The sequence below is a fragment of the Streptococcus massiliensis DSM 18628 genome (assembly GCF_000380065.1).
GTDB classification, from domain to species: Bacteria; Bacillota; Bacilli; order Lactobacillales; family Streptococcaceae; genus Streptococcus; species Streptococcus massiliensis.
Window position 1 is genome coordinate 1 of the sequence record NZ_KB904365.1, and the last position, 57,114, is coordinate 57,114.

Annotated in this window: 57 protein-coding genes and 3 pseudogenes (1 of these 60 only partly in view); 5 read left to right on the forward strand and 55 right to left on the reverse strand. The window is 44.3% G+C overall.

Annotation, left to right across the window (positions count from 1 at the left end):
• Positions 1 to 201: transposase (locus A3I3_RS0100585; RefSeq protein ID WP_018370691.1), on the forward strand; the 201-nt coding region annotated here is incomplete at its 5' end.
• Between the two features lie 75 nt (positions 202 to 276).
• On the opposite strand, the gene A3I3_RS0100590 is transcribed toward A3I3_RS0100585, so the two are convergent.
• The 16 genes from A3I3_RS0100590 to A3I3_RS0100675 form a co-directional block, all read right to left on the reverse strand.
• Positions 277 to 1,626 carry an LCP family protein gene (locus tag A3I3_RS0100590; RefSeq protein ID WP_018370797.1) on the reverse strand — a complete coding sequence of 450 codons (1,350 nt, stop codon included), beginning with the start codon at positions 1,624 to 1,626 and terminating at the stop codon, positions 277 to 279.
• A 19-nt stretch (positions 1,627 to 1,645) separates the two neighbouring features.
• Positions 1,646 to 2,470, reverse strand: coding sequence for a prephenate dehydratase (gene pheA / locus A3I3_RS0100595; RefSeq protein WP_018370798.1), 825 nt, complete (start codon positions 2,468 to 2,470; stop codon positions 1,646 to 1,648).
• Positions 2,461 to 2,946 carry a shikimate kinase gene (locus A3I3_RS0100600; protein WP_018370799.1) on the reverse strand — a complete coding sequence of 162 codons (486 nt, stop codon included), beginning with the start codon at positions 2,944 to 2,946 and terminating at the stop codon, positions 2,461 to 2,463. The genes pheA and A3I3_RS0100600 overlap by 10 nt, the downstream gene beginning before the upstream one ends.
• A complete protein-coding gene (aroA, locus tag A3I3_RS0100605) occupies positions 2,939 to 4,222 on the reverse strand; it encodes a 3-phosphoshikimate 1-carboxyvinyltransferase (RefSeq protein WP_018370800.1) in 1,284 nt (427 codons plus the stop codon). The genes A3I3_RS0100600 and aroA overlap by 8 nt, the downstream gene beginning before the upstream one ends.
• 160 nt (positions 4,223 to 4,382) lie before the next feature.
• Complete coding sequence (locus tag A3I3_RS0100615) at positions 4,383 to 7,292, reverse strand: FAD-dependent oxidoreductase (RefSeq protein WP_018370801.1); 2,910 nt, start codon at positions 7,290 to 7,292, stop codon at positions 4,383 to 4,385.
• 77 nt (positions 7,293 to 7,369) lie between these two features.
• Positions 7,370 to 8,128: a type I 3-dehydroquinate dehydratase gene (aroD, locus tag A3I3_RS0100620; protein WP_018370802.1), complete on the reverse strand. Its 759-nt coding sequence runs from the start codon at positions 8,126 to 8,128 to the stop codon at positions 7,370 to 7,372.
• Between the two features lie 10 nt (positions 8,129 to 8,138).
• Positions 8,139 to 9,341, reverse strand: a complete 1,203-nt coding sequence (locus A3I3_RS0100625) for an MFS transporter (RefSeq protein ID WP_018370803.1) — start codon at positions 9,339 to 9,341, stop codon at positions 8,139 to 8,141.
• A 34-nt stretch (positions 9,342 to 9,375) separates the two neighbouring features.
• A complete protein-coding gene (locus A3I3_RS0100630) occupies positions 9,376 to 10,248 on the reverse strand; it encodes a shikimate dehydrogenase (RefSeq protein WP_018370804.1) in 873 nt (290 codons plus the stop codon).
• Positions 10,249 to 10,281: 33 nt separating this feature from the next.
• The gene (locus A3I3_RS0100635) at positions 10,282 to 11,487 is read right to left on the reverse strand and encodes an MFS transporter (protein WP_018370805.1); all 1,206 of its coding nucleotides are present in this window, start codon (positions 11,485 to 11,487) and stop codon (positions 10,282 to 10,284) included.
• Between the two features lie 388 nt (positions 11,488 to 11,875).
• Positions 11,876 to 12,214, reverse strand: coding sequence for a YlbF/YmcA family competence regulator (locus tag A3I3_RS0100645; RefSeq protein ID WP_018370807.1), 339 nt, complete (start codon positions 12,212 to 12,214; stop codon positions 11,876 to 11,878).
• A gap of 10 nt (positions 12,215 to 12,224) precedes the next feature.
• Positions 12,225 to 13,331, reverse strand: coding sequence for a prephenate dehydrogenase (locus A3I3_RS0100650; RefSeq protein ID WP_018370808.1), 1,107 nt, complete (start codon positions 13,329 to 13,331; stop codon positions 12,225 to 12,227).
• Between the two features lie 25 nt (positions 13,332 to 13,356).
• A complete protein-coding gene (gene aroC, locus A3I3_RS0100655) occupies positions 13,357 to 14,523 on the reverse strand; it encodes a chorismate synthase (protein ID WP_018370809.1) in 1,167 nt (388 codons plus the stop codon).
• Positions 14,520 to 15,593 (reverse strand): 3-dehydroquinate synthase, encoded by a 1,074-nt coding sequence (aroB, locus tag A3I3_RS0100660; RefSeq protein WP_018370810.1) that lies wholly within the window; start codon positions 15,591 to 15,593, stop codon positions 14,520 to 14,522. Before aroB ends, aroC begins: the two co-directional genes overlap by 4 nt.
• Before the next feature lie 19 nt (positions 15,594 to 15,612).
• Entirely contained in the window at positions 15,613 to 16,467 is an 855-nt protein-coding gene (locus A3I3_RS0100665) for a shikimate dehydrogenase (protein WP_018370811.1), read from the reverse strand.
• A complete protein-coding gene (aroD, locus tag A3I3_RS0100670) occupies positions 16,457 to 17,134 on the reverse strand; it encodes a type I 3-dehydroquinate dehydratase (protein ID WP_018370812.1) in 678 nt (225 codons plus the stop codon). The genes A3I3_RS0100665 and aroD (A3I3_RS0100670) overlap by 11 nt, the downstream gene beginning before the upstream one ends.
• The gene (locus A3I3_RS0100675) at positions 17,131 to 18,294 is read right to left on the reverse strand and encodes a class I SAM-dependent rRNA methyltransferase (protein WP_018370813.1); all 1,164 of its coding nucleotides are present in this window, start codon (positions 18,292 to 18,294) and stop codon (positions 17,131 to 17,133) included. Before A3I3_RS0100675 ends, aroD (A3I3_RS0100670) begins: the two co-directional genes overlap by 4 nt.
• A 238-nt stretch (positions 18,295 to 18,532) precedes the next feature.
• Between A3I3_RS0100675 and A3I3_RS0100680 the strand changes: the two genes are divergently transcribed.
• Positions 18,533 to 20,710 (forward strand): LTA synthase family protein, encoded by a 2,178-nt coding sequence (locus A3I3_RS0100680; RefSeq protein WP_018370814.1) that lies wholly within the window; start codon positions 18,533 to 18,535, stop codon positions 20,708 to 20,710.
• Positions 20,711 to 21,050: 340 nt separating this feature from the next.
• Here the strand turns inward: A3I3_RS0100680 and A3I3_RS0100685 are convergent, their stop codons facing one another.
• From A3I3_RS0100685 to A3I3_RS0100760, 17 genes and pseudogenes are all read right to left on the reverse strand, one after another.
• Positions 21,051 to 21,623 carry a TMEM175 family protein gene (locus tag A3I3_RS0100685; protein WP_018370815.1) on the reverse strand — a complete coding sequence of 191 codons (573 nt, stop codon included), beginning with the start codon at positions 21,621 to 21,623 and terminating at the stop codon, positions 21,051 to 21,053.
• A gap of 68 nt (positions 21,624 to 21,691) precedes the next feature.
• Positions 21,692 to 22,096 (reverse strand): PaaI family thioesterase, encoded by a 405-nt coding sequence (locus A3I3_RS0100690; protein WP_018370816.1) that lies wholly within the window; start codon positions 22,094 to 22,096, stop codon positions 21,692 to 21,694.
• Between the two features lie 93 nt (positions 22,097 to 22,189).
• Positions 22,190 to 22,669, reverse strand: coding sequence for a nucleoside 2-deoxyribosyltransferase (locus tag A3I3_RS0100695; RefSeq protein WP_018370817.1), 480 nt, complete (start codon positions 22,667 to 22,669; stop codon positions 22,190 to 22,192).
• 105 nt (positions 22,670 to 22,774) lie between these two features.
• Entirely contained in the window at positions 22,775 to 23,821 is a 1,047-nt protein-coding gene (locus tag A3I3_RS0100700) for a zinc-dependent alcohol dehydrogenase family protein (protein WP_018370818.1), read from the reverse strand.
• A gap of 35 nt (positions 23,822 to 23,856) precedes the next feature.
• Positions 23,857 to 24,177, reverse strand: coding sequence for a carboxymuconolactone decarboxylase family protein (locus A3I3_RS0100705; protein ID WP_018370819.1), 321 nt, complete (start codon positions 24,175 to 24,177; stop codon positions 23,857 to 23,859).
• A 14-nt stretch (positions 24,178 to 24,191) separates the two neighbouring features.
• Positions 24,192 to 24,632 (reverse strand): cupin domain-containing protein, encoded by a 441-nt coding sequence (locus A3I3_RS0100710; protein WP_018370820.1) that lies wholly within the window; start codon positions 24,630 to 24,632, stop codon positions 24,192 to 24,194.
• Positions 24,633 to 24,709: 77 nt separating this feature from the next.
• A complete protein-coding gene (locus A3I3_RS0100715; RefSeq protein WP_240366763.1) occupies positions 24,710 to 24,997 on the reverse strand; it encodes a hypothetical protein in 288 nt (95 codons plus the stop codon).
• A gap of 1 nt (position 24,998) precedes the next feature.
• Positions 24,999 to 25,145, reverse strand: a pseudogene (locus tag A3I3_RS10925) (response regulator); the annotation flags it as partial.
• A gap of 57 nt (positions 25,146 to 25,202) precedes the next feature.
• Positions 25,203 to 25,466, reverse strand: a pseudogene (gene msrB, locus A3I3_RS10370) (peptide-methionine (R)-S-oxide reductase MsrB); the annotation flags it as partial.
• 47 nt (positions 25,467 to 25,513) lie between these two features.
• Positions 25,514 to 26,179, reverse strand: a complete 666-nt coding sequence (locus tag A3I3_RS0100730; protein ID WP_018370824.1) for an ABC transporter ATP-binding protein — start codon at positions 26,177 to 26,179, stop codon at positions 25,514 to 25,516.
• A 1-nt stretch (position 26,180) separates the two neighbouring features.
• On the reverse strand, positions 26,181 to 27,242 hold the full coding sequence (locus tag A3I3_RS0100735) for an ABC transporter permease (protein ID WP_018370825.1): 1,062 nt from the start codon (positions 27,240 to 27,242) through the stop codon (positions 26,181 to 26,183).
• 91 nt (positions 27,243 to 27,333) lie between these two features.
• On the reverse strand, positions 27,334 to 27,618 hold the full coding sequence (locus A3I3_RS11060; RefSeq protein WP_223873775.1) for an alpha/beta fold hydrolase: 285 nt from the start codon (positions 27,616 to 27,618) through the stop codon (positions 27,334 to 27,336).
• Entirely contained in the window at positions 27,615 to 28,145 is a 531-nt protein-coding gene (locus A3I3_RS10045) for an alpha/beta fold hydrolase (RefSeq protein WP_223873776.1), read from the reverse strand. Before A3I3_RS10045 ends, A3I3_RS11060 begins: the two co-directional genes overlap by 4 nt.
• Positions 28,146 to 28,153: 8 nt before the next feature.
• Positions 28,154 to 29,374, reverse strand: coding sequence for an alpha/beta hydrolase family protein (locus A3I3_RS0100745; protein ID WP_018370826.1), 1,221 nt, complete (start codon positions 29,372 to 29,374; stop codon positions 28,154 to 28,156).
• 14 nt (positions 29,375 to 29,388) lie between these two features.
• A complete protein-coding gene (locus A3I3_RS0100750; RefSeq protein ID WP_018370827.1) occupies positions 29,389 to 29,841 on the reverse strand; it encodes a MarR family transcriptional regulator in 453 nt (150 codons plus the stop codon).
• A 123-nt stretch (positions 29,842 to 29,964) separates the two neighbouring features.
• Entirely contained in the window at positions 29,965 to 30,735 is a 771-nt protein-coding gene (locus A3I3_RS0100755; protein ID WP_018370828.1) for an ABC transporter permease, read from the reverse strand.
• Positions 30,728 to 31,651, reverse strand: coding sequence for an ABC transporter ATP-binding protein (locus tag A3I3_RS0100760; protein ID WP_018370829.1), 924 nt, complete (start codon positions 31,649 to 31,651; stop codon positions 30,728 to 30,730). Before A3I3_RS0100760 ends, A3I3_RS0100755 begins: the two co-directional genes overlap by 8 nt.
• A gap of 168 nt (positions 31,652 to 31,819) precedes the next feature.
• On the opposite strand from A3I3_RS0100760, the gene A3I3_RS0100765 reads away from it, so the two are divergent.
• Entirely contained in the window at positions 31,820 to 32,398 is a 579-nt protein-coding gene (locus A3I3_RS0100765; RefSeq protein ID WP_018370830.1) for a sugar O-acetyltransferase, read from the forward strand.
• 15 nt (positions 32,399 to 32,413) lie between these two features.
• Entirely contained in the window at positions 32,414 to 33,232 is an 819-nt protein-coding gene (locus A3I3_RS0100770; RefSeq protein ID WP_018370831.1) for a Cof-type HAD-IIB family hydrolase, read from the forward strand.
• A gap of 27 nt (positions 33,233 to 33,259) precedes the next feature.
• On the opposite strand, the gene A3I3_RS0100775 is transcribed toward A3I3_RS0100770, so the two are convergent.
• The 12 genes and pseudogenes from A3I3_RS0100775 to A3I3_RS0100835 form a co-directional block, all read right to left on the reverse strand.
• Positions 33,260 to 34,585 carry a replication-associated recombination protein A gene (locus A3I3_RS0100775; protein WP_018370832.1) on the reverse strand — a complete coding sequence of 442 codons (1,326 nt, stop codon included), beginning with the start codon at positions 34,583 to 34,585 and terminating at the stop codon, positions 33,260 to 33,262.
• 30 nt (positions 34,586 to 34,615) lie between these two features.
• A pseudogene (locus tag A3I3_RS0100780) lies at positions 34,616 to 35,128 on the reverse strand (DinB family protein).
• 183 nt (positions 35,129 to 35,311) lie between these two features.
• A complete protein-coding gene (locus A3I3_RS0100790) occupies positions 35,312 to 35,623 on the reverse strand; it encodes a nuclear transport factor 2 family protein (protein WP_018370835.1) in 312 nt (103 codons plus the stop codon).
• An 8-nt stretch (positions 35,624 to 35,631) separates the two neighbouring features.
• The gene (locus A3I3_RS0100795) at positions 35,632 to 37,152 is read right to left on the reverse strand and encodes an ABC transporter permease/substrate-binding protein (RefSeq protein WP_018370836.1); all 1,521 of its coding nucleotides are present in this window, start codon (positions 37,150 to 37,152) and stop codon (positions 35,632 to 35,634) included.
• Complete coding sequence (locus A3I3_RS0100800; RefSeq protein ID WP_018370837.1) at positions 37,149 to 37,877, reverse strand: ABC transporter ATP-binding protein; 729 nt, start codon at positions 37,875 to 37,877, stop codon at positions 37,149 to 37,151. The genes A3I3_RS0100795 and A3I3_RS0100800 overlap by 4 nt, the downstream gene beginning before the upstream one ends.
• Positions 37,874 to 38,338: a MarR family winged helix-turn-helix transcriptional regulator gene (locus A3I3_RS0100805; RefSeq protein WP_018370838.1), complete on the reverse strand. Its 465-nt coding sequence runs from the start codon at positions 38,336 to 38,338 to the stop codon at positions 37,874 to 37,876. The genes A3I3_RS0100800 and A3I3_RS0100805 overlap by 4 nt, the downstream gene beginning before the upstream one ends.
• 373 nt (positions 38,339 to 38,711) lie before the next feature.
• Entirely contained in the window at positions 38,712 to 40,091 is a 1,380-nt protein-coding gene (locus A3I3_RS0100810; protein WP_018370839.1) for a HAMP domain-containing sensor histidine kinase, read from the reverse strand.
• The gene (locus tag A3I3_RS0100815; RefSeq protein WP_018370840.1) at positions 40,088 to 40,744 is read right to left on the reverse strand and encodes a response regulator transcription factor; all 657 of its coding nucleotides are present in this window, start codon (positions 40,742 to 40,744) and stop codon (positions 40,088 to 40,090) included. The genes A3I3_RS0100810 and A3I3_RS0100815 overlap by 4 nt, the downstream gene beginning before the upstream one ends.
• A 16-nt stretch (positions 40,745 to 40,760) precedes the next feature.
• Positions 40,761 to 41,978: an ABC transporter permease gene (locus A3I3_RS0100820; RefSeq protein WP_018370841.1), complete on the reverse strand. Its 1,218-nt coding sequence runs from the start codon at positions 41,976 to 41,978 to the stop codon at positions 40,761 to 40,763.
• Positions 41,978 to 42,649, reverse strand: coding sequence for an ABC transporter ATP-binding protein (locus tag A3I3_RS0100825; protein ID WP_018370842.1), 672 nt, complete (start codon positions 42,647 to 42,649; stop codon positions 41,978 to 41,980). Before A3I3_RS0100825 ends, A3I3_RS0100820 begins: the two co-directional genes overlap by 1 nt.
• Positions 42,636 to 43,910, reverse strand: coding sequence for an efflux RND transporter periplasmic adaptor subunit (locus A3I3_RS0100830; protein WP_019231851.1), 1,275 nt, complete (start codon positions 43,908 to 43,910; stop codon positions 42,636 to 42,638). The genes A3I3_RS0100825 and A3I3_RS0100830 overlap by 14 nt, the downstream gene beginning before the upstream one ends.
• Before the next feature lie 24 nt (positions 43,911 to 43,934).
• Positions 43,935 to 44,198 (reverse strand): hypothetical protein, encoded by a 264-nt coding sequence (locus A3I3_RS0100835; RefSeq protein ID WP_018370844.1) that lies wholly within the window; start codon positions 44,196 to 44,198, stop codon positions 43,935 to 43,937.
• A 212-nt stretch (positions 44,199 to 44,410) separates the two neighbouring features.
• Between A3I3_RS0100835 and A3I3_RS0100840 the strand changes: the two genes are divergently transcribed.
• On the forward strand, positions 44,411 to 45,427 hold the full coding sequence (locus A3I3_RS0100840; protein ID WP_018370845.1) for a lactonase family protein: 1,017 nt from the start codon (positions 44,411 to 44,413) through the stop codon (positions 45,425 to 45,427).
• Positions 45,428 to 45,564: 137 nt separating this feature from the next.
• Here the strand turns inward: A3I3_RS0100840 and thiI are convergent, their stop codons facing one another.
• The 10 genes from thiI to pbp2b form a co-directional block, all read right to left on the reverse strand.
• A complete protein-coding gene (thiI, locus tag A3I3_RS0100845) occupies positions 45,565 to 46,779 on the reverse strand; it encodes a tRNA uracil 4-sulfurtransferase ThiI (RefSeq protein WP_018370846.1) in 1,215 nt (404 codons plus the stop codon).
• A gap of 5 nt (positions 46,780 to 46,784) precedes the next feature.
• Entirely contained in the window at positions 46,785 to 47,927 is a 1,143-nt protein-coding gene (locus tag A3I3_RS0100850) for a cysteine desulfurase family protein (RefSeq protein WP_018370847.1), read from the reverse strand.
• 238 nt (positions 47,928 to 48,165) lie between these two features.
• On the reverse strand, positions 48,166 to 49,710 hold the full coding sequence (locus A3I3_RS0100855) for a peptide chain release factor 3 (RefSeq protein WP_019231852.1): 1,545 nt from the start codon (positions 49,708 to 49,710) through the stop codon (positions 48,166 to 48,168).
• Positions 49,711 to 49,846: 136 nt separating this feature from the next.
• The gene (locus A3I3_RS0100860; RefSeq protein WP_018370849.1) at positions 49,847 to 50,545 is read right to left on the reverse strand and encodes a YwaF family protein; all 699 of its coding nucleotides are present in this window, start codon (positions 50,543 to 50,545) and stop codon (positions 49,847 to 49,849) included.
• Between the two features lie 19 nt (positions 50,546 to 50,564).
• Complete coding sequence (locus tag A3I3_RS0100865) at positions 50,565 to 51,257, reverse strand: YwaF family protein (protein ID WP_018370850.1); 693 nt, start codon at positions 51,255 to 51,257, stop codon at positions 50,565 to 50,567.
• Between the two features lie 14 nt (positions 51,258 to 51,271).
• The gene (locus A3I3_RS0100870) at positions 51,272 to 51,805 is read right to left on the reverse strand and encodes a DUF1697 domain-containing protein (protein WP_018370851.1); all 534 of its coding nucleotides are present in this window, start codon (positions 51,803 to 51,805) and stop codon (positions 51,272 to 51,274) included.
• Entirely contained in the window at positions 51,802 to 53,166 is a 1,365-nt protein-coding gene (locus A3I3_RS0100875) for a UDP-N-acetylmuramoyl-tripeptide--D-alanyl-D-alanine ligase (protein WP_018370852.1), read from the reverse strand. Before A3I3_RS0100875 ends, A3I3_RS0100870 begins: the two co-directional genes overlap by 4 nt.
• 218 nt (positions 53,167 to 53,384) lie before the next feature.
• Positions 53,385 to 54,431 carry a D-alanine--D-alanine ligase gene (locus A3I3_RS0100880; RefSeq protein WP_018370853.1) on the reverse strand — a complete coding sequence of 349 codons (1,047 nt, stop codon included), beginning with the start codon at positions 54,429 to 54,431 and terminating at the stop codon, positions 53,385 to 53,387.
• 158 nt (positions 54,432 to 54,589) lie between these two features.
• On the reverse strand, positions 54,590 to 55,189 hold the full coding sequence (gene recR, locus A3I3_RS0100885) for a recombination mediator RecR (protein WP_018370854.1): 600 nt from the start codon (positions 55,187 to 55,189) through the stop codon (positions 54,590 to 54,592).
• Positions 55,190 to 55,232: 43 nt separating this feature from the next.
• Positions 55,233 to 57,114 carry the 3' portion of a penicillin-binding protein PBP2B gene (gene pbp2b, locus A3I3_RS0100890; RefSeq protein ID WP_018370855.1) on the reverse strand. It continues 167 nt past the right edge of the window, so only the last 1,882 of its 2,049 coding nucleotides appear in the window; its start codon lies off the right edge, out of view; its stop codon occupies positions 55,233 to 55,235.

A 57,114-nucleotide genomic window follows, 5' to 3' on the forward strand; every position in this document is an offset into this window, starting at 1 on the left:
CAGGCGCTTTTATCTCCCCAAGGTAGACAGATTTTCGCTCAACGCAAGATTGATGTGGAACCTGTCTTTGGGCAGATAAAGGCTTGTTTGGGTTACAAGAGATGTAATCTGAGAGGGAAGCGTCAAGTGAGAATTGACATGGGATTGGTACTTATGGCCAATAACCTCCTAAAATACAATAAGAGAACGACTCAAAATTAAAAAGCTAGAGTTCCGCAATTGGGAAGCTCTAGCTTTTTTTGTGGCTGAGAATTATTTTGTCCCAGGCTCTAATTATTATCTTAAACCTAGTTGAGCCAATTTAGTCTTATATGCTTCAAAATCAATCAAAAGTCCTTGCCCACCGTACATGTCATAGGCATCTACCCAGTCACCATATTCTGGAATAGTAACACGATCAATTCCTTTTTGACCGCTTGTTGCAACCGACAGGCCGTTGGTCAAGAGAAAACTATAGGGAACATTTGTAGAAGTTAAAGCAAAGATCTTACCCAGAGCTTCTGAACCTGTAAAAAGCTTGGTTGGATCTTTAACTTGCTGGACAATGGCTGTAATGACCTCTTGCTGCCGTCTTGTCCGTCCAAAATCCCCTTCATCATCCTTACGGAAACGTGCATAATTTAGCAAAGTTCGACCATCCATGCGTTGCTCACCTACCTTGATGGTCTGATTAGGAACAACGCCATCTTTCATATTTAGGTCATCAGGAACCTCAACTTCACTCACCTTTTCACCACCGACGGTTGAAAACTGCGCATTCATCTTGACTCCGTTTGGGAACAGTGTATCAATAGCCGTTGCAAAGGTAGAGAAATCGACCATTGCATAGTATTTGATATCAATATCAAAGTTATCTTTCAACATCTGGCGAACTAATTCTGCACCTTGATGGTTATTTTGCTCACCGATACTATAAGCTGCATTGAGTTTTTGGTCATAATTTGAACCGTAACTCACTCCATCGATATTGACTAGAATGTCACGCATAAAACTAACTAGCTTGATCTTGCCATCTTTATTCCCGACATTAAGAACCATAATAGAGTCTGTCCGTGTCTCTTCAGAGCTTTGACCAATTCGTCCATCCGTTCCTAAAATGAGAATATTCGTGCCATCTTTTGTATCCTGACCATTAAAAACTTCAGTCTCCGCTGGTTTGGCATTGGGATTATTATGGGCGGTAAGGAGACCTTTAAAGAACATCAAGACCATCCCTAAAACAAGCAAAATAAGTGCTAAGGCCAGCCATTTCAAAATTCGTTTAATGCGGATTTTCTTGCGTGGAGCCGCTGATTTAGAAATGGTATCATTTTCTAAATTTTGAAGTGAACTAGCTTGTGTTCTCTGTTTTTTTCGCTCACTCCGACTTAAATTTTTGGGATAAACAGGTAGTCCATTTTCTGTCAATTCTTCTTGCCTGTTTGTTTCTTGATAACGAGGCAAGTTATCAACTGACTGATGATGTGATTCTCTGGGATTTTCGGAGAAATTTGCTAGACCAGCACGTTTGCGATTGAGATAATCGTATTCTTCTTGTTCTCTGCTATTAAGATAATGGTAATTTTTATAAAGATAGTCCAGTCGCTTACGCTCATGGTGAGTCAGATTATCTGTCTCTCTTGACATGGGTTCTCCTTTTTACTTTTCAAATAGTGTAGACTCGATAAGAGCCCAGAATTTTATAAGCAATGCCGATAGCCGCCAGCTCCTGCAAAGCGTAGGTCACTAAATCTGGCTGGCTGTGATTGACATCGATGATGAAAAAATATTCGCCTAAAGCGGTTTTGAGCGGGCGACTTTCGATTTTGGTCAGGTCAATTCCCCGCCAAGCAAAGGTCGACAAAGCCTTATAGAGCGCCCCCGGTAGGTTGTTAGGCAGGGTCAAAGCCAGCGTCATTTTTTCTTCCTCTTTTGCCAAATCCAAACTGATTGGCTGGTGCCCCAAAATCCAAAAACGAGTAAAATTCTCTGCCATTTCTTGAATATCTTGGGCAATGACCTCTAAGCCGTATTCTTCGGCTGCCGAATGCGGCGCAATGGCTGCAAAAGGCTGGTCTTTGTGCTCCGCAACAAAACGTGCGGCATAGGCTGTGCTGGCAGTGATTTCTGTCTGCGCTTCAGGATAATGCTCTTGGATGTACTTTTTCCCTTGAGCCAAAGCCTGCGGGTGCGAATAAATGGTGCGGATAGTTTTGTCCTTGCTGGTCGCCAAGAGCTGCTGCTTAATCGGCTGCACGATTTCAGCCACAGACTGGATTTGCGCCTGATGAAAAAGATAGTCCAAGGTCTCATGGACGCTCCCTTCAATCGAATTTTCCACGGGCACAACCGAGTAATCCACTTCGCCTGCCTCGTAAGCCTTAATCACTTCTGTGATATTTTGGTAGGGCAGGAGAGTTTCATGTGGAAAAGCCTTCTGCGCCACGTGGTGCGAAAAAGAGCCCTTGGGACCTAAAAATGCTACAAACATCGAATAATCTCCGCAATTTCTTCGGGTGTCTTGTCCGCCACTTGAATAGTATGGGTCGCAATGCCCTCGTACAAATGCTGGCGCTCGTCAAAAATCTTCTTGAATTGCTCGCGCGTATTGTTGAGGTAGAGTGGACGGTGCATTTCCTTGTCATTTTCGATGCGCTCGTAGAGAGTATCAAAGTCCACTTGCAGGAAAATGTTGTAATCGTTTTGCTCCAAGAGCTCACGGTTGTGCGGATTGACGACAATCCCGCCTCCGGGTGAGATGATAACCGCTCCTTGGTTGAGCAGGCGCTCTAGAGTTGCTGCTTCGATTCGGCGGAATTCGGCTTCGCCTTTCAGTGCAAAAAAATCATTGATTGACATGCCGATTTCTTCGGTGATGATTTCGTCCATATCGTGAAAGCTAGGGTCAAGAATACGCCCAACGGTCGTTTTGCCTGCACCCATGAAACCTAGTAGAATTTTAGCCATTCGTTAATTCCTCCAAATCAGTAAAAAAGCTCGGATAGCTGGTGTTAATCGCTTCTGCTCGCTCGAGCTCGACCTCGCCTTCTGCGACCAAGAGAGCCGCAATCGCTGTCATCATGCCGATACGGTGGTCGCCCAAGGTATTGACCTTAGCAGCATGCAAAGGGGGTCTTCCCTTGATAATCATGCCGTCAGCCGTCGGAGTAATGTCTGCACCCATGCTATTTAAAGCGTCAGCCACAACCTGAATGCGGTCGGTTTCCTTGACCTTGAGCTCCTCGGCGTCAGAGATAACCGTCCTACCCTCTGCTTGCGTGGCTAGAAGCGCGATAATCGGTAGCTCATCAATCAAGCGCGGAATAATCTCGCCCTTGATTTCCGTGCCATGCAGCTCTGAAGTCTCGACCGTAATCGTTGCTGATTTAGCAATCTCATCGACATGAGACAGACTAATCTTGCCACCCATGGCCTTAATCACATCCAAAATCCCTGTTCGCGTTTCATTGATACCGACATTTTCAAGGACAATCTTAGAATGCGGCACAATCAGTCCAGCAACCAGCCAGAAAGCGGCGCTGGAAATATCTCCCGGCACGCGCACTTCCTGCGCGGTGAAGGCTTGTCCGCCTTCTACACGGATTTCCTTGCCCTTGACCGTGAGCTTGCCACCAAACTGGGCAATCATGTCTTCGGTGTGGTTGCGGGTCAATTCTTTCTCGATAATAACCGACTGACCCCGCGCCTGCAAAGCCGCAAAAATAAGAGCGGACTTGACCTGAGCCGATGCGACTGGCAACTGATAATGAATGGGCTTCAAGTCACGGCTGCCCCGCAATTTCAAAGGTGGCAAATCGCGCTCCGTTTGCCCAGCAATCTCTGCGCCCATTTGCCGTAAAGGAATGGTCACGCGATCCATAGGACGCTTGGAGAGACTGTCGTCGCCAAACATCTCTACAGCGAAATCTTGCCCTGCTAGAAGACCTGAAATCAAGCGAATGGAGGTACCCGAATTGCCCATATCCAGCGGTTTCTTAGGTGCTTTGAGCCCGTCAAAACCGACGCCGTGAATGCGCACGATTTGCCCGTCGTCTTCAATCTCAACACCTAAATCGCGAAAAACCTGCATGGTCGAAAGCACATCTTCGCCTCGTAAAATGTCGTAAACTGTGGTGACACCCTTTGCCAAACTCCCAAACATAATAGAGCGGTGGCTAATTGACTTGTCACCGGGCACGCGAATTGCGCCCCTCAAACCCTGACTATTTATCTGTAGTTTCATGGGCAACCTCATACATTCATTTCCTAATATTCTATCATAAAAAAATAGCGAATACAAATTTACTCCGAACAAAAGCTGGAGTTCTTCGCCTGAATGACTGGACTTGGCAAATTTTCTCAAAACCAAGCAAAAAAGAAGCAGGCAAGCCCACTTCTTCTTTTTATTTTTCTTTGATGCTTTCGGCTGCTAATTTACCAGATGTCAGCGCCCAAGCGTTGTTGGCTCCTGACGGCGAGTCCGTTCCCATGACCCCGCCGACCACTTCACCCGCGGCATAGAGCCCTTGGATGACTGCACCCTTGGTATTGACAACTTCCAAGTTGGTATTGACAACCAAACCACCCATTGTCGTTGCAAAACGCGGTTTTTGCTCGATGAGATAGTAAGGCCCTTGCCCGACCGGCTTTTGCAGGAAGCGACTTTCACGGTGGAAATCCTTGTCCTCACCTTCTGCCACAAATTGATTGTAGCGCGCGACAGTATCAGTTAGAGCTTTTCTATCCATACCAGCCAAATCAGCCAGGTCTTCCAAATCATCAGCATGGAAGAAATATGGCGTCACAGAGCCGTTATTTTCCAGCCACTGGTCGATGTCCGCCTTAGAAATCCCGCCTTCGGCCACTTCCTCGCGGAAAATCTCAAAGTGCTCTTGGTCAAGCAGGAGATAGAGGACTTTCGGCTCTTGCTCCATAAGTACATCTAGGATGTCATGGTTGCTTGCCCGCTCATTGACTACACGCTGACCGTTGGTATTGACCAGCAGCCCATTTTCACGCAGAACGGCGATATTACCGCCAATAGTGGACTTGGCAGTCCCTTCTGCCACTTCGACCCCGTTAGGATAGATTTTCCCTTGGTCAAGCAGGACAGTCGCAGCGTCAACACCAGAAGCCTGCGCCATGAGCAGCCCCTCACCCATAGATGAGCGCGTTCCGTAGAACAGCACGTCCTTCAAGCGTTTTGGCAGCAAGTCTTTGTTGTTACCATAGCCACCTGTCGTTAAGACGACTGCTTTGGCAGAGATACGGTGGATTTTCCCATTGTCCTCGATGGCGATGAGACCCGTGACATTACCCTGTCCGTCGGTGAATAATTGCTGCGCCTTGGTTTGAAGCAGGAGCTGAACAGACGAATTGCCCACTTTAGAACGAACGGCAGCGGCAAAGCCGTGCCCACCGTCAGCATAAGCCAACTCGCGATCCTTGCGGTATTCTGCTAGCACATGGAGGCCGCCCGCCATATCATACTCCACGCCGACATAGTCATGCACCCAGTCGGTCGTTTGACCGATATTTTCAGCCAAGAGAGTCAACAACTCGCGGACATTGAGATTGTTTCCGTTTTTGAGGAAATCCTCCACCATGAGCTCAACCGTGTCATCTGTCACGCCCGCTTCTTTCTGCAAGCGCGAGCCCATAACGACTTGATTTCCGCCTGACACGGAAATAGCTCCACCGATAAAGCTCAATTTTTCAAGCAGGATAACAGACAAGCCCAGCTCTTCTGCCCGCAAGGCAGCTGCGATACCAGCCGCACCCGCACCGACAACAACGACATCGACTTCTTCTTCGACCACTTCCTTGGACAGCTCGACCGTCGGTTTTTGCCGCGCTTTGAGAACATCCACCGCGTCTTGATTGCTGGCCAAAAGAACGGCGTCAGCCACCCCGTCAACCACTCCTTGACTGGTTGTTGAAGCACCGGAAACAGCGTCAACATTCAAAGTCTGAAATTCGATGATTTGCTGCGGTAGGCGCTCAAAGACCATGTCTGACAAGCCTTCCGACTCGCCACTGCTATCAATTTCAATACCTGCAATTTTATTTTTGCTGAAGGTAACGACCATAGGTAGGTCACTATTGTGCCCTTTAGCTGAGACGTGGTATTCGCCCTCTTTGAACTCCAAGGCTTTCCCCATAAGCTCAACCAAGCGCTCGGCTTTTTTGATTTCAGCGTCCGTGTCCTTGATGAGCTGGAAACTCTCGTCCATGAATTTCCAGAGCGGAGTCGGGATGACTAGATTTTTACGGTCACGAATATCGGCAAAAGCCTTGACCGTCTTGTCCTCGCGAATCATTTCCACCCAGTGGGGCTCAACCAAGAAGCCCTTGGCAACAGCGACCAAATCGTAACCGATTTCTAGCGCATTATCAGCGTCAGCTTTTTGCAAAATCCCACCGACACCGATGACTGGAATCTTAGCCAGCGTCTCGCTACGCGCCGCCAGATACTTAGAAATCAGCAACTCAGGGTCATCAGCCTGCACAATCGAATTGCGGGTATAAATCCCCATAGAAAAATGGAAATAATCTAAATTTTCCTCTGCCAGAGTATTGAGCAAGTACATGGTATCGTCGAAACGAATGCCCGGCTCCTCCAGCTCTTCTGGTGAAAAACGGTAGCCCAAAATGAAGTTTTCAGCGCCTTCTTCGGCAATGACTTGCTTGGCTGCTTGCACAACTTCCAGTGGAAATTTCGCCCGTTTTTCAATCGTTCCACCCCAAGCATCGCTTCGACGATTGGAATGAGGGGAGAAAAATTGCTGAATTAAATAGGTATTAGCGCCGTGAAGCTCAACACCGTCAAAACCAGCCTTAATCGCCCGACGGACTGCTTGAGCGAAATAGTCAATCATGTCCAAGATTTGGCGGTGGGTCATCTCAGTCGGCACTGGCGCATTGGGACGCAGAGCCGCAACACTGCTGGCAGAAATCGGCTGCTCGCCCTTATTCATATCAGGGAAAGCCATGCGCCCTGCATGATAAATCTGAATAATGGCTTTTGAGCCCTTTTCCTTGATTGCCTCAGCCAGACGCGACAAGCCCTCAATCTTATCGTCGCTGTCAATCCCGATTGCTCCAAAGAAACCGCGTCCCTTGTCCTCGACAAAGGCACTCTCTACGATGACTGTACCAACCTGCCCCGAACGATGAGCATAATAGTCAATCAACTCATCGGTCAAATTCCCGTCATAATAAGCTGACTCGGTCGTCATCGGCGCCATAAGAATTCTGTTTTTGAGGCGGGCACCTGACGCCAAGGTCACTTGATCAAATATATTTTTTGTCATCTATTGTCTTCCTTTTATTTACTTGCTAAGGAAAAAGTCCTAGTTAGATGAAAGATAGCTAGGACTTGATAGCATGCTTAGCCTTTTAATTTCAGGGTTTCAAGCATTTGCCGCAAAACGGCAACAGGTACTTGCCCCGGAGCGGATGCTTTCTTGGCAGCGCCAAAAGTCGCTGATGAGCCGAAAACCTCACCACTAACACGGCTAACCATACCCAAGGCTCCCATAGACATGGTAATCAAGGGTCTACTTGCCTTCGCTTTCATTTCTGCTGTAGCTTGGAGCAGGGTCAGCACATCTTGGTCAGACTGCGGCATAACGGCAATTTTACAGATGTCTGCATTCTTTTCTTCCATGAGGCTGAGGCGGCGGACAATCTCTGCTTGGCTCGGTGTCGCGTCAAAGTCGTGATTGCACATGACAATCTTGACCCCTTTTTCATGTGCCAGCTTAATGGTCGCCTGCACTGGCTCCTCTGGCATGAATAATTCCACATCTAGAAGGTCAGCGCAGCCATTTTCCAAAACTTCCCCGTAAATCGCAAAATAGGCTTGGTCGGAAAGTTCCAGCTCGCCCCCTTCTTTCTTGGTACGGAATGTCACCAGCAGCGGCTTTTGAATGGCCTCCTTAACCTTGTGAGACAGAGCGGCTACTTGGCTGGGTTCCTCTACTTTTTCAAAGAAATCAATGCGCCACTCAATCAAGTCGCAATCCAAATCACGTGCTTGCTGCGCTGCTTCTAGGATTTCACTTTCTGTCCGCCCAACAAGGGGGACGATAATTTTTGGACGTCCCTCACCCAGAGTGACATTTCCAACGGTAACTGTATGTGTCATGAAAATTCTCCTATTTAGAAGTATCGACCGTTTGATGATAACGGATATAAACGATAATGGCAATGACAAAGCCAATAGCAGCAAAGACAGTGTCTAGCAACATGATGTTGCGAACGTTTGAAGCCTCGATAGATGCCGCCCAAATTGGCACGACAAAGGAAGCAATGGAACCAAAGGTATAGAAAATCCCTGTAATCGTTCCTTTTCCGGCTGGGAACATTTCTCCCATAACAGTCAAACCAAGCTGCATAACGCCACCAGCGGCGAAGAAGCCGACAGCTGCTGCCCCGATTTGAATTACCAGCGGGCTAGGGAAGAGCCACATAGATGCAATCGAAACCAGAGACATGAACGTGTAGACCAGCATGAGGTTGACAGAGCGCAATTTGAGCCCGACAATGGCTGTGAAAGCCACACAGAGCAGAGAGCCTGTTGAGTAGCTTGAAAGCAGCAATTTTGAAGCGGCTTCTGACATGCCCGCTACATTTTGCCCGTAGGTTGAGATGAATTGGGAAATCAGGTAGAAGGTTGCTTGCGAAATAAATCCATAGATAACAAAGGCAACTCCTTCCAGCCAGATTTTTGGTTTGGATTTGAAAGTAACGGCTGAAACGTAGGCTTCCTCGGCATCTCCCTTTTCTGCTGCTTCTTTGGCGTCAGCATCTGGGAAAGGCAATTTCCAGACGAGGAAAATATTGAGGAAGAGAACGACGGCTGCAATCCAGAAAGCTAATTGCCAGAAGCCCATAGCTGAAGCCGCAATGATGATGAAAGGCAAGATAAATTGTCCGATTTGCACCGCTGCCTTAATCAAGACATTGGCTGTACCAGCATGTTCTGGGAAAGACTCCATAAGCGCTGGATAAGTCCCTGAGTCAAGGAAAGAATTAGCAATACCAGCTAGGACTGTCAAAATCATGGCAACAAGCGTATTCGGGCTGTAAATCAAGCCCAAGAAGTAAAGAATGTAAGTCGCAGACCCCAGCATAACAAAGGGCTTGCGGCCAAACATGTCGGACAAGCGACCAGACACTAAGATAGCAATCAAGCGACCGATTCCCAGCATGGCAACAACGCTCATAACCTCTTTTACACCAGTGCCCCATTGCAGAGCCAGTTGCTCACGGTGTTGGGAAATAATAATCACCCCAATACCATGAATGACATAGTTCAGATAAAGCGACAGAGCGGTTGGTAAATAACGATTTTTCATATAACAACAATTTCCTTTTTCATTTTAGTTTTGCTTAAAATAAGACTGATTTGACGTAGTCAACTGGCATGTCTTCGCCAGTGATGAGCTTGAAGGCTTCTGCTCCTTGATAGAGCATCATGCCCAAGCCGTTAAAGGCAACTTTTGCCCCGTTTTCACGCGCGAATTTCAAGAGTTTGGTTTCAGCAGGCGCATAAACAACATCCATAATAGCAAGGTCTGGACGAATAACTGCTGGATCTTCAATCAAGGATAGGTCTTCTTGCGGTTTCATACCAACGCTAGTCGCATCAATATAAACAGAAGATTCAGCGATTGATTTTTTGAAGGCCTCTTGGTCTTCTAGCGGTGTAATCGTTGCTTTGCAGTCGGTATTTTCTAAAATCTTGCGCACGGTTTCTTGACCATTAGCGTATAATTCGTCATCGCGGTTGAAAATCCGCAATTCCTTGACACCGTCCAAGGCTGCTTGAATGGCAATGGCGGTTCCTGCACCACCACAGCCCGTAAGGGTCACAATGCGGTCTTTGATGTCAATTCCTTCGCTTTGCAGCGCCCGCATAGCACCTGTACCGTCGGTCACATGACCAACCAGATGTCCGCTTTCGTTTTGGTTGACAACAGTATTGACCGCACCGACCAGCTTAGCCGCTGGTGACAATTCGTCCAGCAAAGGAATAATGGCTTGCTTGTTTGGCATAGAGACGTTAGATCCTTGAATTTTCAGAGCACGGATCCCTTGTACCGCGTCAGCCAAATCTTCATTTCCCACTTCAAAAGCAAGGTAGGCATAGTCCATACCTTTTTTAGCAAAGGATTCATTCCACATGGTTGGAGAAAGACTGTGACGGATAGGGGTAGCAATCAAGCTAACCAGCAAAGTGTGACCATTTAAACGTTCTGACATAATATCATACCTCGTTCTTTTTTGATAAAATAGTTATTTTTCTGGCACAATCTCTTTTTTAAAAAGCTTTTTATAGCGAATTTTGACAATCCATGTTGCCAAAATGCCGACCAAGGCTAAAAAGAAATTGTAGAAAAAAACTTGATAAAGTGACCGCTCAGCCATGAGCCCCGTTAAATAAGGCGTGACCATGACCGACAAGGCAGTCGTGAGCGAATAAAAACTTGTCACCATACCTCGATTATTGGGGAAAAATTCTAGCAAAAGGGCGAGACCCAGCTGCCAAATTCCGCCAGCCGCAAAAATTCCCATAGCTAAACTAGCTAGAATAATGGAAAAAAGCGAAGGCATAGCGAGCATGTAAACTAGAGAAAAAGCAGTAATAGTTAAGCAAATCAAAATGAGATTTACAATATTGACCTTTTTCTTGACAATAAAGGAGGTCAAAAAGACGGAAACAAATGAAGCAACACTATAAATACTCACGAATAATAGGCTGTCTTCATTTTTTATCGCCAAAACCTGCTTGGAAAAATTTGGAATCCAGAGAATAAAAATATTGAATAAAGAGACGGATACGAAGGAAAAAACCATCAAGGCAAGTCCCTCTACTTGTATCTTGGCCTTGGGAATAAAGGACTGAACAACTTCTTTATGACGATCTATCTTGCTTTCAGGATAGGCAAAGCGGGTCAGAAAGAAAAAATTGCACAAAAGCCCCAAGGCGCTGGTTAGAAAAGTCCAAGCAAAATAAAGATGATGCTGGAGCGTCCAGCGCGTTAGCAGAGGAAAAATGAATTGGCCAATGGAAATAAAGGCTTTGTTGAGAACGCTGAGCGCACTATTATCATTTTCTGACGGAAAAGCCTCGACAACGATTGGATAGGTACTGGTATCTAGAAAGGCATTGCCCACACCAGCCAATAAAGCAACAAGCAAGGCTTGAAGATAATTGCTCGTCAGAACAAGACCTGCAAAAAAGAGGACATAAGTTATCACTCCCAGCAGAACCGTCATTTTTCTCCCATAACGGTCGGAAAACCAGCCCGAAAAATTTAAACTAAGGATTCTCCCTAAACCTATGGCACTAACGACCAGGGTGACCTGACTAAGGCTAGCCGACCACTGCTTTTGAAACATGGACAAATTTTGCGAAATAGCGATGGCCGCAATTCCTTGAAATATGTAGTTCATGTACAAACTGCCGATTAATCCTAGGTATTGTTTACGATGTGGCATATTCTCCTTTCTAATCTAACATGTGAATTTTATCACATGATGTAATTGATACGCTTACATTATACCATATTTACAGCATCAAGTCTAATCCTTTATTAAAAATGTAGAAAATTTACGAAAATTACACCGCTCTTTTCAGAATCTTTTTCAACAAAAAAATCCCATAAATCAAGAGAATTTAGGGATTTTACTTTTTATAAAATATGAATACAAATCGAGCTGTCGGACTTGTATTCTTCGACATCGTAGCGATAAGAACGCTTGAGCTCGCCCGTTTCCTCATCTTGCCAAATCTGACCCCACACCGCCAATTTTTGCCACCATGTTTTGGTCTGAAAAATTATTGGTTCTGATTGTTTGATAAGAATAAAGCGTCAGCATATCCCCCTTATTTTAGCAATTCTTGCACAGGGTCAAAGATAATGCGCTCGATGTCTGATAGGTAGATAGAAAGTTGCTGCTGCTTACCAAAGAAGTCCGCCAGCACAGCGTTGGCTTGGATTTTTTCACCGAAAGCCTGCATTTTTTCCTGCAATTCTAGCGTAGGCATTTGCCCTGTCTGTGCCATGACTTGCAATTCCCCTTGAAAAGCAAGGTAGTCGTCCAAGATTTGCTTGGCTTCGCTATCTGCGTCCACTGCTTTTTTGCTCTCAGCGACCGCTTGGTATTCTGGCAAATCGCGCAAACCGCGCGCCAATTCGTTAGCTAAATCATAGATATTTGACATGGTTTCCTCCTCAGTCCAAAAAGACTTGATATTTTGTATTCTCTCTTATTATTTTAGCAGATTTTTCTAAATCTTCACGATTTTTAAAGGTGATTTGGAGAATTCCGTTGATGTCCTCACGATTTTCTTCGTTGATGCGGATATTGACAATGGAGGTCCCCCGCAGCAATTCCAAAATTCCCAGAATGGCATCTTCTTCGTCGGGTACATTGATAAAAATGTCATAAAAGCTATCTACACCCGCACGTTTGTGGATTTCCATGCTCTTTCGCACCTGACGTCCATGGTCGAAAAATTCCCAAATAGCGTCTGACTTTTCTTGCTCGAGCCAGGTTGCGACCTTGTCCAAGCGGTCTTTGAAATCCTCAATCCGCTCCAAAATCGTCTGGCGGTTGGTCAAGAGAATACTGGTCCACATGCCGGGCTCGCTCTCAGCAATCCGCGTCATATCGCGAAAACCACCCGCCGCAAAATGCTGGGTCATAGGGTGCTCGTCCGTGTAGCTCCCCGCCTGCTCCATGAGGCTCGATGCCAAAATGTGCGGAAAATGGCTGACTTGACTAGTCACTCGGTCGTGTTCACTAGCTTCGATTTCCACAAAGCGAGCATGGAGGCCTGACAGGAGGTCTTTCATTTCCTCAATCGTTCCTGACTTGGTCAAGCTAGACGGCGTGAAGATATAATAAGCATTTTCAAAAAGATTGACATCAGCAGCGATAGCCCCCGACTTGTGACTGCCCGCCATTGGGTGCCCACCGACAAAACGCACCGCTTTGTCCGCCAGATACTTGTCAGCTGCCGCCACAATCTCCGCCTTGGTAGAGCCAGCATCAGAGATAATGACATTTTCTTTCAAGTCCAAGCCAGCTAGCTCTTTTAAGAAAGTTAGCGTCTGCTCAATCGGTACTGCCAAAATAATTATGTCAGCTAGAGGCGCAAAGGCTGCAAAATCATCTGTCGCTCGGTCAACCATACCTTTTTCCAGTGCGATATTGCGCGACTGCTCGCCACGATTGTAGCCCAGGATTTCATATTCAGGCTGTCCCCGCTTGATTGCAAGAGCCAAAGAAGCCCCAATCAAGCCTAGCCCTGCAATATACACTACTTTTTTTGCCATGGAACCTCCTCAACTTATAGCTAATCTAAAATCCTTTCACGTAGTCCCTGTGCGCTTGCACCGCTGCTTGCAATTCTTCCAGATTGTCCGATGAGAATTTCTCCAGCACTTCTGTCGCAAGAACGGTCGCTACGACACTTTCCATGACAACAGCCGCTGCTGGAAGAGCTGTCGGGTCGCTTCGCTCCACTGTCGCCTTGTAAGGTTCATGCGTCTCAATATCAACACTCATCAGCGGTTTATAGAGGGTCGGAATTGGCTTCATCACCCCGCGCACAACAATAGGTTCGCCATTGGTCATCCCGCCTTCAAAACCGCCCAGATTATTGGTGCGGCGGGTAAAGCCAGCTTCCTTGCTCCAGATGATTTCGTCCATGACTTGGCTGCCCTTGAGCCGCCCCGCATCAAAACCGACACCAAATTCCACACCCTTGAAGGCATTGATAGAGACAACTCCTTGCGCCAGCTTGGCATCCAGCTTCTTGTCCCATTGGACAAAAGAGCCCAGCCCCACAGGTACTCCACCGACAATGGTTTCGATAATGCCGCCAATGGTGTCGCCGTCTTTCTTGATTTGGTCGATGTAAGCCTTGATTTCATCTTCGCGCTCAGGCGTGACAATGGAAACCTCGGATCGGCTAGCGGCTTCTTTGATTTGAGCGACAGTCAGTCCGTCTGGCACATCAATGTTAATGCCGCCAAAAGTCACGATATGGCTGGCAACTTCCACACCAATTTCTTCCAAGAGGCGCTTCGCAACCGCACCGACTGCTACTCGCATGGTTGTCTCCCGCGCGCTAGAACGCTCCAAAGAATTACGCAGGTCAGAAAAGCGATATTTCATACCGCCGACCAAGTCAGCATGCCCCGGACGAGGCTTGGTGATTTTGCGCAGATTTTTCTTCTTGTCCTCCACATCGGCGACATTCATAATATCCAGCCACTTTTGGTGGTCAAGATTGGTGACATTGAGCGTAATCGGGCCACCCATAGTCAAGCCGTGGCGAACGCCGGAGGTAATTTCTACTTGGTCACTTTCGATTTTCATCCGCGCACCGCGACCGTAGCCGCCCTGCCGGCGTTTAAGCTCGGCATTGATGTAGTCTGCTGTAAGAGGGAGCCCTGCTGGAACTCCCTCAATAATAGCTGTTAAGCGTGGACCGTGCGACTCACCGGCTGTTAAATATCTCATACTTCTTTCTCCAAATATTCTTTCATTTCTTCCAAGTCAACCTGATAAATTCGGGCAGAGGCAAGCTCTGGCACCAGAACAATTTTGATTGTATTGCCACGAGCTTTTTTATCATGGGTCAAAGCCTGATACAGTTTTTCCTTGTCCCAAGGGCTATAAAGAACTGGCAGACCAAATTTCTGACACATGGTCACAATCTGCTCTGTCAAACCCGCTCGAATCAAGCCTTTTTTCTCAGCAATTCTCGAAATCTGCACCATACCAATAGCAACAGCTTCGCCGTGCATGACCTGTCCATAACCCGCCGTTGCTTCGATAGCGTGCCCAATGGTGTGACCGAAGTTCAGATAGAGGCGCACGCCATTGTCCAGCTCGTCCTCAACCACGACCTTACGCTTGACATCGCAAGAATGATAAATGATGCTTTCGGCGTGCTCGATAATCGACTCCGGACGACCGTCCATTTCGGTCAGCTCCTGCCAAAGCTCAAAGTCTGCAATGAGACCGTATTTGACAACCTCGCCCATGCCTTCGATGAGCTCGCGCTTGCCCAGCGTTTTCAGTACTTGGGGGTCAATCAAGACACCGTCTGGCTGGGCAAAAGTCCCGACCATATTTTTAGCGCAGGGTGTATTGACACCGGTCTTGCCGCCGATTGAGGAGTCGACCTGAGCCGTCAGACTGGTCGGAATTTGTACAAAATGAACTCCGCGCATGTAAGTCGAAGCTACAAAGCCTGCCAAATCACCGACAACGCCACCGCCCAACGCCACAATCCCGTCGCTGCGCGTCAAGCCAACCTTGACTAAAAACTCATACACCTTATTGACAACCTTAAGATTTTTGCTGGCTTCGCCCTCTAAAAAATCAAAAACATAGGTCTCAAAACCTGCGTCTTCTAAGCTCAATTTGACCTTTTCGGCATAGAGAGCTGCCACGCGATTATCCGTTACGATAACGACCTTTTGCGGTTGCCACAAGCCTGCCAGCCACTGTCCTGCCTGCGTCAAGCAGCCATTTTCAATGACAATATCATAAGGATGATGCGGTAAGTTTACATTTAGTTTCATCGTGACTTCTCCTCGCTTATTATCGATACTGTTTTTCTAGCTCTTTCCAGATAAGCTCAACAGGCATAGCTTTCCCCGTCCATAGTTCAAAAACTTCTGCAGCCTGATAGACCAGCATGCCTAGACCATTAACAGCTGTCGCGCCTTGTGATTTTGCCAATTTTAAAAAAGGTGTTTCAAAAGGCTGGTAAATAACATCTGCCACTAAAATTTCTTTAGGAAAAACAAAATTACTTGGTACAATGAGGGACGTCCCGTCCATGCCGACACTAGTTGCATTGATAAACAAGGCAGATGATTCAACCATTTTCTGTAAGAGTGCTGAATCTCTCAAAGAACAAATAATAATCGGAACACCTGTCTTTTCTGCAATCTCTTCAAATTTTTCTCGTGTTTGATTGAGTGAGCTAGACCGTCCAAAAACGTAGATACTAGCTGCTCCATCCAAGGCAGCCTGCGCAACAATTGCCGTCGCTGCTCCACCAGAGCCAAGGATGGTCATGCTTTTATTTTTGACGGAAAAATTGGTCAAACTTTTAAAAAAACCTTTTCCATCCATATTATAGCCAATTAAACGACCGTTTTTATAGGCAACTGTACTAACTGCTCCGATCAGCTTTGCTTCTGGACTAAGCTCATCTAAAAATGGAATAACCTTCTGCTTATAGGGCATTGAAAGGTTGATTCCAAACATATTATAGCGACGAATATTTTCAACTGTTTCTTCTAAATCCTTGGACAAAATCTCCCAAGCTACATAAACACCATTGACAGCTGTCAAATCAAATGCAGCATTATGAATAAAAGGTGAAATGCTATGCTTGATCGGATTTGCCACTACCGCTGCCAATCGTGTGTAGCCATTAATCCGCATCGAGAACCTCACAAATTTCTTTCATATCATGAAGGGCAATCTGCCCTGGAGCCGTCCTTTCATCTAAACTTGAGAAAGACCAACTAGACCCCATAATATCACTAGCAAGACGCGTCAATCGTCCTAATTTTCCCATAGACATGGTCACATACTCTTGCTCAGGATTGAGCGTTTTAAAGCCACGAGTATAATTCATAAGATCTAAAACATCTTGTTCACTATGTGGCATTACAGAAATCTTTACAACTTTTGGTGTCAAACTTGTCAGTTCAGACATGATTTCCATAAGATTTTCAGGTGTTTCCTCAAAATTATGATAACTGAGAATCAAGTTTGGAAATTCCAACATTTGTTCAAAAATCTCTTTATGAACAAAGTACTCAAAATCAATATAATCTGGCTGGTAAAGATTGGCCACTTCCTTGATCAGAGCCACATACTCTTCTTCTGTTAGGTCAATATGACCACCTTCTCTGGTTGTCCGCAATGTAAAAATTAATTCTCGACCTGAAAATTTCTCAAAAATAGCTGGTGCTACCGCCAAAATTGTATCACGATCAAGATAATCCGCTCGCCACTCAATAATATCTACTCCTTCATAGTGTTTGACATCAATGTGCTGAGCTTCTTCTAAACTAGTTGGCATGATTGGAACCACAAGTTTCATTTGTCCACCTTAATCGTACATACCTTGAGGTAGTTACTACTTTCATCTTTTTTATTATAGGTAAAATCTGCTGGCAAACCGTACTCCGCTAAATAATGGTGTGGAGTGCCGAGCAAACCTTTTTCAATTTGTTCTTTAAATTTTTTACGGCTGACATTAGCCGCATTGGTGCTGGTAATAAGAATACCGCCAGAATTGAGAATAGCTAAAGATTCAGTTACTAATTTATGATAGTCTTTAGAAACTGAAAATGTTCGCTTTTTATTACGAGCAAAACTAGGCGGATCCAGAATAATTACATCATAGGTCAGGCCATGTCGTTTGGCATATTTGAAATAATCAAATACATCCATAACTACAAAGCGATGATTGTCAAGCGACAAATCATTTGCAAGAAAATGTGCCTCTGACAACTCACGACTCCGCTTAGCCAGATCCACTGAAGTCGTCGCTAAAGCTCCTCCCATACTAGCAGCCACTGAAAAAGCCGCTGTGTAGGAAAACATGTTTAAAACGTTTTTACCAGTAGCTAAACCATCAACTAAGCTAGCGCGCACATTGTGCTGATCTAAGAAAATTCCTGTCATCAAACCATCATTTAGAAAAACCTGATAGCGAACGCCATTTTCTAAAATCGTAAAACTTTCAGCTGCCTCATCTCCAAACAAATGTGCACTTTCATAATCCAATCCTTTAAAACGGATTTTCTCATAAGCACCACTAATCTCTGGGAAAACCTTCCGAAAAGCTGCTACGAAAAGTTCTCGCTGTTCATAAACAAAACTATTGTACCAGGAAAAAACAGCAAAACGATTATAAAAATCAATCGTCAAGCCACCAAAACCATCACCTTCTTGATTAAAAACACGATAAGCTGTCGTTAAATCATCTGCTGCGTAAGAAGTGCGCTTAGCCTTAGCCTTTTCAAAAAGTTCAACTAGAAAAGCTTCATCAAGACTGATAGGAGTATATGCTATTACCCAGCCAACCCCTTTATTTTGCGGAGCTAAATAAGCCGAGGCGAGAAACTTCCCCTCATCTGTCATTAATTCCACTTGTTGAGGAGCTAAATTTAGATTTGGAAAATCATTTTTATCTAAGATAACTTGTCCCTTCCTTATCCTCGTTTCTGTCTGGCGATTGACTTTCATTTTTTTCATAATCCATATTATATCAAAATTTAAGAATTTTCTCAAAAAATTTTACCGCTTTCAAAACGAAGATAAAGCAAATAGAATATAGAATTTTTATCATAAGTAACTTATTGTCTAAGCCATAGGTTATAGAAATTCCCCCTTACTGTTAAATTTGTGATATAATCAAAGTTGAAAATTTGTTAGGAAATAAAATAAGGAAGTATTTTCAGTGAAGAAACGTATCCAACCCATACTAAACTTTATGAGTACGCGTTTGGGACTAGTTCTCACCTTGCTCATTATTTATTGGCTTAAAACAATGTGGGCCTATAGTGTGGACTTCAATCTCAATATTCAAATTGCGACTGGTCAAGGATTTTATCAGCTCCTTCTCGCAATTTTCAATCCGCTCCCGTTAGGTTTGCTCCTTTTGGGTCTAGCCCTCTATGTAAAAAATTCTAAAATATTTTATAGTCTTCTTTGGTTGATCTACGGAGCGCTCTTTGCTTGGCTCGTCTCAAATGCTATTTACTATCGTGAATTTTCTGATTTCATTACAGTCAACACGATGATGGCATCAAGCTCGGTATCAGCTGGTCTTGGTGAGGCAGCAATAAAACTTTTCCGCCCTTGGGATTTGATTTACTTGATTGACTTCCCAGTATTCGCTTGGCTATTTTACAAAAAACTCATCCTAGTTGACAAGCGACCTTTCAATAAGCGAGCTGGGTTTGCGATTACCGCTTTGTCTAGCATGTTCTTTTCAGCAAATTTATTCCTAGCTGAAATCGACCGTCCTCAACTTCTAACGCGTGGTTTTTCTAACTACTATGTTGTGCGTGCTCTAGGTCTACCTGCTTTTCTGGGATATAGTGGAAATCAAACCTATCAAGCCAACCGAGAACGTTCCAAGGCTTCTGAAAAAGATTTAACTCCTGTTACAGAATATATCAACAATCACTACGCTGCACCCAATCCCAACTACTATGGAATTGCTAAGGGACGCAATGTCTTTTATATTCACCTTGAATCTTTCCAACAGTTCCTAATTGATTATAAATTGCAGGTCGATGGTAAGGAATACGAAGTTACACCATTTCTGAACTCTCTTTACCACTCTAACTCAACACTGGCATTTTCTAACATTTTCAATCAGGTTAAAGCCGGAAAAACTTCTGATGCCGAAACGATGATTGAAACAGGACTTTTTGGGCTCAATCAAGGTTCATTTATGGTTAACTATGGCGGTACCAATACTCAACAAGCTGCTCCCTATATTCTTTCAAAAAATGGCTATAATGACTCAGCTGTTTTCCATGGAAATGCAGGTAGTTTCTGGAACCGTAACACGACCTATAAACAATGGGGCTATAATTATTTCTTTGATTCGTCCTATTTCACGAAACAAGACGAAAGCAATTCCTTCCAGTACGGACTGAACGATAAAATCATGATGAAAGATTCTATCAAGTACTTGGAACACTTGCAGCAACCTTTTTATGTTAAATATATCACGGTTTCCAACCATTACCCTTACACAACGAGTTTGATTGGCGATGATCTTGGTTTCCCACTAGCCAAAACCAAAGATGAGACAATCAATGGCTACTTTGCAACTGCTAATTATCTAGACTCAGCTGTAAAGGCTTTCTTTGACTATCTAAAAGCTTCTGGACTTTATGAGAATTCCATTATTGTTCTTTATGGAGATCACTATGGAATTTCTAATTCTCGTAACCCAAGCCTTGCCCCACTCCTCAATAAAAATTCTGAGACTTGGTCTAGTTATGACAATGCCATGATGCAAAGAATTCCTTATATGGTGGTAGTTCCCGGTATGACAACAGGGCATATCAACAATACCTTTGGTGGCGAAATTGATATGCTACCAACATTGGAGCATTTATTAGGAATTGATACCAAGGATAAGCTTCAAGTTGGTCAAGACCTGCTCTCTTCACAGCACCAACAAATCGTCTCTTTGCGTTCAACCAACTATTTCATTACACCAAAATTCACTTCTTATAATGGACGAATTTATTATACAGAAACAGGGGAAGAAATTACCAATCCAACAGCTGAGATGCAGGCTGAATTAGAAAAAGTCCGCAATGCCGCTAATCAGCAAGTGTCTATTTCTGACTTAATCCAAACTGGTGACCTCTTCCGCTTCTACAAAGGAAATGATTTAGGTCATCCCGATGCCAGCAAGTATTCTTATAAAAAATCACTTAAAAAAGAGGAACAAATAGAAAAAGAAAAAGGCGATGAATCAACCAGCCTCTACGATGAGCGAGGCCAACAATCGACAGTCGATCTTTTCAATGCACCGACCTACAAAGCGCTCCATCCAGAGCAATTTAGCTCTTCTACCAGCAGTTCTGGAAGCAGCAGTAATACGACAGATGCAGCCGATACGACTAAGGTAGGAGGAACTTAAAAAACAGAGGCTGGGACAATAGTTCTCAGCCTCTAAAATTAGTTCGAATTATCTGCAAGACGCGGTAGCCTCTTGGCTTCTACGTTCGCCTTTACCGGCTTCGTACAAGCCTAATAGGCATCGCGGGGGTGGGACGACGAACTATTCCTTTACAGGAAGTAGTTCTGTCCCACTCCCTTGTTGCTTATTTCCTTGCAAAATCTCATTAAACAAAAACCACAGAGGCTGAATTGCTTCTGTGGTTTTCGTGTCTTATTTATTGATACTACTAGTATAGTAAAACTCTATTACAAAGACATTGCTACTATTTTTTAAACGATGTCAATAATTTACAAAACTGTCACTTTAATTGATTAGGAATGACCAGACAAGTCAGCGTAATGAGAACCGCCACACTACTTGCTGGCGGAAAAATACTGATACTCAATAGTAAGCCCAATACTTTTAAGCCAATATCATAGCGTGCCCAAGTTTGCCGACGAATATTGTAGCTTTCAAACATTTTAGGATTGATCTCATAGAGTGTTCTGTAATAATATTGCACTGAAAAAGTAATGAGCAAAACTACAATACCATAAAAAGCCTGCATAGTACTATTAGAAAAATCAGCCGCTATTAGCTTGGTTGTATAGGGAAAGAAAGATGAGAGAAAGAGCATGATAATCGTTGCCCAAACAGTCTTCTGACTAATTTTTTCAACTTGATGAAATGAAAAATGAAGATTGACCCACATAGCTCCCAGCCAGAAAAAAGATAAGGCATAGGCGAAAAAGCTGGCGCGAAGCTCCCAAAGTCCTGCTAGTGAATATTCCTGCGGCTTTTCCAATTCCAAAACTAAAATAGTCATGACAATAGCAATGACCGCGTCAATAAAAGCGCCTAGGCGTTCTTTGTCCATTATGGTGTTTTTCATGAAAATCATCTCCCTATTTCAGATATTTTCCTATTTTACAGTAGTTACAGAAATTTGTCGACGTTAGCTTAGATACGCACTTGTGCTCTCTCGTCTCTCCGCCCTGTCACAAACATGGTAAAAGTGGCTTTGCAGATATTGTCGCCCGCTTGATTGCTAATCTCAACATCCACTACCCGAGTTGTCCGCCCCGCATGGACGCAAGTCCCGCAAATGGTCAGGGTATCGCCTAGCTGTCCCGCTTTGAGATAGTTGATAGAGGACTGCAGTGTCACCCCGTCCACTCCCTGTGAAATCACAACCAAGCCGCTAATCTGGTCGCACAGGGTGAAAAGATAGCCGCCGTGGGCATTGCCATAGTAATTGAGCGAGGAATTTACGACCTTTGTCATTACAATGACCTGACCGTCGCTCATTTTTTCAATCTCGTAATTTTCAAAGGCTGAAATGGCATCAAAGTGAAAATCTTTCATAAGAACCGTCCTTTAATTTAAATGTGTACTTGTCTTTTGTTCTCATATTTTCCTCTTTCTAGAACAACTGAGTAGTCACTTGTTTATGATTTATCAAGGGTTTACATATCCTTCTAGCACATCTAGCAACTGCTCAGATGAGTTGACCACCTGTCCGTTTAGCTTCACTAAGCCGACCGTGTATAAATTAACGTAGGAGAATTGTGACTCGGCTACTGTTTTCAGAGCCTCTATTTTCTGGGGATTTTCTGCGCCCAGCTGACGCGAATCAGAATATAGCGCCAGTATAGGAATGCCTGCTTGGTAGGCAACACCGATTTCTGAAGCGACGCCCGGGTCAATGATTTGCCCGTCCAGAATGGCAATCAGCAAATCGCTTTTCAGGACTGCTTCCGTATCCAACTTGGCAATCATTTTAGAGTCTGCATAGGCATTTTTATCATTGATTTCGCCCTGTTCCTGCGGCAGAAAAACTTCTACTTTTGGAAAACGATGCCGAATGTTGTCCACTAATTGGCGATTGAAGGCCAGCTCCATTTCGCTAAACAAGGGACTTGCAAAATAAATGTGCATAGAAACCTCCTCAAAAAAGTAACTGATAGGTCTATTTTATCACGAAAAAGAAATCCTGTCTGGATTTTATCAAAAGAAAAACCAGTAAATTACTGGTTTTCTGCTTTATTCCACCACCAACATTGACTTAATGGTCTTGCGGTCAGCCATATCTTTATAGGCTTGGTCAATATCGTCTAGGCTGTAAGATTGGGTGAAGACCTTGCCAGGATTGATGACGCCGTCAAGGACTGCTTTGAGCAGCACCGCTTTGTCATAAGTCGTCACCGAAGCTGGTCCGCCAGCGAAAACGGTATTTTTCATAAAGTAATCGCCAACATTGATGTCGTCTGTATGCGGCACGCCGACCCGCCCGATTGTAGCGCCCGGACGCGCAATGCTAATCGCTGTTTCTGTTGACAAATGCGTTCCGACGCATTCCAGCGCAGCATCCACTCCTGCTCCACCTGTCAGCTCCAGCACCTTGGCAACTCCTTCTTCACCACGCTCAGCGACAATATCTGTCGCACCAAATTCCAAAGCTAGTTTTTGACGGTCTTCGTGGCGGCTCATGATGATAATGCGCTTGGCACCGCGAAGTTTCGCAGCGATAACAGCGCAAAGTCCAACTGCCCCGTCGCCGACAACGGCTACAGTATCGCCTTCTTTGACATTGGCAACCCGTGCCGCGTGGTAACCCGTCGGCATCACATCAGCTAGAGCAAGGAAAGATTTAATCATGCCCTCGCTGTAATCGCTCGGTTGACCAGGGATTTTCACCAAAGACCAATCCGCGTGGGTATAACGAACGTACTCTGCTTGGTAGCCAAAGCTAAAGTTGGTATCGGCACCGTGAGACTGACAGCCGCCCTCATAGCCTGCACTACAAGCTGCACAGTGTCCGCAGCCGTGTGTGAAAGGCGCGATGACAAAATTCCCTTTTTTGACCGTGTTGACGTCGCTTCCCACTTCTTCAACAATCCCGATAATTTCGTGTCCCGTGTTAGGCGAATGCTCGGCTTTGTTATCATCGCCACGGTAAGACCAGAGGTCTGAACCACAGACACAAGAGCGCACAACGCGAATGACAGCGTCGTCTGCTTCCACGATTGTTGGTTTTTGAATATCTTCAATGGCCATTTGACCAGATTTTACAAATACTGCTGATTTCATTTTGTTTCCTTTTCTATTGTGAAATGATGTGAGAGCTAGTCACCGTAGACTTCTTTTGCTATGGTAAAGGCAGACCAAGCCTTGGGCCAGCCGATGTAAAATGCTAAGTGGGTGATAACTTCTGCTATTTCTTTTTGGGTCAAGCCATTTTCCTTACCTTTTTTCATATGGTAAGGCAGTTGTTCAAAATTCCCACCTGTAATCAAAGCGGTAATGGTAATGAGCGAGCGGTCACGAACTGGCAATTCAGCTTCGCGCGACCAGACTTGTCCAAAGAGGACATCATCATTGAGTTCTGCGAATTTTGGAGCGAATTTTCCTAAATTATCGCGTCCTGCAGTCTGTTTTTCTACCATGAAAACCTCCATTTCTAATCTTCCAGAGCCTGATAGACTGTGTCAGATACTTCTTCCAGCCAGACATTGGCTGTATTTTCGCCGGGCACAGCAAGGGCAATATGGCTGAACCAAGAGTCAGCCTTGGCACCATGCCAATGTTTAACATTAGGAGGAATGATCACAAGACTGCCTTCTTTCAAGCTGACAGCAGGTTTTCCTTCTTCCTGATACCAACCCTCGCCCGCCGTACAGATGAGCACTTGTCCGCCACCTTTATCAGCTGTGTGAATATGCCAGTTATTGCGGCAACCCGGTTCAAAGGTTACATTATGGAAAGTCAAACCGCCATCTGCTGTTGCACCCAGATTGTTCAAATAAGATTGTCCAATAAAATACTGAGCGTAGGTGTCATTTGACTGCCCCAAGCCAAAATGATTGGCTGCTTGGAATTGTTCTTTATCTGTGTATTTCATATCCTACCTCCTTTACTATTACAACTTTAGTATAGTCCTTTTTTTACTAAATAACAAATAGATTATGCGATAGTTTATTACAAATTATGGTTGTCCTTTTCAATATCTAAAAGTTTTCTAACTAAGTTAAAAGTAAGCTGATAAACGCTGTAAAAAGTGTAATTTACCTTTGCTTCCTTCAAGGCAAGACGCTGCTTGACAGTGCCCACCGCGTAGGCATGAAGCCCAAAAAGATAAGGAAAGAAAGAATAGATAAAGTCTGTGCGTTCATTGTCAAGTAATTCTGGAAAGAAAGTCGCTAGGCAATCTTCGACCGCCCGCAAAGTCGCACCATAAGCCCGCTTAAAATCCACAATCAACTCCATGCGGCTGCTCGGCTTGAATGGCTTCCCAAGCCAAAAGACCATTCTCCGCCTGACCTGTCAGTTTCATATCAAATTTTCCAAAATCCACCAAAGAAGAAATACCTTGCCAAACAAGGTATTCATTTTCCACAATAATAATCGAATACACTGTCTCACTCCTGCATTTTCTAGCTATATTATAGCAAAAATCCTGCAAAAATGCTGACTAGACATAATCGAGCAGGTAGCCATAGCCCTGACTTTCCATTTCTGTCTTAGGAATAAAGCGAATGGACAGGCTATTGATACAGTAACGCAGTCCTCCCTTGTCCTTAGGTCCGTCTGTAAAGACATGCCTAAGGTGAGAATTGCCCACGCGGCTTCTAACCTCAGTGCGGGTCATGTTGAAACTCTTGTCTTCCTTCTAGGTCGCGACATCTGAACTAATCGGGCGGCTAAAGCTAGGTCAGCCGCAGCCAGACTCAAACTTAGTTTCCTCAAGCAAAAAAGCACTTCCTAGAGAAATGCCTTTTATTCTTATCGGAGCTGCTGCAAGATACCGTCTTGCATCTGGTAAAGCTCATCCACTTCGTCCAAAAGCCGCGTATCATGGGTAATCATGACGACACTTTTGCCGTATTCCCGCGTCACGCGCTTGAGCAGGTGAACAACACGCTTGGCACGCTCTGTATCGAGACTTGCCGTCGGCTCATCCGCCAGCACAATTTCTGGACTATTGTAGAGGGCTCTGGCAATGGCTGCCCGCTGCCGCTCTCCGCCTGATAATTCCTTGGGATAATTCTGCAAATTCCCCTTCAAATCGAGCAAATCAAGCAAATCCTCCCGGCTGATTTTCTCCTTTTTCGAGCATTTATCAACCAGCTTAAACTGCTCCTCAATGGTTAAAAAAGGGATGAGATTGGACGCTTGTAAAATAAAACCAAACTCATGCAAACGCAAAGCCGTTCGCTCCTTTTCGGTCAACTGCGCCGTATCCTTGCCATGCAAAAATACCTGACCCGTCGTTGGATGTTGCAACTGCCCTAAAATCGTTAGAAAGGTTGTTTTGCCCGAGCCTGACGGCCCAATAATGGCGACAAACCGACCCGCTTCCAAGGAAAAATTGGTCGGCTTCAAGGCTTCAATCAAGGTATGCCCTTGACCATAACTTTTACTGACATTTTTCAATTCTAAAATCGCCATACTAGTCTCCTCCGATTGCTACGATAGGGTCAATCTTGCTGACCTTATGAATGGATAGAAAGCCACCTAAAAGCGACATGAGCAGCATGACCAAGGTCAAGAGGGCATAGGCTTGCCAATCGCTATAAAAGGGCATGCTAGCTGGTAAAAACTGCTGAGTGACGACTAGCATGAGCATAGCCAGCCCCATTCCCAGACTAACTAAGATAAAAATTTGCCAAAAAATAGAAGCAATAATCGTCCGACTGGAAATCCCCTGCGCTCGCATAATGCCATAGAGGTGGATTTTTTGAATGGTGATGATGTAGATAAAAATCCCTAAGACCAAAGCAGTAATCACGACCATTGCGCCAATCATAAAGCTGAAAGTCAACACCTGGGCTTGGTAGCCGGGGATGTTTTTGATGAGAGTGGCTAGCGAAATCTGCTTTAACCCCTGACCGGAAATTTTTTCTTGGTCTTTTACCACCAAAAGGCTACTATTTTTGACTTTGGCAGAGCCATATTTCAGCTCTCGCAAATCATCCAAGCTCATAAAGAGGACTGGCTGGGTGAAAAAGCTATTATTTTGCGTAAAACCTACGATTTTATAGGTTTTCTTGCTACCATTGAGCTGAATCGTGTCTCCTAAAGCCAGACCTTTCTGCTCAATACTCTTATCAGCAACCAGCTCGCCAAACTCTTGCGCCTTGCGTCCAGCCACGATAGGCGGTGCCAGAAAGCTGTCCTCGGTCAAGCCAAACACCTGTGCATTGACCTTTTTCGCTTTCCCCTCTTGACTAGCGACCACCGCCATTTGCCCCAGCTCTGCTATATTTTCTTTGGTAAGATAAGCCTTGTAATCCGTTTCGCTCAAGGTTGAGGCGGTCAGATTGTTGTTGGCATATTCGGACAAAACGACCGACGAAGCCTGCCAATTATCCAGCGCCAAGCGATTGAGCCGAGCCAAGCCGACCGATAAGCTAGATAGAAAGAACACCATATAGGTAATCAGAAAAACCACGGCAACCACTAAACGATAACGCCCTCGATGATAGAAAATCTCTTTAATTGCTAAAAACACCAGCCCGCTCCTTTGAAATCAATTAAGATTATTATAGCAAAAAAGCCAGAATAATCTAGCTTTTTAGTAAATTTCTCAGAAAGCAAGTAAGTTAATCATTCTCAAAAACCCTCTCTAGCCACTCTTCTGCCAGAGTTGCAAACAAATCTTCTTGGTCAATTTGCAAATTGTGCCCCGCGATGTCCAAAACAGCCAAACTCGCTCTCGGATAGTTTCTTAGCAAGGCTGCCAGCTGCTCGAAACCAACGACTTGATCCTGCCGTCCGGCCAAAAAGAGGGACGGTTTATCGTAGCCGATTTCCTTGATTTTTTCATCCACATCAAGAGACAGAGCGTATTGGCTTTGCAGCTTGTCGATAAATTCAGGCTTCATCATTTGCCAGCCACCACCTCTTTTTCAAAACGCTGGTAGGTATGGGCGGTTTGCTTGACTGCGATTTGAAAAAATTCTTCAACCTTATCTTCTTTATCAATTGATAAATCGCCAACAACCAAGCTCTTTTGGGGTAATATTCTGTCTGCGGGATTGAGCTTGATTAACGGACAAATCAGCATGAGGCCCAAAACCTGACTTACTTTTTCCGCCAGAATTCCCCGCGCTAAGTAGCCGCCGTAAGACTCACCGACCAGCAAGAAAGCCTTGCCAGCTAGTTCTGCGTCAATAAAGGACAAGAGAATGTCCAAGATAGCATTCGAGCTAGCCACTTCTAGATTTCCGCTAGAGCCGCCCATGCCCGGCAAATCCACATAAATCCTTTGGTAGCCCGGCTTCCGCTCAAAAATCGGCTCCATGCAGCCAATCATCAAGTCTGAAGAACAAGTCAGCCCATGCAGCAATAAAACGGGCGTCCCCTCGCCTATCACCTGATAATGCAAATCGTTTCCTTGAACCTTATAAAACATAGCAAACCTCACTTTCTTTCCTCATGATTTTGTTTGAAAATCTTATCCAGCCAATCAAGAACTGTATTGTGCAGCAGGCGCAGATTATTAACCTGACAATGGGCATCCGCAGCGCTTGCCAGATCAAATTCTTGAACGGTAACCGAAATCTGGGCTTCTTGCAAATTTTGTTCTATTTCTCTTGCCTGCCGCGAGAGCTCAGAACTTTCACCGCTCCCAAGAAGAAAGAGAGACGGAACCTTGATTTGCTCAAGCGCAACCGTCTGAGCCTCCTTCAGCACCTTGTCCACCGCTTGGCTAAAGTCTGTCACCCCGAACTGCCAAGCATATTTTTTGAGGTTAACATCCGCTGCTTCATTAAAATTTGAAATGACCTTGCAACCCAATCGCAGCAAGGGCTTGGGAAGAGTAAGAGCCGCTTTAAAAGACCTTTCAAAGACCGCTTTGATATCATAAATCGGCGTTGAAGCAATCCAAGCCTTGATACGCGAGTCTTTCTCAACTGCCTGCGCTGTAAAATAGCCACCGCCGCTGAAACCCATAATGGCTAGTTGCTCGCTCGGTGCTTGATAGCTGTCCAAGATAGCTGAAATTGCTCGCCCCGCATCAACCGTAAAAGTCAATCCCCTAGCAGGATTGCTTCCTTGACCGGGCAAATCCACCATGAGCACCTGATAACCATTTTCCCAAGCCGCCAAGCCCATAAAATAAAACAAATCCACGCGCCCAGTATCACCGCCGCCAATCACCAAAAGAGTTGGCGCAGCTAGCTCCTTACTTTCTAGCAGATAAGCCGGCAGCTCCTGCCCCTCATAAGGAAAGCTGACCTCACGCAAGGGCAGCGACCTCAATTTTGCCCCCTTGAGAAAATTCGCTTCCATTTCTTGATAATGCTCCATAAAGTCGGGCAAGGTCGGGTCGGAAAATTGCAGAGCAGCTCGCAGAGAGTAACAAGCCGCAAAATATTCCTGAGAAGCAGGGCGCAGAAAACCCTGATTTTCAGCCTGATGAGCCTTGCTTTGACAAACGCTGGCATGCTCTTCAAAAGCCTGACGCCAGTCTCTAGGATTGCCGTCTCGGACAGGCTCAACAACTTGCAAAACCTCAGCCGCACTCATGCCCACAATCTGGCTAATTCCCATGACCCAGTTGAGAATAAAATCCATATCCTTATTCCGAAATTTGATTTTGCTTGCTTGCCGTTTTAAAATCGCTTGATCTTTTTTCATACCAACCTCCTTTTTTAACTGTGCTTTCCTTTAAAAGCCTTCAAAATCTTCATGACCGCTTCGTCCAAATTGTCATAAAGCAGGGCTATATCTTGGAACTCACGACTGTAGTTCTCATCCGCCTGATGATGCTCAGCCATTTTTTCAAACAGCAAACGCATCTCCTGTAAAATCTGCATCCGATAGCTGATATAGTCAACCACCCCGTAAAGATTGACCTGAATAATCCGCTCCCGCCTATTTTCCTGACTTTGATACGCAACTAGCCCTTTCTGGATAAGGGCTTGGAGCGCTGTGCTGGCGCTAGCCTTGGACAAGGTCAGCTCCTGCACAATCCGATTGAAACTCACCGCGCCCTTTTCTTCCATGACCAAAAAAGCCAAAATCCGCGCCTGATTTTTGGCAAAATCCAAACCAATAAAAATTTCAGCAATCTCGTCCAATCTTTGCCGATACTCTTTTTCCATTTTTTTCTCCTGCGTTTTAAGTTCAGTTTTGTATGAACTAAACTAATTATACTCGCTTTCTTCTAAAAAGGCAAGGGAAAATAATAGTCAATAAAAAAACTCCCCAAAAGTTGGGAAATTTAGCTAACTCCTTAGCCCATGTCCTCGCTCAATCAAACGCCAAGCAAAAGCATAAAGAGCGACAACAAAGGCAAATAAAACAGATAAAGATAAAGGAAGCGGAACGTCATTGATTCCTAAAAATCCTGAACGAAATCCTGAAATCATATAGACAATGGGATTGACCTTGGAAATCGCCCGCCAAAAGGGCGGAAGCATAGAGATAGCATAGAAGACGCCGCCTAAATAAGTCAGTGGCTGCAAAACAAAGGTGGGCATGATTGAGACGTCATCATAAGACCGAGCCAGAATCCCATTGATAAGTCCAGCCAGAGAAAAGAGAATCCCTGTCAAGACCAACGTCAGCAAAACGACAGCCCAAGAATGCACATGCAAAGGGACAAAAAAGAGAGAAACAAGGGTGACTAGGCTTCCCACCAATATACTACGTCCCAAACCACCCAGAACAAAGCCCCAGATGATGACATGACTAGGAACTGGCGCGACCAAGATTTCTTCGATATTTCGCTGAAATTTTTGCGAGAAAAAAGAGGAAGAGACATTTGCATAAGAGCTGGTAATAACCGACATCATGATCAAGCCGGGCACAATAAATTCCATATAAGAAAAACCACCCATATCACCGATTCGGCCGCCGATCATCTTCCCAAAGATAATAAAGTAAAGCGAGGTTGTAATCACCGGTGGAACCAAGGTTTGTAGCCAAATCCGCAAATAGCGGTGTGTTTCTTTCGCAGTGAGGCTCTTAAGAGCTGTCCAGTAGAGTTTAAACATGATGACCTCCATTTTTCTCTGTGATTTTGAGAAATAACTCTTCAAGACGATTTGATTTATTACGCATCGAAAGAACCTGACTTCCCTGTTCACTTAGTTGTTGAAAGAGCGAGTTCAACCCTTGACCACGCTCCACCTGCACTTCCAAAGTACCATTTTCAAAAGTCGTTGGATAGCCTATTATCTTTGGCGACAGGCTGTTATTCTCTAAGTCCAAGAGAATGGTCTCCGTCTGCAACTTAGCAAGCAAGTCTTTCATGCTGGTATTTTCGATGACCTGCCCCGACTGGATAATGCCGATATGACGACAAAGCATCTCTGCTTCTTCTAGATAGTGGGTCGTTAGGATAATCGTTGTCCCAGCTTCATTTAGCTGGCGCAGAAAATCCCACATTTCACGGCGCAACTCAATATCCACTCCTGCCGTTGGCTCATCTAAAATGAGTAACTTTGGCTCGTGCATCAAGGCACGCGCAATCATCAAACGACGCTTCATTCCGCCCGACAGCATACGAGCCTTCTCATGTCGCTTGTCCCAAAGATTGGACTGTTTGAGATAAAATTCGCTGCGCTCCAGCGCTACTTGACGCGGAACACCATAGTAACCCGCCTGATTGACTACAATCTGCTGTACGGTTTCAAATTGATTAAAATTAAACTCCTGCGGCACGACACCAATCTGTTGCTTGGCACGAACCAAATCCTTATCGAGGTCATATCCAAAAATCTTGACCTGACCAGACGTTTTATTAATGAGTGAAGTCAAAATCCCAATGGTCGTTGATTTTCCTGCTCCATTTGGCCCGAGAAGGGCATAAAAATCCCCTTCCTCCACCGTCAAATCAATCCCTTTCAGAGCCTCTACGCCTGTGTCATAGGTCTTAACCAGATCTAATATTTCGAGTGCGTATGACATTTTCCACCTCTTTCTCCGTATTTCAAGGATTAATTGTAGCACTTTCACTTGGAAATGAAAAGAAAAATTGCTCAAAATTCTGTTAATTATGGTAAACTAATTTTAACTAGACGTTCTGTATCATTCAACTAGACGAAGCTAAAACGAAAAGTAAATAAGGAGATAAAGATGCCCACTGAACGTGAAAAAATGCTGGCTGGAGACTGGTACGACGCCAACTATGACTCTGAATTAGTCCAGAAAAGGATAGCGGCTCAAGATCTGTGTTTTGAACTCAATCAGCTAAAACCCAGCCAAATCAAAGAGCGTCAAGAAGTCTTACAAAAGCTCCTTGGTCAAGATTACCAAGGCTTGGTACTACTCAGCCCCTTCACCTGCGACTATGGGGAAAATATCAACTTTGGAAAAGACTGCTTTGTTAACATCAACTGCTACTTTATGGACGGTGCACCAATTAGCCTCGACAACAATGTCTTTGTCGGTCCGTCAACTGGATTTTACACAGCTAATCACCCTCTGGATTACAAGCGGCGCAATCAGGGTTTGGAAAAAGCACTACCTATTCGCGTTGGCGATAATGTTTGGTTTGGTGCCAATGTCAATGTCATGCCCGGTGTCACTATTGGCAGCGGCTGCGTGGTTGCGTCAGGCAGTGTCGTCACCAAGGATATGCCTGACAATACGCTTGTCGCTGGCGTACCTGCCCAAGTGGTCAAATACATTGATCAAGAAAAAGAAATCCTCTAAAACAAAGGAGAAACTATGGATATTAAAGTCATTGCTACCGATATGGATGGAACCTTTCTTAATCAAGAAAACGATTATGATAGAGAACGTTTTTCTAAAATTTTCACTAAATTGCAAGAAAGAGACATTAAGTTTGTCCCAATCAGCGGCAACCAGTACTACCAGATAAGATCTTTCTTTCCTCATCTGGAGCAGGAGTTGACTATTGTCAGTGAAAATGGCGCCTATATCGTTGAACAAGGGAAAGTTATCAAGAGCCATCGTTTACCTCTTGACTTGGTGAGGGCTGTTTTGGACTATCTACTTAAGCATAACTTAGAGATGGAATTGAGCCTTTGTGGAGAAAAAGCTACCTACATTCTTGACAAGGTAGAACCAGAGGTCAAGGACTTTTTTGCAATCTATAGCCATCGTTTAGAGATGATTGAGAGCTTCCACCAACTTCCCGATGATCACTTTCTCAAATTTTCCTTTAATACTCCACTAGAGATGACACAAAAAATCATTGACGACTTGCATCAAGTAATGGGCAATCAGATTGAAGCTGTTACTAGCGGTCATGGGAATATTGATATTATCGCCAGAGGAATTAACAAAGGAAGTGCTATGAGCTATCTCCTTAAGCACTGGGGCTACAGCCCTGAGCAACTCTTAGCTTTTGGCGATGGGAATAATGACCTACAAATGCTAGAGTTAGCAAAATATGGTTATGCAATGGCAAACGGTAGCAAGGAAATCAAAGAGATTACCAATTTTCGCGCTCCAGATAATAACAAGAGCGGAGTGCTGCAAGTCATTGAGGAATATCTGGAAAAGATAGAAAAGGACAACTAGTTTCGGCTGGTCGTCCTTTTTATTGACTTAAGTGCTATGATTTTCTTTCCACTCTTTGATATAGTCTAATCGCTGCTGAATTTTACGCTCATTCCCTTCTTGTGTCGGCTGATAATATTCATGTGTCGCAATGCTTTCTGGGCGTGTTGACATGGTAGTTAATTTATCCTCAAACGAATGCGCTAATTGATAACCCTTGCCATAGCCAACCTCTTTCATCAGTTTGGTTGCCGCATTGCGCAAATGAAGAGGCACTGGCTCATCAATGGTTGCTTTAATATCTTTTTGGACAGCCAGTCTTGCCTTGTAGGTCGCATTCGACTTGGGTGCAAGCGAAAGATAAATGACTGCTTGAGTCAAATGCACATCGCATTCCGGCAACCCGATATAGCGACATGCTTGAAAGACATTGACCGCAAGGTTAAGAGCACTATTATCTGCCAGCCCAATATCCTCGCTGGCAAAGCGAATCAAGCGCCGCGCAATATAAATCGGATCTTCCCCACCCTCTAGCATTCGTCCCAACCAATAGATAGCCGAGTCAACATCACTATTACGCATAGACTTATGGAGAGCAGAGATAATATTGTAATGCTCTTCCCCGTCTTTATCGTAATAAGCTGTCTTCTTGCCCAGCACATCTACTAACAGCTCCTCTTTAACCTCAACCTTTTTGTCTTTGATGTCACTGTTGATAACCAGCATTTCCAAAGCATTGAGCGCAGAGCGAGCATCACCATTAGAATAAATAGCCATCTGTTCTAAAATATCTTGGCTAATGGAGATTTTCAAATCTGGAAAGGCTAAAGGAGAAGCTAATACCCTCTCCAGCAGGACTATAATATCTTCTTTGTTTAGTTGTTTGAGAATGAACACTCGCGTCCGAGATAAAAGCGCGGAATTGACTTCAAAAGAAGGATTTTCTGTCGTTGCACCAATCAAGATGATACTACCTTTTTCTACATAGGGCAAAAAAGCATCCTGCTGCGCCTTGTTAAAACGATGAATTTCATCGATAAAAACAATGGTGCGCTCACCTAGATGGCGACTTTTCTCCGCTTCATTCATAATTGCACGAATTTCTTTAATACCGTTCATGACGGCACTAAAAGTGACGAATTTTGATTTCGTTTTCTTGGCAATGATTTCTGCCAAAGTTGTCTTACCCACTCCCGGCGGACCCCAGAAAATCATGGAAGAAACTTGGTCTTTCTCAATCATTTCCCGCAAAAACTTTCCCTGTCCTACTAGGTGCTCTTGCCCGACGAAGTCTTCTAAATTCTGTAGGCGCACTCGACTTGCTAAGGGTGCGGTTTGCAAGAGTTCATCATCGAATAAAGAGGTTTGCGGCATGACTAACTCCTTTCATTAAGAAAACCTTATTTAGCCTTTATATGCTAACAAACGCGCGGTATAAACGGCTTGTCCTGAGTGCATGACCGCGTCATCGACGCTGGAAACCAAGCGCACTCCACGTGTCACGGCTGGTGTCCAAGAACGGTCAACAATGTCTTCCAAACTTTCTGGCGATAGATTGCGCAAATAATCCACCGCAAGAGCGACCGTTGCCCGCAAATAGCTTTGCAAGAGTTCCTTATCTGCCACTACCACTTTAGCCGCTTCTTCGGGCGTATGGCGCCAATCCTCGGTGTCGTCTGGCAAATCAAGGGCAAATTTTTCCTTCCAACCTTGGCTAAACCAAAGTTGGTCTTGCCCCGCCAAAGGAGCCGTCTGATAATCCAGCATGCGCGCGGTGTGTCAGATGAGCCAAGTGACCGACTTAATGGTCGGATAAGGCATGGTGTTGCTTTCTGCCACCGTCAGTTTATCCAAAACATCCATAAAACGCTCCTCTGCTCGGAGTAAGGTATCACTCAATAATTGCAAATCGTTCATTTTTCTAGCTCCTTTTTATTTTTCTGCCTCGTCGCCCTAGGCGACGAAATAAATTCAAGTTCAATCTCGCTGTCGGCCAGGGCGACGAGACTAATTCATGCTCAGCCACGCTATCGGCGCGGGCGACGAAGAAAATCTAAACTCATTCACGCCGTCGACCAGGGCGACGAAGTAAAATCAAGCTCAGGCACGTTGTCGGCGCGGGCGACGAAACAAATCAGATACTTTTAATACATAGTCCGCCCCGACTTGGTGGGTGTGGAGAGCAACCAAATCGCCCTCACTAATGGCGCGGACAAAGTCGATTGACTTATCAGGATAATCGCGCTGCATGCGCTCAAAATAGTCGATAAAACCAGCCTTGCCATCCTCCACGGCTGGATTATGCTGGATATAGTCGTCTCCGACATAGAGCTCCACCGCCTTTTTCGGATTGCCCTCAAAGGCCGTACGGTAAAAATCAATGGCATCTTGCTTGTTTGTTTCTAAAGTCATCTCTCCTCCTATTTTTTCAATAAACCATGCTTAGTCAAATACTCACGCGCGACCTTCTCGGCGGATTTGCCCTTAACCTTGACTTGGTAGTTCATATCGCTCATCTCGCTAGCGGTGATTTTCCCAGCCAGCTTATTGAGAATGTTCTTCAGCTCAGGGTGTTTTTTCAGCGTTTCTTGACGCAAAAGCGGTGCTCCTTGATAAGGCGGAAAGAGCTCTTTATTGTCCTTTAGCACCACCAAATCATACTGGATAAGCTCGCTATCGGTCGAATAAGCGTCGGTAATCTGAATATCGCCCTTTTGAATGGCTTGATACCGCAGGGCTGGTTCCAGAGTCTTAACCTGCAAATTCAGCCCATACTTACTCTTTAAGCCCTTGTTGCCGTCCTCACGGTCGTTAAATTCCAGTGTGAAACCTGCCGTCGCTGTCTTTTCCACCTTCTTCAGGTCAGCTATGGTCTTGAGCTCATTTTTCTCTGCAAAATCACGCTTGACTGCTACTGCGTAAGTATTTTGATAAGCCATAGGTTTGAGCAACGCTAACTTGTCCTGCTGCAAAATCCCCTCACGTGCCGCTTCGTAGACCTGTTCAGGATTGTTGGTTGTCTGTGGCGGGTTTCGGAGTAAACTTGATGTCACCGTCCCAGTGAACTCAGGATAGAGGTCAATATCCCCCTTTTTCAAAGCCTCATAGAGAAAGCTGGTCTTACCGAAGTTAGGCTTGGTCTCCACCGCCAAGTTTGAATTTTTCTCGATAAGGAGTTTGTACATGTTGATGAGGATTTCAGGCTCAGGCCCTAACTTTCCAGCCACCACCACGGTTTCCTTCTGCATTTTTTGGGAAATGGCTGGCGCAAAAGAACCAGCAAGCCCTAGTACCAAGACTAGAAAGGCAACCAAGATCTGCTTAAACCTAGCTTTTTCCAAAAACTTGATACTGTAGTTAAAAAGGAATGCCAAGGCTGCCGATGACAGCGCCCCAATCAAAATCAGGCTGCTGTCATTGCGGTCAATTCCCAAAAGAATAAAAGACCCCAGACCGCCAGCGCCAATCAGAGCCGCTAAGGTCGCCGTCCCGATAATCATAACTGCCGCTGTCCGAACGCCCGACACGATGACTGGCAGCGCCAGAGCCAATTCAAACTTTTTCAAGCGTTCCCAACGAGTCATGCCAAAAGCCGTTGCCGCTTCTATCAAATTTGGGTCAATTTGTGCCAGTCCCGTCACCGTATTTTGCAAAATGGGAAAGAGGGCATAAATGACCAGCGCAGTAATGGCTGGCGCCGCGCCAATTCCCATGAAAGGAATGAGCAAGCCCAAGATAGCCAGCGAAGGAAGAGTCTGAAAAATCCCCGTCAGCTGCAACACTGCTTCTGACAGGCGCTTGGAGCGATGCAGCCAGATACCCAGAGGCAGAGCAATGAGCATGGCGATTAAAAGCGCCGCAAGAGAAAGCTGTAAATGCTGGAGCAGGGCTGCCCACCAGTCACTGGAGCGTTCCTCAAAGGTCATTAGTAAATCTTTCATCGGACTTCCTCCCCTTCAAACAAACTCTGGACAAAAGCATTCTTAGGCGCCGCCTTGATAGCGTCCGGCTTATCGCACTGAATCATTTGCCCTTGCGACAAAATGCAAATGCGGTCTGCCAAAGTCAGGGCTTCTTTCATATCGTGGGTGACAAAGACAATGGTCAAGCCCAAGTCCTCATGGAGCTGCTTGGTCAAATCCTGCAACTGCCGCCGCGAAATCGGATCCAAGGCCGAGAAGGGCTCATCCATCAGCAGCACCTTAGGCTGCGCCACAATCGCCCGCAAAATCCCAATCCGCTGCTGCTCACCGCCAGATAATTCTGCTGGATAGCGCTCCAGATACTTGTCCGCAGAAAGACCGACCTGCTCTAGCAAAGCCCGCGCCGCCTCGCGTCGCTCTTTCTTCGTCCAGCCCTTCATCTCAGGAATGAGCTCGATATTTTCTGCCACCGTCAGATTGGGGAAAAGGGCAATCTGTTGCAAGACATAGCCTGTGTCCAGCCGCAGCTGACGCAAATCCTTATCTCGAATATCTTCTTGATTGAGCAAAATCTTGCCGCTCGTCGGCTCAATCAAACGATTAAGCATTTTTAAAAGCGTCGTTTTTCCGCTACCACTAGGCCCAACCAAGACGAAAAACTCGCCTGCCTCAATGGTCAGAGATAGAGGCGCCAGCACCTGCTCCTCGCCATAGCTTTTACTGACTTCTTCAAATGAAATCATACTTTCTTCCACCTTTCGCTGTCTTCCACTTCCTGCAAATTCTGCAAAATCCTCATCAAATATCCCTCAACTTCTGCTCTTTCTGCTTGTGAAAATCCCTTATAAAAAATAGCATCCAACTGCTGGCTGACTTCTGCACCAACCTCTTCTTGACTGCGCCCCAGCTCAGTTAAATCAAATAATCGCTTGCGCTTGTCCTTAGGGTGGGAGGAGCTTTTTATCAAGCCTTTATCCTCCAAACGCTTAAGCATAGCGGTCAAGGTGTTGTTTGCCAAGCCCGTCTTTAAAGCCAAATCAGTTGCCGTCATCGGCGCCCATTTCCAGAGGCTAGAGAGAATTTTCCCCTGCTCTGCCGAATAGAGAGCCCGCCCGTCTGCCGCTAACAGTCGGTTAAAAAGCCGTCCGTTCAAGAGACGAATTTGCAAAGTTAAATAACCACCATTGTCAAAAGTTTCTGTCATAAACTCCTCTTTCTATATAGAACTAATTTCCTTATATATTACCATATAGAACTATTTTTGTAAAATATTTCGTTTCAATAATTTTTATCCAAAATAAAGGTCATATTAAAATGCAACTCTCTCGTCCATTCACCCTTAAATTTTGACTTAAGCTATTTACATTTTAAAAATATTATTATATAATAAACGTGTTGGAACCATTCAGAACAACACAGCAAGTTAAAATAAGGCTTAGTCCGTACACAACTTGGGCGCCGATTCGGTGCTTTTTTATTTGTCAACGCTTATAATTTATCAACTTTTATAAAGTAAACTTATTTTCAAAAGCAACCTCGCAGGATAATTAAAATCACAAGAACTTTCTTGTGATTTTTTATTTTTGTTGATGATTAAAAAAGATCGTAAATCGCATCCACTTTCCTTCTACCGCTTCAAAACGATAAGTGAGCCCGTGTTTTTCAAGAATTTGCTGCACGATGAAAAGCCCTAAACCTGTTCCGCCATCCTTACGATTACGGCTATAATCAGGACGATAGAAAGGTTGAAAGATACGTTCCACTTGCTGATCATTTAATAAACGTTCAGCTTGATTTTCAACAATTAATTGGTTTTTATTTAAGGAAAGACGAATTTCTCCACCTGCTATCGTATAATGAAAGGCATTATCCAGCAGATTTTTCACTGCCTTGAGGAAATAGTCCCCATTTCCAAAAATAACAGCATCTTCTAAACTTGCATGAAAATGCAGATTTTTTGACTTTGCCATAATTTGATAGGTGTCCAGTTGTGGATCAAGCAAAGCTTTTACAGAAATCTCTTTCATCGGCAACTCCGCTTTCATCTCCAACTTAGAGACAGCTAAGATAGACTGAATGAGCTGGGTCTGCTCTTCTAGAATGGTTCGACAACGTTTAAGATAGAGATCGCGGTTTTTAAAATCACCGACATTATAAATCATACCATCTATCATTCCTATCATGCCAGTAATCGGCGTTTTTAACTCGTGCGAGGTCATGCGTAGAAATTCAGCTTTTTCACGCTCACTTTCTGCCGCTTTTTCAGTTTCTAGCCGAAGTGCCTCCATGCTGGTTAAAAGGTCTGCATACAAGTAATTAATATCTTTAGCTAGATCAGCTATTTCATCATTTCCTTTGACATTACAAACTACATTCGGATCGAGAGTAGTCATCTTACGTGCCACCTTTGAAATAGACTGAATCCGCCGACTAGAATTGCGACTGTATACATAAGCTCCTAGACTACCAAGTAGTAAAGACGAAAATAACAATAAAGGATAGAGCTGTAGTAATACATGTCGCGCATCTGAAATCGGCTGCAAAGAGTACTCTGCCCGTAAAATAATTTTTTCCCCCTCTTTGGTTGTAATTTTTTTCGATAAACTTTTACTGCGATTATTTTCAGAAATAACTAAAGAGGGGGAAATATTAATCTGAAACTCTGTAGTATTTTCACTGATTTTCACTTTAGGATAAAGAACATTACCATCGCTCCCTGCCAAGCTAAAGATCAGCTGTGACCCTTTGGGATGATAACCGTCTAATAACTTCTTCATATCTGAAAGTGATTTTCTATCCAACTGCTTTTGGACAGCTGTAAATTCATGACCCATCTCACGAACTTTTGACTGCTCATAGTAGATAGGCATGGCCACATATAAGGTAATCAAAAGACTTGTCACGACAAGAAAGATAAGCGATGCCGTCAATAAGAAGTTCTTTTTGACAATCTTCATGAAGATGCTCCTCCGAGCTGATAGCCCATACCGGTTACTGTTTTCAGTGGTAAACCGGGCATTTTTTTACGAAGATTCTTGACATGATTGTCTAAAACACGACTATCAAGCTCACTATAACCCCAAATGGTGTCCATGAGCTGCTCTCGCGTCACCAGATGTTCCTTGCGTTTTGCTAGAACTTCTAATACCTCATATTCTTTCTTAGTAAGATTGATCTTTTCTTTTTGCCAGTAAACCTCACAATCATTCAAATGAACTTGTAAATCTCCTAAAAGGACATTTTGACTGCTACTTGTTTGACGAAGAATATTTTCAATCCGCTTAACTAAAATCAAAGGGGAGAAAGGTTTGGTCACATAATCGCTGATGAGATGATTAAAACTAACCAGCTGCGTATATTCATCATCTAGTGCTGTTAGCATCATAATTGGCACCTGCGAAGTCTGGCGAATTTCCTTTAAAACATCCAAGCCTGACATAGAAGGGAGCATAATATCTAAGAGCAACAAGTCAAAGTCTTCTGACTGAAAGGCTGACAAAGCATCTTGCCCATCAAAAACGGCATGAACTTGATAGCCTTTTTCTTTCAAAAACTCACAAATCACTTGGCTGATCATCTGATCATCTTCAACGACTAAAATTTTATACATATTTCCTCACATATTATTATTCAAATCTCAAAGCCTCAATTGGGTGTAGTTTAGAAGCTTTCATGGCTGGTAATAAACCAAACACTACTCCTATTATACAACAAAATAGCAAACTGACAACCACTGAGAAGATAGAAAGGATATAAGGATATGCCAAAGAATGTGTAATAATGAAACCTGTCAAGATTCCTGCTAGTACGCCGATCACTCCGCCCATTAGAGTCAAAATGACTGCTTCTAACAAAAATTGCTGCAAAATAATATTGCGTCTAGCACCAAGTGCTTTCTTAATTCCGATTTCACGCGTCCGCTCGGTCACAGATACCAGCATAATATTCATGACACCAATTCCTCCGACAAGGAGAGAAATGCTAGCGATACCAGCCAAGAGTACAAAATTCCCTTGGTTGAGGTTGTCGAGTTGACGTTCAAACTCACGAAGGTTCATAACCCCAAACATAAAGTCTGAATCGGCTACTTGCTTATTGAGATAGTCACCCACACGTTTAGCAGCACCTTTCAAATCATCTGCACGCTCTGCTTGAACAGTAATATTTGGTGTGACATTAATTTCATCAATGATATGGTGCCATTGCCCCAAAGGGATATATGCTGTACTTTCATCACCCGATGTGAAACTATTTTTTTCTAGGGATTCAAAGACACCGATAACTTTGAAAGGATTTCCTTTAATTTCGACATATTTTCCAATTCCATCACCATTTGGGAAGAGGAGCTGATATAGATTTTTTTGTAGATAGATAACCTGCTCTTGATTCTTAAAACTCTGTGCCGAAAAATCTTCGCCTTCGATAATTTGTAATTTTTTTACTTCAGTAAGATTAGAAGAAGTTGCAATAATCTTCCCAGAAGCTTTCTTTTGCAGATGATAGATTTTATTATCTATGTTATAAGAAAGAACAGCATTCTTGACTCCGGGTAATTTCTTAATTTCTGTAAGTGTTTCCTCTCCCATAAAAGGAATGTATGACGGTTTCTGAGGGCTGGCTTTTTCTGGCAGATCTGGATTGATGAGATTTTTCTTATTGTAGACCACATTTATAGTGTTATTGGTCCCACCTATCAATTGGCGTTTGGTATTTTCAGTATTCCCTTCAATAATCGAAAAGATTGCAATAATGGCACCAATCCCTATGATAATCCCTAACATAGTCAAAACAGAACGCATTTTATGCGCAAGAATGGAACGAACGGCTACAAGAATAGCTTCCATTAAGCACCTCCTTGTACCAAATTACCATCACGTAAGATAACTGTTTGCTCACAAAGAGAAGCAACTTCTGGTTCGTGCGTAATGATAACGATAGTTTTTCCTGCTTGATGAAACTCACGAAACAATTCCATGATTTGCAAGCTCGTTTTGGTATCAAGCGCCCCTGTTGGTTCATCACCGAGGATGAAACTTGGGTTTGTTACTAGAGCACGCGCAATAGCTACCCGCTGTTTTTGCCCCCCAGATAACTCCATCGGTTTAAACTCGCTGCGATCCTCTAACCCGACCAAGCTTAACATTTCTAGGGCACGCTCACGCCGTTCCTTTTTACTGACTTTCATATAAGTCAAGGGCAATTCAACATTTTGGCAAGCCGTTAGCTTAGGCATAAGATTGAAATTTTGAAAAACAAAACCAATTTTTTGATTACGTAAATCAGCTAGCTGATTATCAGAAAAATGCGAAATATCTGTTCCTTCTATTTTGTAGCTTCCAGCAGTCGCTTGATCCAAACAACCGATAATATTCATTAGAGTTGATTTTCCTGAACCAGAAGGTCCCATAATGGCAAGAAAATCTCCTTTTTTTACATGCAAATCAATGCCTTTTAAAATAGGGATTTCCTGTTGGCCTTGCTGGTAGGACTTGTGGATGTCCTTAAGCTTTAACATCTTGACCAACCTCCATTCCTTCTTTGAGGCCTTCTGTTGGAAGTGAAATCTTATCTTTCATGGTCAAACCTTCTGTAATTTCAACTGTAGACTTATTGATTTCTTTGGTTTTAACCTCTTGTTGGTGAATTTTATTATCTTTGATTTTCCAAACGTAGGTTTTGCCATTTTTAGTGAAAGTATAAGATTTAGGAAATTGAATTTTTCCTGCCTCGGGCGCAGATTCTAACACATTTACATAAGTATGAGAACCGATTAATGGCATATTATCAGCCTTGTCTAACTCAATTTTATACGGGAATTTTGACTGATTGGGATTTTCTTCTTGCTGTTTACCATTTCCGCCGCCACTACCACTCTTACTGTCCGATGTGAGGTTTCCCACTTGGGTAACTGTTCCTGTCCATCTTTTCTTAGGATCTTTACGATCAACAACTTCCACTTTCTGTCCAGGGGTTAGTTTTTCACGGTCAAATTCGCTAATATTTCCTTTAACAAAGGTTTTAGATTTGTCCAAAATTTCGATGAAAGTTTCCTCATCTTTTTTGGCTCTGGATTGATTAGGTAGATCTGCATTGAGCGAGGTAATGGTACCCGCTGTATCGGCCGTTACCGTATCATACTTCGTTTTTTCTTCCTCTGTTTGAGCTGTGTTCTGTGCTTTTTGAGATTCGATTTGAGCGTTTGTCACCTCATTATCGCTTGACTTGGCATCAATCAAACTTTGCGATAAAGCATCCTCAGCAGATTTGATTTGTTCTAATAAACTTTCATCTTGAGATTTATTGTACTTATCTTTTAAAGCATTTAATTCTGCCAATTTCCGATTGTAAGTTGCCCATTTTAAAGCGGCAGTATTTTGTGCAGCACCCACTGCATTGGCTTTGGCAGCAGCGTCATACTGCGCACTTTGTGCCACCAATTCTTGCGAAGTTGAATAACGGAAAAGTGGTTGTCCTGCTGTGACTGTATCTCCATTTTTAACAAGAACCTCTTTAACTTCACCTTTACTCGTATCGATTTTAATTTTACTACTATTGTTTGCAGCGACCTCACCAGCTAAAACAAGCTTAGTCTTTTTTCCTTTATCAATAGCTTCTTGCACGGTAAGAGCTTGAAGTTTTTGTGTTGGAGTGCTAGCATTTTGCCCGAACATCGGTCCTGCTAAGAAATAGCCTCCTAGGCACAAACAGGTCAGTGCTCCTGCTGATACAAGAATTATTTTTCGTCGATTCGTTTGTTTTTTTTCATTTTTAGGCATAGTTTTCATCCATTCCAATTTTCATTAATTGTTATTTGAATTATCAGCGTTTTCTGCTTCTTCTTCTACATCTTTTGGAACTTGAACTACCGCACCATCAGACATAGTATATTCAGTGATTTCCTTACCGTCCACAACCTTAGTCTTTTGATCAACTGCATCTTTCTTAAGACTTACTTGTTTTTTATTTTGTGATTTATTATCTGTCTGTTTTTGTCCGCATGCTCCTAGGAAGATAGAAGCTGCAAGCAACAAAGCAGCTGTTGCAGTCATTTTTTTGCTGTTCATATTAGTACCCCTTTTCTAAATTGATAAGAGCTCTTTCAGATTTGTAAGCGCCCTTTTTATTGAACAAATCTATTCTACCAAAGCCATCTATTCTTCCTCTCAACCTCATCTACTTTTTATCTGTTTTTTTAATTTTATTTTGAAAGTGGTTTCTTTGCTGCTTTGTGTTATAATAAACTTATCTATTATCACATTAGTAAGAGGAGAGAATGATGACACAAATTGTTTATTTTGGAACTTACACACGTCGTTTATCCGAAGGAATCTATAAAGCAAACTTTGATAACGTAAGTGGAAAATTAAGTAACCTCACACTCTTTGCACAAGAGCCTAGTCCTACCTACCTTGCATTTGATGAGGTCAATCACCTCTATACAGTTGGTGCAGAAAATAACTTGGGAGGAATTGCGGCTTATGGTGCTGACGGACAGCTACTGAATCACGTCGTTGAAGAAGGTGCTCCGCTTTGTTATGTGGCTGTTGATGAAAAACGAGGATTAGTTTATGGTGCCAACTACCATAAAGGACAAGTTTTGGTCTACAAACGGCAAGCTGATGGTCGTTTGGTATTAGCTGACAGCGACACTCACACAGGTTCTGGCCCACACGAAAATCAAATCTCCGCTCACGTTCACTATACTAACTTAACGCCTGACCAATACTTGGTTGCCTGTGATTTAGGAACAGACCAAGTAACAACCTATGATGTAGATGAAAATGGTAAATTAACACAAGTAGACTCTTATCAAAGTACTGCTGGTGCGGGACCACGTCATATCGTTTTTCACCATTATCAAAAGATTGCTTACCTTATCTGCGAACTTAATTCTACGATTGAAGTCTTAATTTACGATGGTGTTGGCCACTTTGAACGCATGCAAACTGTCTCTACTTTGCCAGAAGGTTATAAAGATTTTAATGGTACCGCCGCTATTCGCCTGTCTACGGACGGCAAGTTTCTCTACGCTTCTAACCGTGGACATGACTCCATTGCTGTTTACAAAGTGTTGGGCGATGCTAGTTTGGAACTACTAGAAATCGTCCCTACCAATGGAAAAAATCCACGTGATTTTGATTTGACACCAGATCAAAATCATCTCATTGCTGTGCATCAAGATTCCGACAATGCTACTGTTTTTAAACGAAATAATGAAACGGGTCGTTTGACTGAACTTTCCCATGACTTTGTCGTTCCAGAAGGCGTGTGTGTGGCGTTTCCTAAAAAATAATGACTGATCTTTCATGTTTGAGCTGATAAGCTGTTTATCAAAATTTAAACTTGCTGAATTGACAAGAAAATGTGAATTATAAAGCTTTGGAATTACAAAAAGAGCTATGTAGCTCTTTTTTATTATTGCTTTTGTTTTTAGAGTAATTCTTCTATCAGCTCGTCAACTCTATCATTCTCTACTTGAGGGGTGATTTCTGTCACCTGAATGCCTGCAACGGCGCGGTCCACCAAACCGTCAATATCCAGTCGTTTCTCGTACTGCTCGACGTTTTTTATCTTAGGATTGGTCTTGGGACGGTCTGGCGCAAAAATAGTGCAGCAATCCTCAAAAGGCTGAATGGACAGCTCGAAGGTGTCAATTTTCTCAGCGATATCAATGATTTCCAGCTTATCCATAGTGACGACCGGACGGATGACTGGTGTCGTGGTCACGGCATTGATTGCCTGCATGCTCTCCAAGGTCTGACTGGCAACCTGCCCCAGACTCTCTCCGTTGACGATAACCAACCCACCGCGCTCCTCACGAATGCGATCGGTAATCCGCATCATAAAGCGGCGAGTCAAGGTCATCAGATAGGCTTCTGGCGTTTTATTTTTGATCTCCTCTTGAATTTCGGTAAAAGGTACTTCAATGAACTGGATATTGCCCCCAAACTTGGTCAATTTCCGTGCCAAATCTTGGGCTTTTTTCAAGGCACCTGGGCTGGTGTAAGGCGGGCTGGCAAAATGCACGGCTTCAATATCCACACCACGCTTAAGCGCCAAATAGCCCGCAACAGGCGAATCAATCCCGCCAGACAGCATAAGCATGCCCTTGCCAGAAGTCCCGACAGGAAGCCCACCAGCTCCCCGAATGGTTTCGTAGGACAGATAAGCTGCTTCCTCGCGAATTTCCACGCGCAGCTCTATATCGGGCGCCTTCATTTTGACTTGGGCGTAAGCAATCGCCTCAAAAACAGCATTGCCAAGCCTTTGATTAAGCTCGCGACTGTCCAGCTCAAAACTGTGGTCGCTCCGCCGGCTGGAAATCTTGAAAGTCATGCCTTCCTTGTAAACCTCGCGCATGAGCTCCTGCACAGCCGCAACCAAGGCTGGAGTGGATTTTTCGATTTTATAAGACGGAGAAAAATTTTGAATACCGAAAACCTGCTTGAGCGATTCTGCTACTGGCTTGTAGTCCGCCCCGTGAAGATAGACATGAGCACGGTCGCGGTCTGCCCGCACCTGCACCTGCGGATAAACGGACAGGACATCTTCTATATTGCGCTTGAGTTTATTGATGAAGCGCATGCGATTTTTCCCTTTGGTCGAAAGCTCGCCATAGCGAATCATAATTTCTGAATATTGCATTGATTTTACCTTACTTTTTTTGTTTGTTGATAAATGATTTTAAAAGTTGTGAGAAATTGCTCGACTTGGCTCATATCATTTTCCAAGTCCAGACTGACACGTACCGCTGTCGTAGCGACTTTGGGCGGCACGCCCATAGCAATCAAAGTTCCCGCAGGCTTTCCTGCCTTGGACGAGCAAGCACTGGTCGTTGAAATGTAAATCTCGTAATTTTCAAAAGCATGCACCAGCACCTCGCCACGCACACCCTTGATGCCAAAGGTCAAGACATGAGGCGCGAAATTTTCCTGCCCAGAAAAAATGGTCACATCGGGATAGGTCCGCAATTCCTCAAGGATAATCCGCTTCATCTGAGCGGTCTTGGCCACAAAGGCGTCTAGATTTTCCATGGACATGCGCAGCGCTTTTGCCGTAGCTGCGATAGCAGGCAGGTTTTCCGTTGTGGAGCGTTTGTTGTCCTCTTGCCCGCCCCCTGTCAAAAGCGGCATGATTTTCTTGCCAGACTTGATGTAAACAAAACCGACACCACGCACACCGTGAAATTTGTGACCGGAAAAGCTAGCAAAATCCACACGCTCAGTCAGGTAATCTACCGTCGGAATTTTTGCCGCAGCCTGCACCGCGTCTACATGAAAAGAGACAGTCGGCTTGTCTGCTAGCAAGTCAGAAATCGCTGGAATGGGCTGAATAGAGCCGACTTCGTTGTTGACAGCCATGACTGACACCAAAATGGTATCTGTCCGAATGAGCTCTTCTAGCCGCTTAACATCGACAAAACCTTGGGCGTCAACTGGCGCAAAATCTACTTCAAAACCTTGCTGGATCAGCCAAACTGCCGATTCCTTGACCGCTGGATGCTCAATGTCAGATACAATGATATGCTTGCCGTAGCGGGCTTTTTCAAAAGCCACGCCCTTTAGCACCCAGTTGTCTCCTTCAGTTCCGCCAGATGTGAAAAAAATCTCCTGCGCTGTTTTGCCTAAAAGCTCTGCAATTTGCTTGCGGGAAGCGTCTAAAAGCCGCGTTGCTTGGGCACCTAGATTGTGCAGACTAGAGGGATTGCCCCAGATTTTACTAGCCACTTCTGTATAGGTCGCAAGAGCCTCTGGATATGGACGCGTCGTTGCCGAATTGTCTAAATAAATCATATTTTTTCCTCTTATCGTGTATTACATTCAGTTTATTTTACCATAAAATAAGAGGCTGGGACAATAATTTTCAGCCTCTAAAACTGCTTCGGATTATCTGCAAAACGCGGTAGCCTCTTGGCTTCTACGTTCGTCTTTACAGACTCCGTACAAGCCTAATAGGCATCGCGGGGGTGGGACGATGAACTATTCCTTTAAAGGAATGAGTTCTGTCCCACTCCCTTCTGTGATTTAGATTTTACATCTTCTCTTCTAGCGCGATGTCTGGGTATTTGTCGGCAAACCAACGCAGGGCGAAGTCATTTTCAAAGAGAAAGACAGGGTGGTCAAAGCGATCTTTTGCAAGGATATTGCGGCTTGAAGACATGCGCTCATCCAGGTCATCTGGCGAAATCCAGCGCACGGTCTTCTTGCCCATAGGCGTCATGACCACTTCAGCATTGTATTCATTTTCCATGCGGTGCTTGAAAACCTCAAACTGGAGCTGCCCGACCGCCCCCAGCATGTATTCACCCGTCTGGTAGTTGGTATAGAGCTGAATGGCTCCCTCCTGCACCAGCTGCTCAATTCCCTTGTGGAAGGATTTTTGCTTCATGACATTTTTAGCGGCGACTTTCATGAAAATTTCTGGTGTAAAGGTCGGCAAGGGCTCAAACTCAAATTTATTTTTGCCGACAGTGAGCGTGTCTCCGACCTGATAAGTCCCTGTGTCGTAAACGCCGATAATGTCGCCAGCCACAGCATTGGTGACATTTTCACGACTTTCTGCCATGAACTGGGTGACATTGGATAATTTCGCTCCTTTGCCAGTCCGCGGTAGATTGACTGCCATACCGCGTTCAAATTTTCCCGAAACAATACGGACAAAGGCAATACGGTCGCGGTGGCGCGGATCCATATTGGCTTGGATTTTAAAGACAAAACCTGAAAAATCAGGCGCCAAGGGCTCTATAAGTTCTCCTGCTGTCGTCTGATGTCCGTGCGGCTCTGGCGCAAACTTGAGGAAGGTCTCAAGGAAGGTCTGCACACCAAAATTGGTCAAGGCAGAGCCGAAGAAAACCGGGGTCAATTTTCCGTCCAGAATGGCTTCTTCCGAAAACTCATTGCCCGCTTCTTGCAACAGCTCGATATCCTCTTTCACTTGCTCATAGAAAGGGTTGCTGGCAAAAATCTGATTGCCCGCATCTAGGCTAGCGAAACGCTCCTCGCCCTTGTAAAGCTCTAGGCGCTCATGATAGAGGTCGTAGAGCCCCTCAAAGCTCTTACCCATACCGATTGGCCAATTCATGGGATAGCTGGCAATCCCCAGCACATCTTCCAGCTCTTCCAACAAATCCAACGGCTCGCGCCCGTCGCGGTCCAGCTTGTTGATAAAGGTAAAAACGGGGATATGGCGGTGCTTGACAACCTCAAAAAGCTTTTTGGTCTGTGCCTCAATCCCCTTGGCAGAGTCAATCACCATGACCGCTGCATCAACCGCCATTAGCGTTCGATAGGTGTCCTCAGAGAAGTCCTCGTGCCCCGGCGTATCAAGGATATTGACTCGCTTGCCCTCATAGTCAAACTGCATAACAGACGAAGTCACCGAAATCCCCCGCTGCTTTTCAATGTCCATCCAGTCGGACTTAGCAAAATTACCTGTTTTCTTGCCTTTGACCGTACCAGCCTCACGAATCTCGCCCCCAAAATAGAGCAACTGCTCAGTAATGGTCGTTTTCCCTGCGTCCGGGTGGGAGATAATGGCAAAAGTTCGGCGTTTTTTAATTTCTTCCTGTAAAGTCATACTGTCCTCATTTCTTTTTCTGTTATTTTTTGTAAGTTGCTGCATTACTTATTCTACATTGGATTTTCCTCTTCTTTTAACTTACCCATTATAGCGAATTTAAGGCTTTTTTTCAAACGAAAAAAACCTCAGATAGCTAAGGTTTCATTCTTTCTTTGGCTAAGAGTGGTGCGCGCTTTTCCCGCCGCTTGAAAATCTCATCAAAAAGTACCAAGGCTGCGGCCAAAATAATGGACACTGCCAAATAATTAATTAAAAGACGATCCCCCTTGATCATGGGTGGATGCGCCAGAAGTCCGTAGTTGCCACCAGTCACTTGATTGACACCAAGCAGCAAAAGATTGAGCACAAAAGTATAAAGCACAATCCTTTTCTTGTTCAGCAATTTCTTGTCATAGTGACTAAGGAGATAAAGCAAGGAATTGACAAAAAGCGCATAGTGCCCAACTAGGAAAGAAAGGCTGGTGATGTGCGGAAAGTCGTAAGGGTCAAAGACGGGATAAACCAGTGCAAAGATCGCTCCGCTAGCGCCCATAAGAGCGAAATATTGCTTGGAAGGCCATTTATCTGGCAATAACAAAACTGCAAACATAGCAAGCCTACAATGATAAAGTGGCAAACTATTAGCAAAAGGAATGGAAAAACCAAAATACCAAGTGTAAAGTATCACGAGCTGGATGGCTTGGATAACCTTAAAAGTCTTGCGATAAGTCGGATTAGTATAATATTTTAAGGTTGTATAAGTCAAAAATACCAACAGTGCCATCATAATGATAAACCAAAAAGTCGAAACTGGTGGCGGTGCCGTTTTGGTAGTGGTTAAAAAATGCTTCATTTTCATTCCTTTTTAGCTTTTACAAATCTTCTTGAAAAGACAGGTCGCGTTTATCTTGTACTTTTTTATACAATTCCCCCTCCAAAAGAAGAGCAATTATCAAAACTAGAGAAACTAGGATAAAATTAAGTAATAAGCCTTGGTTGCCTACCAAAGGTGGATTAGTCAAAAAGCCATAATCACCTCTCGTCACTTGATTGACCAATAGCAAAAATGCATTCATCCCAAGCGTAAAGTAGATAAGACGTTCCTTAGTCAGTAAATTCTTATCATAGTAATTAGCCAGATAAATAAGGGAATTTCCTAGTAAGGCATAATGCCCGATAAGATAGGAGAAAAGCGTGAGATGTGGGAAAGGATAAGGATCAAAAATCGGATGAACCAGAGCACAAATCGGTCCAAAAATCCCTAAAAGGGCAAAATATTGCTTGTAAGGGGAGCGATTAGGCAAAAATAAAACTGCAAACATGGCCATTCGACAATGATAAAGTGGTAAACTTTCTGCCAAAGGAGCTAAGGTCAGTCCGTACCAAGCATAAAGTGAAAAGAGCTGAACAAACTGCATATAGCGAAAAAGCTTACTATAAGTCGGTGATTGGGAATATTTGAGTGAAGTATAGAAAACAGCGACTACCCCTAGCAGCATCATTCCATACCAGAATGGTGTTAGCTGGGGGACTTCACTTTTATGAGTTGTAAAAAATTCAAACATAAGGTCCTTTCTGACTAATTGATCATTCGCTTATCTAGTTCCTCAATGACCCCGAGCTTTCTCATGGTAGACACTCTAGATAATTTCTTTTCTAAAAAGTTATTGTTGAGCTTTTTCTTTTTGGCCTCTCTGGGCAAATACATATAGAGACAAGTAGACCCAGTGATATATTTTTCATCCCCAAAATCCATTTTCTCAAGTTCTGCGACTTTTGCAGAATCAGCCTTTTCATTAGAAAAAACAAGATGAATGCGCGACTTATCATAGCCTTGGGCAAAAGGATTTTCATCCAGTGCTAGCCTTAAATCCGCAGCAGTTTTGACAATCACTGATAAATCCGCACCGATTTTCTCTAAAATTGTCTGGTGAATGAGCGCCGCTAACGCTTGAGGTGCTAAATCAGTTTCACAGATAATATTTCCCGACTGAATATAGGTCGAAACCCGCTGCAAACCGGCTTCTGACAAATAAATAACTAAATCGCTTATCTTGGGAATACGATTTTTACCTGTCGGCATAACGCCGCGCAAAAGAGCTAAATACCTCATTTCCCCTCCAACTCCTCAACAATCTTGGCTAGGTTCATGGAATTGCTACCTTTGAGTAGGATTTGGTCGGCTGGTTGCAGGCTCGCTTTGACGGCCGCCAGCAAGTCGTCAAACTGATCTGTCGTTTCATTTTTCAAGAAATAATGCACTTTTTCTTTAGGGAAAATTTCCTGCGCATAGCTGTAGAGGCTGCTCATATCTTGCCCATAGAGGAAAATTTCCGAAATCAGCTCAGGATTAAGGCTGGTAATCATGGCGCCGTGCATGTGCTTGGAATCCGCGCCTAGCTCTTTCATATCCGCCAAAACCGCCAATTTCCGTCCATTGGGATTGACTGGCAGACTGCTAAAAGTCTCCAAAATCAAGCGCATGGCCGTCGGATTGGCATTGTAGACATCGGATAAAATATCGGCACCGTTGCTGGCTTTTTTCCACTCCGTCCGATTGCGGGTCAAAACCAAATTTTCCAAAGCCTGACCAATAGCGGCCTCTGGCACGCCCTCTGCCTTAGCCACATAGCTGGCTAGCATGGCATTGGTGGCATTATACTTGCCGGTGACAGGGAGCTTGAGCGCCTGCTCCAAAAAGTTGGTCTTGAAGGTCAGACTTTCCTTTTCCTCTTTCAGCTCGGTCAAGTAAATATCTTGGTCGGGACCAAAACGAACCAGTTGCTGCTTTTGCGGCAGAAAATCATTGATTAGCTTGTCAGCAGGGACGAGCAAAAGCCCGTCTTCTGGCATCCCATCTGCAATCTGCATTTTTCCTTGAGCAATCTCCTTGCGGCTACCAAAAAACTCCAGATGCGCCTCGCCAATCAGGGTCACAATCCCCACCTTGGGACGCGCCAGCTCAGACAAAAGATGAATGTCGCCCAAGTGGTCTTGTCCCATTTCCAAAACCAGCTTTTCCGTGCCCTCCGGCATGTGCAAAACGGTGTAAGGCAGACCGATTTCATTATTGTAGTTCCCTTGGGTTTTATAGGTTTTATAGGTCGTGGACAATAGCTGCGCCAGCATATCTTTGGTCGTTGTCTTGCCATTTGAGCCTGTCACTGCAAAGACGTCGACCCCCGTCTTTTCCAAATAATACTGGGCTAGGCGCTGCATGCCAGCTAGCACATCATCCACTAAAATATGAGGAAAATCGACTGTTTTTTCTGTCAGAGTGACCGCAGCGCCATTTTCAAAAGCTGTCGCGATAAAATCATGCCCATCGCGCTCGCCCTTGAGCGGCAGAAACAAATCGCCCGGCTCAATCAAACGGCTGTCAAACTCCGCCTTGTTGAGGCGGACATTTTCATACTGCGCTACATCATTTTTCGCCTGCAAAAGCTCAGCGATTTCATATAAAGTTACGTTCATTTCATTCTCCAAGGGAGTGGGAAAGAACTTAACTAAACTAATGAAAAGTTCGTCTTCCCACCCCCGCACAGTTGATTAGGTATACTTTTGAGCTGAAAAGCGATTAAAGTTACCAATCAACCACTGCGCTTTTATAAATTTCCGACAAAAACAAGGCCGGATTTGCTTATCCAGCCTTTATTATACCATATTTTTTTGTTTGGCAAGTTTTTCTTTTCCTATAAAAGATGTGCTTCGCGTTTAGTAAAGGCTTCCTGGGCTAAAAGCACCAATCTTTCAATCAAATCGCCATAAGGCAAGCCCATATTTTCCCAGAGAAGCGGATACATAGACCACTGGGTGAAGCCCGGCATGGTGTTGAGCTCGTTGAGATAAACGTCGCCTTCTACCGTGTAGAAGAAATCGCAGCGCGACAGCCCAAGTCCACCGAGAGCACGAAAGGCTTTTTCTGCATTTTCACGCATGATTGCCACCACCTCATCAGGGATTTGAGCAGGGATTGCCATAGTAATCTTGTTGTCGATATACTTGGCTTCATAGTCGTAGAAAGCCACATCCTTGACCACTTCACCCGGCAGCGTGCTCTTGACATCGTAATTACCCAAGAGCCCGACCTCAATCTCCCGCGCATTGACCCCTTGCTCCACAAGCACGCGGCTATCGTATTGAAAGGCTAAGTCCAGCGCTTGCCGCAATTCGGCTTGATTTTCTGACTTGGAAATACCGACGCTTGAGCCCATATTTGACGGCTTGGTGAAGACGGGATAGACTAAGTTCGCTTCAATCTCAGCAATTTTTTCTTCGATATTTTCACCCTCAATGACCGCTACATAAGGCACCTGAGTGATACCAGCTGACTCCAGCACTCGCTTGGTCGTGATTTTATCCATAGCCAGACTAGACGCCAAAATGCCCGTACCGACATAGGCCAGTTTGAGCGTTTCGAGAAAACCTTGAATAGAGCCGTCCTCGCCCATGGGACCGTGAAGGACTGGGAAAACCACTGCCCCTTCCTCGTAAATATCGCTAGGCTTGATTTGACGGGCAAGGTCAATCGTATCGTTAGTCATCAACTTTTCAGCCGCAGACGGTGTTTCTGTAAATTCCTGCGTCTTGATAAAGCTGCCGTCCTTACTGATAAAGTAAGTTTTGACGCTAAATTTTTCATAATTGACCGCCCGCATGACGCTTTCAGCTGATAAAACCGAAACCTCGCGCTCTGCGCTACGACCGCCGTACAATAAAATCAAACTTTCTTTTGCCATTTTTTATCCTAACATTCTAATCATCATGGGAAGCCCCATTCTGACATGATTTCGCTTTTTAGTATATCATATTTTACCGCTTTTTGAAATATAAAAAGAGGCTGAGAAAAGTTCTAGCCTCTAAATTTTTCTAGAATGGTGCAAGGCGCGGTTGCTTCTCACAATTCCGTCCGATTTTCAATAGCTCTCAGCAGCGTGACTTCGTCAGCATACTCAATATCTGAGCCCACCGCTAAACCACGCGCTAGGCGGGTAACCTTAATACCTGCGGGCTTTAGGACGCGGGAAATATACATGGAAGTCGCTTCGCCGTCCGCTGTCGCATTGGTCGCTACAATAACCTCGCTGACCTCACCCTTGTCCATGAGACGGGTCAAAAGGGTTTTGAGGTTAATATCGTCAGGTCCCACGCCATTCATGGGCGAAATGAGCCCGTGCAAAACATGGTAAAGTCCGTGATATTCTTGGATATTTTCCATGGCCGAAACATCACGGCTGTCCTCCACGATGAGAATGGTCGACTGGTCGCGCGATTCATCACTGCAAATCGCACAAGGGTCCTCGTCGGTCAAATTGCCGCAAATAGAGCAATAAGAGAGCTCGCGCTTGGCAGCAAGCAGGTTTTTAGCAAATTCGTTGACGTCATCGTCGCTCATCCCAATCGTATAAAAAGCCAGACGCGTCGCCGTTTTGATGCCGATGCCCGGCAGCTTTGAAAAGCTGTCAATGAGCTTGGCAATAGGTGTTGGATATAGCATAATTCTCTTTCTAAAAGACTGGAAAATTCCAGCCTTGTTTTTCTTAATTCATAGGGTGCTGTTGTTGGTAAAGATTGATAATATCGCGGGTAATGCTGTGGCTAACTGTAGCTGACAGATTGGTATTGTGAGGGAAGACCACCGCCACCGCAATCTGCGGATTGTTGCTAGGCGCGTAAGCCACCACATTGGTGTTGATAGCTGCTTGACCGCCAGCGACGAAGGTTTCAGCAGTACCAGTCTTGGCGCTGATTGGCACAGCTTCGCCCTGAGAAATCGTGCGTCCAGTTGTAAAGCCACTGGTTCCATGCACCACTTGGTAGAAACCTTGCTTAATCAAGTCCATATTCTCATCAGAAATATTGACCTTGTTTAGCTCCTTGGTTTCTTTTTTCTCAATCAAATCGCCCAAGCCACCGTTTTCGCTATTGCCATAAATGCCCTCTACCAAGTGCGGAGCCACGCGCTTACCACCATTTGCTACCGTTGCTGCATATTGAGCTAATTGCATCGGTGTGTAGTTGTCAAATTGCCCAAAGGCATTGGTCAGGTAATTAGAAAAAGTGAAATCCTTAGGGACATACCCTTCTGACTCATTGGACAAATCAATTCCTGTGCTGGTTCCCATTCCGTATTGAGCAAAGCCTGATCGTAATTTTTTCATAGCCTGTTCAAGCGAAGATTCGCTAAAATTAAGTGGACCACCGTATGGCGTACCCAATAGATTGAGGGCTAATTGCACCATATACGTGTTGGAAGAATATTCTAGTGCTTCTACCGCTGTAATATTCCGTGAACCATACTGAGTAAACCAAGAAGTAATGGAAGTACTGCCGCCAAAATTGATCGGCTGATCCGTCATGACCTGATTTCCAGTAATCGCATTATTCTCCCAGCCAGCCGTCAAAGTTGCGCCCTTGACAATCGAACCCGGAACAAAATTATCGGTAATCGTCCCCAACGCATCCGTTGTTAATTCTCCGGTTTTACTGTCATGCTTTATACCTGCCATTGCAAGTATCGCTCCCGTATTCGGGTTCATCGCTACAGCATAAACGCCTTCGGAATAGGTTGCATTGCCACTCGCCAGCTCGGCATTAAAGTAATTTCTGAGAATATCTTCCACACCATTTTGGAAATTCAAGTCAACTGTTAATTTAAGATTTTTCCCTTTTTTCCCAGCGGAAATATCTTTTACATTTTCCATATTGCCATGTTTATCCAGGTAAATCTCCTTGACTGCCCGCTCGCCCTGCAAGGTACTTTCGTATTCTTTTTCTAGGTAGCTAGTACCGACACGATCATTGAGCGAATAGCCTTTTTTCAGATAATCATCTACTTCCTCAGCTGGCAAACCTGCTTCTTGACTAGAAACACTTCCTACGATAGAGGATAAAGAAGTCGGCATTACCTTGCGTTCCCAGCTTGTCGCTGTACTAATCCCCGTCAGATCTGTATTTGACGCTACTTGAGCAATTTGCTCAGAAGTCAAATTGTCTGTCTTAATCAGACCCGTTTGGAAATTAGTTACTTTATTCATCTGGCTAAAAAGAGAAATCACTTTCTTCTCTTCATCAGAATAATTCAAATTTTTCACGTCAACACTTTTGACCGCATTGTTGTAGATTTTTGACTCAGATAACTTATTGCCATCAGTATCATACTTTTGCTTATGTGGCAATTTATCTACTACTTGTTTATAAACCGTACTATCCGCCAAATAATAATCTACCAACTGCCGCTCAGTCACATCAGTATCAGATACAGTAACTATATTAACCAGTTTCTGAGCTATTTTTTTGATGTCCTCAGCAGTCATTTTATTGTCTCGAGTGAAGGATACCACTTGTTTGGTTTCATTTTCCACCAAGGCCGTTCCATTGGCATCGTAAATTTGACCACGAACAGAACTAGTTGTCACTTTC

Bases quoted from the DNA above. Each gene is read 5' to 3' on its own strand.
- A3I3_RS0100590 (WP_018370797.1), bottom strand. From the start codon at position 1,626: ATGTCAAGAGAGACAGATAATCTGACTCACCATGAGCGTAAGCGACTG.
- pheA (WP_018370798.1), bottom strand. From the start codon at position 2,470: ATGTTTGTAGCATTTTTAGGTCCCAAGGGCTCTTTTTCGCACCACGTG.
- A3I3_RS0100600 (WP_018370799.1), bottom strand. From the start codon at position 2,946: ATGGCTAAAATTCTACTAGGTTTCATGGGTGCAGGCAAAACGACCGTT.
- aroA (WP_018370800.1), bottom strand. From the start codon at position 4,222: ATGAAACTACAGATAAATAGTCAGGGTTTGAGGGGCGCAATTCGCGTG.
- A3I3_RS0100615 (WP_018370801.1), bottom strand. From the start codon at position 7,292: ATGACAAAAAATATATTTGATCAAGTGACCTTGGCGTCAGGTGCCCGC.
- aroD (WP_018370802.1), bottom strand. From the start codon at position 8,128: ATGACACATACAGTTACCGTTGGAAATGTCACTCTGGGTGAGGGACGT.
- A3I3_RS0100625 (WP_018370803.1), bottom strand. From the start codon at position 9,341: ATGAAAAATCGTTATTTACCAACCGCTCTGTCGCTTTATCTGAACTAT.
- A3I3_RS0100630 (WP_018370804.1), bottom strand. From the start codon at position 10,248: ATGTCAGAACGTTTAAATGGTCACACTTTGCTGGTTAGCTTGATTGCT.
- A3I3_RS0100635 (WP_018370805.1), bottom strand. From the start codon at position 11,487: ATGCCACATCGTAAACAATACCTAGGATTAATCGGCAGTTTGTACATG.
- A3I3_RS0100645 (WP_018370807.1), bottom strand. From the start codon at position 12,214: ATGTCAAATATCTATGATTTAGCTAACGAATTGGCGCGCGGTTTGCGC.
- A3I3_RS0100650 (WP_018370808.1), bottom strand. From the start codon at position 13,331: ATGGCAAAAAAAGTAGTGTATATTGCAGGGCTAGGCTTGATTGGGGCT.
- aroC (WP_018370809.1), bottom strand. From the start codon at position 14,523: ATGAGATATTTAACAGCCGGTGAGTCGCACGGTCCACGCTTAACAGCT.
- aroB (WP_018370810.1), bottom strand. From the start codon at position 15,593: ATGAAACTAAATGTAAACTTACCGCATCATCCTTATGATATTGTCATT.
- A3I3_RS0100665 (WP_018370811.1), bottom strand. From the start codon at position 16,467: ATGCGGATTAATGGCTACACACGATTGGCAGCGGTAGTGGCAAATCCG.
- aroD (WP_018370812.1), bottom strand. From the start codon at position 17,134: ATGAAACTTGTGGTTCCAATCATGCCAACTAGTTTAGAAGAAGCTCAG.
- A3I3_RS0100675 (WP_018370813.1), bottom strand. From the start codon at position 18,294: ATGAAAAAAATGAAAGTCAATCGCCAGACAGAAACGAGGATAAGGAAG.
- A3I3_RS0100680 (WP_018370814.1), top strand. From the start codon at position 18,533: ATGAGTACGCGTTTGGGACTAGTTCTCACCTTGCTCATTATTTATTGG.
- A3I3_RS0100685 (WP_018370815.1), bottom strand. From the start codon at position 21,623: ATGAAAAACACCATAATGGACAAAGAACGCCTAGGCGCTTTTATTGAC.
- A3I3_RS0100690 (WP_018370816.1), bottom strand. From the start codon at position 22,096: ATGAAAGATTTTCACTTTGATGCCATTTCAGCCTTTGAAAATTACGAG.
- A3I3_RS0100695 (WP_018370817.1), bottom strand. From the start codon at position 22,669: ATGCACATTTATTTTGCAAGTCCCTTGTTTAGCGAAATGGAGCTGGCC.
- A3I3_RS0100700 (WP_018370818.1), bottom strand. From the start codon at position 23,821: ATGAAATCAGCAGTATTTGTAAAATCTGGTCAAATGGCCATTGAAGAT.
- A3I3_RS0100705 (WP_018370819.1), bottom strand. From the start codon at position 24,177: ATGGTAGAAAAACAGACTGCAGGACGCGATAATTTAGGAAAATTCGCT.
- A3I3_RS0100710 (WP_018370820.1), bottom strand. From the start codon at position 24,632: ATGAAATACACAGATAAAGAACAATTCCAAGCAGCCAATCATTTTGGC.
- A3I3_RS0100715 (WP_240366763.1), bottom strand. From the start codon at position 24,997: ATGGAGTTGATTGTGGATTTTAAGCGGGCTTATGGTGCGACTTTGCGG.
- A3I3_RS0100730 (WP_018370824.1), bottom strand. From the start codon at position 26,179: ATGGCGATTTTAGAATTGAAAAATGTCAGTAAAAGTTATGGTCAAGGG.
- A3I3_RS11060 (WP_223873775.1), bottom strand. From the start codon at position 27,618: ATGATGAAGCCTGAATTTATCGACAAGCTGCAAAGCCAATACGCTCTG.
- A3I3_RS10045 (WP_223873776.1), bottom strand. From the start codon at position 28,145: ATGTTTTATAAGGTTCAAGGAAACGATTTGCATTATCAGGTGATAGGC.
- A3I3_RS0100745 (WP_018370826.1), bottom strand. From the start codon at position 29,374: ATGAAAAAAGATCAAGCGATTTTAAAACGGCAAGCAAGCAAAATCAAA.
- A3I3_RS0100750 (WP_018370827.1), bottom strand. From the start codon at position 29,841: ATGGAAAAAGAGTATCGGCAAAGATTGGACGAGATTGCTGAAATTTTT.
- A3I3_RS0100755 (WP_018370828.1), bottom strand. From the start codon at position 30,735: ATGTTTAAACTCTACTGGACAGCTCTTAAGAGCCTCACTGCGAAAGAA.
- A3I3_RS0100760 (WP_018370829.1), bottom strand. From the start codon at position 31,651: ATGTCATACGCACTCGAAATATTAGATCTGGTTAAGACCTATGACACA.
- A3I3_RS0100765 (WP_018370830.1), top strand. From the start codon at position 31,820: ATGCCCACTGAACGTGAAAAAATGCTGGCTGGAGACTGGTACGACGCC.
- A3I3_RS0100770 (WP_018370831.1), top strand. From the start codon at position 32,414: ATGGATATTAAAGTCATTGCTACCGATATGGATGGAACCTTTCTTAAT.
- A3I3_RS0100775 (WP_018370832.1), bottom strand. From the start codon at position 34,585: ATGCCGCAAACCTCTTTATTCGATGATGAACTCTTGCAAACCGCACCC.
- A3I3_RS0100790 (WP_018370835.1), bottom strand. From the start codon at position 35,623: ATGACTTTAGAAACAAACAAGCAAGATGCCATTGATTTTTACCGTACG.
- A3I3_RS0100795 (WP_018370836.1), bottom strand. From the start codon at position 37,152: ATGAAAGATTTACTAATGACCTTTGAGGAACGCTCCAGTGACTGGTGG.
- A3I3_RS0100800 (WP_018370837.1), bottom strand. From the start codon at position 37,877: ATGATTTCATTTGAAGAAGTCAGTAAAAGCTATGGCGAGGAGCAGGTG.
- A3I3_RS0100805 (WP_018370838.1), bottom strand. From the start codon at position 38,338: ATGACAGAAACTTTTGACAATGGTGGTTATTTAACTTTGCAAATTCGT.
- A3I3_RS0100810 (WP_018370839.1), bottom strand. From the start codon at position 40,091: ATGAAGATTGTCAAAAAGAACTTCTTATTGACGGCATCGCTTATCTTT.
- A3I3_RS0100815 (WP_018370840.1), bottom strand. From the start codon at position 40,744: ATGTATAAAATTTTAGTCGTTGAAGATGATCAGATGATCAGCCAAGTG.
- A3I3_RS0100820 (WP_018370841.1), bottom strand. From the start codon at position 41,978: ATGGAAGCTATTCTTGTAGCCGTTCGTTCCATTCTTGCGCATAAAATG.
- A3I3_RS0100825 (WP_018370842.1), bottom strand. From the start codon at position 42,649: ATGTTAAAGCTTAAGGACATCCACAAGTCCTACCAGCAAGGCCAACAG.
- A3I3_RS0100830 (WP_019231851.1), bottom strand. From the start codon at position 43,910: ATGCCTAAAAATGAAAAAAAACAAACGAATCGACGAAAAATAATTCTT.
- A3I3_RS0100835 (WP_018370844.1), bottom strand. From the start codon at position 44,198: ATGAACAGCAAAAAAATGACTGCAACAGCTGCTTTGTTGCTTGCAGCT.
- A3I3_RS0100840 (WP_018370845.1), top strand. From the start codon at position 44,411: ATGACACAAATTGTTTATTTTGGAACTTACACACGTCGTTTATCCGAA.
- thiI (WP_018370846.1), bottom strand. From the start codon at position 46,779: ATGCAATATTCAGAAATTATGATTCGCTATGGCGAGCTTTCGACCAAA.
- A3I3_RS0100850 (WP_018370847.1), bottom strand. From the start codon at position 47,927: ATGATTTATTTAGACAATTCGGCAACGACGCGTCCATATCCAGAGGCT.
- A3I3_RS0100855 (WP_019231852.1), bottom strand. From the start codon at position 49,710: ATGACTTTACAGGAAGAAATTAAAAAACGCCGAACTTTTGCCATTATC.
- A3I3_RS0100860 (WP_018370849.1), bottom strand. From the start codon at position 50,545: ATGAAGCATTTTTTAACCACTACCAAAACGGCACCGCCACCAGTTTCG.
- A3I3_RS0100865 (WP_018370850.1), bottom strand. From the start codon at position 51,257: ATGTTTGAATTTTTTACAACTCATAAAAGTGAAGTCCCCCAGCTAACA.
- A3I3_RS0100870 (WP_018370851.1), bottom strand. From the start codon at position 51,805: ATGAGGTATTTAGCTCTTTTGCGCGGCGTTATGCCGACAGGTAAAAAT.
- A3I3_RS0100875 (WP_018370852.1), bottom strand. From the start codon at position 53,166: ATGAACGTAACTTTATATGAAATCGCTGAGCTTTTGCAGGCGAAAAAT.
- A3I3_RS0100880 (WP_018370853.1), bottom strand. From the start codon at position 54,431: ATGGCAAAAGAAAGTTTGATTTTATTGTACGGCGGTCGTAGCGCAGAG.
- recR (WP_018370854.1), bottom strand. From the start codon at position 55,189: ATGCTATATCCAACACCTATTGCCAAGCTCATTGACAGCTTTTCAAAG.